The organism is Streptomyces seoulensis (assembly GCF_022846655.1).
In the GTDB taxonomy this organism is placed as follows: domain Bacteria; phylum Actinomycetota; class Actinomycetes; order Streptomycetales; family Streptomycetaceae; genus Streptomyces.
Genome location: NZ_AP025667.1, coordinates 906,510 through 962,400, shown reverse-complemented (window position 1 = coordinate 962,400; position 55,891 = coordinate 906,510). Strand labels below are relative to the sequence as shown.

51 protein-coding genes, 4 tRNA genes and 2 pseudogenes (2 of these 57 only partly in view) are annotated in these 55,891 nt (G+C 71.2%); 34 read left to right on the top strand and 23 right to left on the bottom strand.

Annotation, left to right across the window (positions count from 1 at the left end):
- The 7 genes from HEK131_RS04485 to HEK131_RS04455 form a co-directional block, all read left to right on the top strand.
- Positions 1-788, top strand: the 3' portion of a protein-coding gene (locus HEK131_RS04485; protein ID WP_244333744.1) for a phosphatase PAP2 family protein. It extends 166 nt beyond the left edge of the window; only the last 788 of its 954 coding nucleotides appear in the window; its start codon lies off the left edge, out of view; its stop codon occupies positions 786-788.
- The gene (locus HEK131_RS04480) at positions 685-1,878 is read left to right on the top strand and encodes a hypothetical protein (protein ID WP_432215608.1); all 1,194 of its coding nucleotides are present in this window, start codon (positions 685-687) and stop codon (positions 1,876-1,878) included. Before HEK131_RS04485 ends, HEK131_RS04480 begins: the two co-directional genes overlap by 104 nt.
- Positions 1,869-3,467: a hypothetical protein gene (locus tag HEK131_RS04475; protein ID WP_244333743.1), complete on the top strand. Its 1,599-nt coding sequence runs from the start codon at positions 1,869-1,871 to the stop codon at positions 3,465-3,467. Before HEK131_RS04480 ends, HEK131_RS04475 begins: the two co-directional genes overlap by 10 nt.
- A complete protein-coding gene (locus HEK131_RS04470) occupies positions 3,464-4,801 on the top strand; it encodes an AAA domain-containing protein (RefSeq protein ID WP_217463160.1) in 1,338 nt (445 codons plus the stop codon). Before HEK131_RS04475 ends, HEK131_RS04470 begins: the two co-directional genes overlap by 4 nt.
- A 285-nt stretch (positions 4,802-5,086) precedes the next feature.
- Positions 5,087-5,458 carry a hypothetical protein gene (locus tag HEK131_RS04465; protein ID WP_244333742.1) on the top strand — a complete coding sequence of 124 codons (372 nt, stop codon included), beginning with the start codon at positions 5,087-5,089 and terminating at the stop codon, positions 5,456-5,458.
- A 217-nt stretch (positions 5,459-5,675) separates the two neighbouring features.
- Positions 5,676-6,344: a bifunctional DNA primase/polymerase gene (locus HEK131_RS04460; RefSeq protein ID WP_347881845.1), complete on the top strand. Its 669-nt coding sequence runs from the start codon at positions 5,676-5,678 to the stop codon at positions 6,342-6,344.
- Positions 6,335-6,408: transfer RNA gene (locus HEK131_RS04455), tRNA-Lys, on the top strand. The genes HEK131_RS04460 and HEK131_RS04455 overlap by 10 nt, the downstream gene beginning before the upstream one ends.
- 53 nt (positions 6,409-6,461) lie before the next feature.
- On the opposite strand, the gene HEK131_RS04450 is transcribed toward HEK131_RS04455, so the two are convergent.
- The gene (locus tag HEK131_RS04450; RefSeq protein WP_217463227.1) at positions 6,462-7,676 is read right to left on the bottom strand and encodes a M6 family metalloprotease domain-containing protein; all 1,215 of its coding nucleotides are present in this window, start codon (positions 7,674-7,676) and stop codon (positions 6,462-6,464) included.
- Positions 7,677-8,045: 369 nt separating this feature from the next.
- Between HEK131_RS04450 and HEK131_RS04445 the strand changes: the two genes are divergently transcribed.
- Positions 8,046-9,971, top strand: coding sequence for a putative bifunctional diguanylate cyclase/phosphodiesterase (locus HEK131_RS04445; protein ID WP_217463162.1), 1,926 nt, complete (start codon positions 8,046-8,048; stop codon positions 9,969-9,971).
- Between the two features lie 28 nt (positions 9,972-9,999).
- On the opposite strand, the gene HEK131_RS04440 is transcribed toward HEK131_RS04445, so the two are convergent.
- Complete coding sequence (locus HEK131_RS04440) at positions 10,000-11,088, bottom strand: LLM class flavin-dependent oxidoreductase (protein ID WP_161151003.1); 1,089 nt, start codon at positions 11,086-11,088, stop codon at positions 10,000-10,002.
- A 93-nt stretch (positions 11,089-11,181) separates the two neighbouring features.
- Positions 11,182-11,913 (bottom strand): decarboxylase, encoded by a 732-nt coding sequence (locus HEK131_RS04435; RefSeq protein WP_244333740.1) that lies wholly within the window; start codon positions 11,911-11,913, stop codon positions 11,182-11,184.
- 219 nt (positions 11,914-12,132) lie between these two features.
- Between HEK131_RS04435 and HEK131_RS04430 the strand changes: the two genes are divergently transcribed.
- The 7 genes from HEK131_RS04430 to HEK131_RS04400 all read left to right on the top strand — a co-directional run bounded on the left by HEK131_RS04430 (position 12,133) and on the right by HEK131_RS04400 (position 17,329).
- Positions 12,133-13,089: a D-2-hydroxyacid dehydrogenase gene (locus HEK131_RS04430; protein ID WP_244333739.1), complete on the top strand. Its 957-nt coding sequence runs from the start codon at positions 12,133-12,135 to the stop codon at positions 13,087-13,089.
- 64 nt (positions 13,090-13,153) lie between these two features.
- Positions 13,154-14,080 (top strand): ectoine/hydroxyectoine ABC transporter substrate-binding protein EhuB, encoded by a 927-nt coding sequence (gene ehuB, locus HEK131_RS04425; protein ID WP_244333738.1) that lies wholly within the window; start codon positions 13,154-13,156, stop codon positions 14,078-14,080.
- On the top strand, positions 14,077-14,793 hold the full coding sequence (ehuC, locus tag HEK131_RS04420) for an ectoine/hydroxyectoine ABC transporter permease subunit EhuC (protein WP_244333737.1): 717 nt from the start codon (positions 14,077-14,079) through the stop codon (positions 14,791-14,793). The genes ehuB and ehuC overlap by 4 nt, the downstream gene beginning before the upstream one ends.
- Positions 14,790-15,440, top strand: a complete 651-nt coding sequence (gene ehuD / locus HEK131_RS04415) for an ectoine/hydroxyectoine ABC transporter permease subunit EhuD (protein ID WP_244333736.1) — start codon at positions 14,790-14,792, stop codon at positions 15,438-15,440. The genes ehuC and ehuD overlap by 4 nt, the downstream gene beginning before the upstream one ends.
- A complete protein-coding gene (gene ehuA / locus HEK131_RS04410; RefSeq protein WP_244333735.1) occupies positions 15,430-16,203 on the top strand; it encodes an ectoine/hydroxyectoine ABC transporter ATP-binding protein EhuA in 774 nt (257 codons plus the stop codon). Before ehuD ends, ehuA begins: the two co-directional genes overlap by 11 nt.
- A 206-nt stretch (positions 16,204-16,409) precedes the next feature.
- Positions 16,410-17,168, top strand: coding sequence for an IclR family transcriptional regulator (locus HEK131_RS04405; RefSeq protein WP_244333734.1), 759 nt, complete (start codon positions 16,410-16,412; stop codon positions 17,166-17,168).
- Between the two features lie 87 nt (positions 17,169-17,255).
- Positions 17,256-17,329: transfer RNA gene (locus HEK131_RS04400), tRNA-Lys, on the top strand.
- A gap of 47 nt (positions 17,330-17,376) precedes the next feature.
- Here the strand turns inward: HEK131_RS04400 and HEK131_RS04395 are convergent.
- From HEK131_RS04395 to HEK131_RS04380, 4 genes are all read right to left on the bottom strand, one after another.
- Entirely contained in the window at positions 17,377-17,814 is a 438-nt protein-coding gene (locus tag HEK131_RS04395; RefSeq protein WP_244333733.1) for a DUF3592 domain-containing protein, read from the bottom strand.
- Between the two features lie 88 nt (positions 17,815-17,902).
- The gene (locus HEK131_RS04390) at positions 17,903-18,517 is read right to left on the bottom strand and encodes a lytic polysaccharide monooxygenase auxiliary activity family 9 protein (RefSeq protein WP_244333732.1); all 615 of its coding nucleotides are present in this window, start codon (positions 18,515-18,517) and stop codon (positions 17,903-17,905) included.
- A gap of 122 nt (positions 18,518-18,639) precedes the next feature.
- Complete coding sequence (locus tag HEK131_RS04385; RefSeq protein WP_244333731.1) at positions 18,640-19,779, bottom strand: SPFH domain-containing protein; 1,140 nt, start codon at positions 19,777-19,779, stop codon at positions 18,640-18,642.
- Positions 19,780-19,866: 87 nt separating this feature from the next.
- On the bottom strand, positions 19,867-21,159 hold the full coding sequence (locus HEK131_RS04380) for a peptidoglycan-binding protein (protein ID WP_244333730.1): 1,293 nt from the start codon (positions 21,157-21,159) through the stop codon (positions 19,867-19,869).
- A 184-nt stretch (positions 21,160-21,343) separates the two neighbouring features.
- Here HEK131_RS04380 and HEK131_RS04375 point away from each other — a divergent pair.
- The 3 genes from HEK131_RS04375 (at position 21,344) to HEK131_RS04365 (ending at position 25,697) form a co-directional block, all read left to right on the top strand.
- Positions 21,344-21,417 (top strand) — tRNA-Lys (locus tag HEK131_RS04375).
- A 396-nt stretch (positions 21,418-21,813) separates the two neighbouring features.
- Positions 21,814-23,766, top strand: coding sequence for a glycosyltransferase family 2 protein (locus tag HEK131_RS04370; protein WP_244333729.1), 1,953 nt, complete (start codon positions 21,814-21,816; stop codon positions 23,764-23,766).
- On the top strand, positions 23,763-25,697 hold the full coding sequence (locus tag HEK131_RS04365; RefSeq protein WP_244333728.1) for a kelch motif-containing protein: 1,935 nt from the start codon (positions 23,763-23,765) through the stop codon (positions 25,695-25,697). Before HEK131_RS04370 ends, HEK131_RS04365 begins: the two co-directional genes overlap by 4 nt.
- Before the next feature lie 39 nt (positions 25,698-25,736).
- On the opposite strand, the gene HEK131_RS04360 is transcribed toward HEK131_RS04365, so the two are convergent.
- The 6 genes from HEK131_RS04360 to HEK131_RS04335 form a co-directional block, all read right to left on the bottom strand.
- Entirely contained in the window at positions 25,737-26,744 is a 1,008-nt protein-coding gene (locus HEK131_RS04360) for a glycoside hydrolase family 6 protein (protein ID WP_244333727.1), read from the bottom strand.
- A 106-nt stretch (positions 26,745-26,850) separates the two neighbouring features.
- Positions 26,851-27,510 carry a class F sortase gene (locus HEK131_RS04355; protein WP_244333726.1) on the bottom strand — a complete coding sequence of 220 codons (660 nt, stop codon included), beginning with the start codon at positions 27,508-27,510 and terminating at the stop codon, positions 26,851-26,853.
- Positions 27,511-27,522: 12 nt separating this feature from the next.
- Entirely contained in the window at positions 27,523-28,116 is a 594-nt protein-coding gene (locus tag HEK131_RS04350) for a hypothetical protein (protein ID WP_244333725.1), read from the bottom strand.
- Between the two features lie 116 nt (positions 28,117-28,232).
- Positions 28,233-29,012: an HAD-IIA family hydrolase gene (locus HEK131_RS04345; RefSeq protein ID WP_217463177.1), complete on the bottom strand. Its 780-nt coding sequence runs from the start codon at positions 29,010-29,012 to the stop codon at positions 28,233-28,235.
- Between the two features lie 107 nt (positions 29,013-29,119).
- Positions 29,120-30,298 (bottom strand): hypothetical protein, encoded by a 1,179-nt coding sequence (locus tag HEK131_RS04340; protein ID WP_244333724.1) that lies wholly within the window; start codon positions 30,296-30,298, stop codon positions 29,120-29,122.
- A gap of 122 nt (positions 30,299-30,420) precedes the next feature.
- Entirely contained in the window at positions 30,421-31,545 is a 1,125-nt protein-coding gene (locus tag HEK131_RS04335) for an ROK family transcriptional regulator (RefSeq protein WP_244333723.1), read from the bottom strand.
- A 56-nt stretch (positions 31,546-31,601) separates the two neighbouring features.
- On the opposite strand from HEK131_RS04335, the gene HEK131_RS04330 reads away from it, so the two are divergent.
- The 3 genes from HEK131_RS04330 to HEK131_RS04320 all read left to right on the top strand — a co-directional run bounded on the left by HEK131_RS04330 (position 31,602) and on the right by HEK131_RS04320 (position 34,122).
- A complete protein-coding gene (locus HEK131_RS04330) occupies positions 31,602-32,675 on the top strand; it encodes a Gfo/Idh/MocA family protein (RefSeq protein WP_217463180.1) in 1,074 nt (357 codons plus the stop codon).
- Positions 32,675-33,148 carry a heme-degrading domain-containing protein gene (locus tag HEK131_RS04325; protein WP_217463181.1) on the top strand — a complete coding sequence of 158 codons (474 nt, stop codon included), beginning with the start codon at positions 32,675-32,677 and terminating at the stop codon, positions 33,146-33,148. The genes HEK131_RS04330 and HEK131_RS04325 overlap by 1 nt, the downstream gene beginning before the upstream one ends.
- Positions 33,149-33,240: 92 nt before the next feature.
- Positions 33,241-34,122, top strand: a complete 882-nt coding sequence (locus HEK131_RS04320) for an LLM class F420-dependent oxidoreductase (RefSeq protein ID WP_244333722.1) — start codon at positions 33,241-33,243, stop codon at positions 34,120-34,122.
- A 20-nt stretch (positions 34,123-34,142) separates the two neighbouring features.
- Here the strand turns inward: HEK131_RS04320 and yidC are convergent, their stop codons facing one another.
- Together yidC and HEK131_RS04310 are read right to left on the bottom strand one after the other, a co-directional pair.
- Positions 34,143-34,841: a membrane protein insertase YidC gene (gene yidC / locus HEK131_RS04315; protein ID WP_244333721.1), complete on the bottom strand. Its 699-nt coding sequence runs from the start codon at positions 34,839-34,841 to the stop codon at positions 34,143-34,145.
- Between the two features lie 133 nt (positions 34,842-34,974).
- Positions 34,975-35,307 carry a DUF6412 domain-containing protein gene (locus HEK131_RS04310; protein WP_244333720.1) on the bottom strand — a complete coding sequence of 111 codons (333 nt, stop codon included), beginning with the start codon at positions 35,305-35,307 and terminating at the stop codon, positions 34,975-34,977.
- 181 nt (positions 35,308-35,488) lie between these two features.
- Here HEK131_RS04310 and HEK131_RS04305 point away from each other — a divergent pair, with 181 nt between their 5' ends.
- The 8 genes and pseudogenes from HEK131_RS04305 to HEK131_RS04270 all read left to right on the top strand — a co-directional run bounded on the left by HEK131_RS04305 (position 35,489) and on the right by HEK131_RS04270 (position 42,932).
- Entirely contained in the window at positions 35,489-36,505 is a 1,017-nt protein-coding gene (locus HEK131_RS04305) for a hypothetical protein (protein WP_244333719.1), read from the top strand.
- A gap of 181 nt (positions 36,506-36,686) precedes the next feature.
- Positions 36,687-36,929: a hypothetical protein gene (locus HEK131_RS04300; RefSeq protein ID WP_244333718.1), complete on the top strand. Its 243-nt coding sequence runs from the start codon at positions 36,687-36,689 to the stop codon at positions 36,927-36,929.
- A gap of 31 nt (positions 36,930-36,960) precedes the next feature.
- Positions 36,961-37,153: pseudogene (locus HEK131_RS04295) on the top strand (DNA-binding protein); the annotation flags it as partial.
- A gap of 199 nt (positions 37,154-37,352) precedes the next feature.
- Positions 37,353-38,129, top strand: a complete 777-nt coding sequence (locus HEK131_RS04290; RefSeq protein ID WP_244333717.1) for a class I SAM-dependent methyltransferase — start codon at positions 37,353-37,355, stop codon at positions 38,127-38,129.
- Complete coding sequence (locus HEK131_RS04285) at positions 38,126-40,840, top strand: SUMF1/EgtB/PvdO family nonheme iron enzyme (RefSeq protein WP_244333716.1); 2,715 nt, start codon at positions 38,126-38,128, stop codon at positions 40,838-40,840. Before HEK131_RS04290 ends, HEK131_RS04285 begins: the two co-directional genes overlap by 4 nt.
- On the top strand, positions 40,837-41,118 hold the full coding sequence (locus HEK131_RS04280; RefSeq protein ID WP_244333715.1) for a hypothetical protein: 282 nt from the start codon (positions 40,837-40,839) through the stop codon (positions 41,116-41,118). The genes HEK131_RS04285 and HEK131_RS04280 overlap by 4 nt, the downstream gene beginning before the upstream one ends.
- On the top strand, positions 41,115-42,410 hold the full coding sequence (locus tag HEK131_RS04275) for a hypothetical protein (RefSeq protein ID WP_244333714.1): 1,296 nt from the start codon (positions 41,115-41,117) through the stop codon (positions 42,408-42,410). The genes HEK131_RS04280 and HEK131_RS04275 overlap by 4 nt, the downstream gene beginning before the upstream one ends.
- A gap of 54 nt (positions 42,411-42,464) precedes the next feature.
- Positions 42,465-42,932, top strand: coding sequence for a very short patch repair endonuclease (locus HEK131_RS04270; RefSeq protein ID WP_244333713.1), 468 nt, complete (start codon positions 42,465-42,467; stop codon positions 42,930-42,932).
- Here HEK131_RS04270 and HEK131_RS04265 read toward each other — a convergent pair.
- The 4 genes from HEK131_RS04265 to HEK131_RS04250 all read right to left on the bottom strand — a co-directional run bounded on the left by HEK131_RS04265 (position 42,912) and on the right by HEK131_RS04250 (position 48,353).
- The gene (locus HEK131_RS04265) at positions 42,912-44,213 is read right to left on the bottom strand and encodes a DNA cytosine methyltransferase (RefSeq protein WP_244333712.1); all 1,302 of its coding nucleotides are present in this window, start codon (positions 44,211-44,213) and stop codon (positions 42,912-42,914) included. The genes HEK131_RS04270 and HEK131_RS04265 overlap by 21 nt on opposite strands.
- A 186-nt stretch (positions 44,214-44,399) precedes the next feature.
- A complete protein-coding gene (locus HEK131_RS04260; protein ID WP_244333711.1) occupies positions 44,400-46,217 on the bottom strand; it encodes a DEAD/DEAH box helicase in 1,818 nt (605 codons plus the stop codon).
- Positions 46,214-47,641, bottom strand: a complete 1,428-nt coding sequence (locus HEK131_RS04255; RefSeq protein WP_244333710.1) for a hypothetical protein — start codon at positions 47,639-47,641, stop codon at positions 46,214-46,216. The genes HEK131_RS04260 and HEK131_RS04255 overlap by 4 nt, the downstream gene beginning before the upstream one ends.
- Positions 47,642-47,660: 19 nt before the next feature.
- On the bottom strand, positions 47,661-48,353 hold the full coding sequence (locus HEK131_RS04250) for a hypothetical protein (RefSeq protein WP_244333709.1): 693 nt from the start codon (positions 48,351-48,353) through the stop codon (positions 47,661-47,663).
- Positions 48,354-48,603: 250 nt separating this feature from the next.
- Here HEK131_RS04250 and HEK131_RS04245 point away from each other — a divergent pair, with 250 nt between their 5' ends.
- On the top strand, positions 48,604-49,476 hold the full coding sequence (locus HEK131_RS04245; protein ID WP_244333708.1) for a hypothetical protein: 873 nt from the start codon (positions 48,604-48,606) through the stop codon (positions 49,474-49,476).
- A 94-nt stretch (positions 49,477-49,570) separates the two neighbouring features.
- Positions 49,571-49,845: pseudogene (locus HEK131_RS04240) on the top strand (hypothetical protein).
- 59 nt (positions 49,846-49,904) lie between these two features.
- Here HEK131_RS04240 and HEK131_RS04235 read toward each other — a convergent pair.
- Together HEK131_RS04235 and HEK131_RS04230 are read right to left on the bottom strand one after the other, a co-directional pair.
- Positions 49,905-51,389: an MFS transporter gene (locus tag HEK131_RS04235; RefSeq protein ID WP_244333707.1), complete on the bottom strand. Its 1,485-nt coding sequence runs from the start codon at positions 51,387-51,389 to the stop codon at positions 49,905-49,907.
- 107 nt (positions 51,390-51,496) lie between these two features.
- Entirely contained in the window at positions 51,497-52,846 is a 1,350-nt protein-coding gene (locus tag HEK131_RS04230) for a DUF445 domain-containing protein (RefSeq protein ID WP_374201468.1), read from the bottom strand.
- Between the two features lie 193 nt (positions 52,847-53,039).
- On the opposite strand from HEK131_RS04230, the gene HEK131_RS04225 reads away from it, so the two are divergent.
- Together HEK131_RS04225 and rdgB are read left to right on the top strand one after the other, a co-directional pair.
- On the top strand, positions 53,040-54,374 hold the full coding sequence (locus tag HEK131_RS04225) for an SGNH/GDSL hydrolase family protein (RefSeq protein WP_244333706.1): 1,335 nt from the start codon (positions 53,040-53,042) through the stop codon (positions 54,372-54,374).
- Between the two features lie 43 nt (positions 54,375-54,417).
- Positions 54,418-55,020 carry an RdgB/HAM1 family non-canonical purine NTP pyrophosphatase gene (rdgB, locus tag HEK131_RS04220; protein WP_244333705.1) on the top strand — a complete coding sequence of 201 codons (603 nt, stop codon included), beginning with the start codon at positions 54,418-54,420 and terminating at the stop codon, positions 55,018-55,020.
- A 7-nt stretch (positions 55,021-55,027) separates the two neighbouring features.
- On the opposite strand, the gene HEK131_RS04215 is transcribed toward rdgB, so the two are convergent.
- Positions 55,028-55,111: transfer RNA gene (locus tag HEK131_RS04215), tRNA-Leu, on the bottom strand.
- Positions 55,112-55,150: 39 nt separating this feature from the next.
- Complete coding sequence (gene bcp, locus HEK131_RS04210) at positions 55,151-55,618, bottom strand: thioredoxin-dependent thiol peroxidase (protein ID WP_217463197.1); 468 nt, start codon at positions 55,616-55,618, stop codon at positions 55,151-55,153.
- A 93-nt stretch (positions 55,619-55,711) separates the two neighbouring features.
- Here bcp and HEK131_RS04205 point away from each other — a divergent pair, with 93 nt between their 5' ends.
- On the top strand, positions 55,712-55,891 hold the 5' portion of the coding sequence (locus HEK131_RS04205) for a DUF3618 domain-containing protein (RefSeq protein WP_217463198.1). The gene runs 150 nt beyond the window's last position; only the first 180 of its 330 coding nucleotides appear in the window; the start codon lies at positions 55,712-55,714; its stop codon lies beyond the right edge, outside the window.

Genomic DNA, 55,891 nt, shown 5'->3' with positions numbered 1-55,891 from the left:
GCGTCGAGAAGGCGCTGTACCTGAACGCCGAGCACCCGCTGAACCGCCTGTTCACCGCGGAGCCCTGGATAGGTGTGCCGGCCGACTTCTGGTACGCCTCGCTGCACTACCTGGTCACGCCGGCGATCCTCGTCTGGCTGTTCCGGGCCCGCGCGGAGCACTACCGGGCGGCGCGCACCTGGCTGCTGACGTCGACGTTCATAGGACTGATCGGCTTCACCCTGCTGCCCACCTGCCCGCCCCGGCTGCTCTCCCCCGCCCACGGCTTCGTGGACACCATGGCGCACTACAGCGCGTACGGCTGGTGGGGCGGCGAGGCCAGCGCCCCGCGCGGCATGGGCGGCATGACCAACCAGTACGCGGCGATGCCGAGCCTGCACGTCGGCTGGGCCCTGTTCTGCGGGGTGATGCTGTGGCGCTGCGGCCGTACCCGCTGGGCGAAGGCGGCCGCGATCGGCTATCCGCTGCTGACCGCGATCGTGGTCATGGGCACCGCCAACCACTACTTCCTGGACGCGGTCGCGGGCGTGGCCGTGATGGGCGTCGGCCTGCTCCTGACCCCGTACGTCACGCGCGGCGCGACCGCTCTGCGGCTGCGGCTCGTCGCCTTGGCCGCCCCGTTCAGGACGGCCCAGAACAGCGGTCCCTCCCCGATTGTCAGTGACGGATGCCAGACTTCCGCGGGTGAGCGAATTCCACGGCAGCGCGAGTCGCGGCTCGACCCCGCGGCCGGAACCGACGCCTCCCCCAGCGAAGCGGGGGACGGCGCTGCGGCACCGGCTCGCTGAGCTGCGCGGTCCCGACGTACCGGCCAAGGCGCTGGACGCGCGCGCCCTCGCGGCGCTCGCGGCCAACCCGGGCTGCCGCAGACGCGCGATCCTGGACGGCGCCGGGGTGGACAAGGCCGCGCTCGCGGGCGCGCTGGGCGCCCCGTCGGACTACGGACAGTCCCAGTTCGCGCTGATCAGGGGCAACACCTTCGAGGCGCGGGTCAAGGCGGACGGCGGCGCCGAGCTGCTGCGGCTCACCCACACCCTGCTGGACCCGGCCGCCGAGCCGCCCGCCGGCGCGTCCGTGCCGGACCTGAGCGCGCCGGGCCCCGAGGGCCGCACCGCGCGTACGGCGCTGGCGTTGCGCGAGGCGGTCGCGGCGGGCGGCTGGACGCTGCTGGACCACCCGATGCTGGCCCTGGACGTGGCGGGCTCGCCCGCCTTCCTGGAGCCGGACGCGGTGGTGGTGCACCCCGACGGCGGCTGGACGGTCGTGGAGATCAAGTCGTTCCCGATGCTGGACGGCTCGGCCGACCCGGCGAAGGTGGGCGCGGCCGCCCGCCAGGCGGCGGTGTACGTGCTGGCGCTGGAGGCGGTCGCGGCCCGGCTGACCCCGCCGCCCGCCGTACGGCACGAGGTGCTGCTGGTGTGCCCGAAGGACTTCTCCAACCTGGCCACCGCGCGCGCGGTCGACGTACGGGCGCAGCGGGCGGTCACCGCGCGGCAGCTCACCCGGCTGACCCGTGTCGAGACCATCGCCCAGGAGCTGCCCGAGGGCACCTGCTTCGCGCCGGACCGCCCGGCCGGTGAGCTGACGGCCGCCGTCGACGCGGTCCCGGCCGCCTACGCGCCCGAGTGCCTGTCCTCGTGCGAGCTGGCCTTCCACTGCCGGGAGCGGTCCCGCGCGGCCGACACGGTGACCCGGCTCGGCCGCCCGCTCCGCGCCGAGCTGGGCGGCCTCGAGACGGTCCAGGAGGTGCTGTCGGCGGCACGGGGCGAGAGCGGCGACGCCGACGACCCGGCGGTGGCCGCGCTGCGCCGGGCCGCCGCCCTGCGCGCCGAGGCGCTCGCGCACGCGGCGGAGCGGGAGGCCGTGCCGTGTCCCTGATCGCCACCCTGGCCCGCCTGGAGGCGGTCGCCACCGGCCGGGCCCAGCCCGCCGCCACCGTCCGGCACCGCCATCTGTCCGACCGTCCGCTGGTGTTCGTGCCGCTGACCACCGCCGGTGAGACGGGTGCCCCGCTCGGCGCGCTGGTCGGCACCGACCGGGACGCCCCGCGCCTGCTGGTCGTGCCGCAGCCCCGCGACCGCGACCTGCGCTTCGCGTTCCTCGCCGAGCTGGCCGACATCGTGCTGCCGCACCTGGACTCCTGCGCCGAGGAGGTGGAGGCGGCCGAGCGCTCCGACACCGACCCGGAGACCGGCAAGCGGGTCAAGGTCGAGGTCGATCTGTGCGTGGACGCGCCCCAGTTGATCGTGCCGAGCCGCGCGGGCCTGGACCTCGTGCGGCTGCTGGGCCGCTCGATGCGGTTCCGGCGCACGGCCGAGCAGGACCCGGAGACGCCCCATCCGGCGCCGCCGCGCGTGCCGTTGCTGGGCCGCTGGCTGACGCACTACGGCGAGCGCTCCCGGGTGCCCGGATCGTCGCTGCTGCTGGCGCTGACCGACGTGCTGTACCGGCACTGGGCGACCGGCCAGTCCATGGTGGAGGACCAGCATCTGGGCGCCCTGCTGGCCTGGATCGACCCGCCCGAGGGCGAGTCCGGCGCCGAGGCGGCCGGGCGGGCCGAGCGGGAGCGGGACGCGGCGGGCCAGTTGCTGTGTCCGCCGGCCGGCCCGGCCACCGACCCGGCGTTCGACAACAAGCTGCTGGCCCCGGCGATCGAGCGGTACGACCGGGCGCGCACCGCCCTGGCCGCCGCCGAGGACGCCCTCGGCGCCGAGGACCTGCTGACCGCCGTCACGGCCGCCGAGCGGGAGATCCGCGAGCTGGTCCTCAGCCGCACCCGGCCCACCTGGGACGCGGTGTGGCGGGGGCTCGACCTGCTGCGGGGGCTCCCGGAGGGCGGGCACGTCGAGGAGCGGTGGACCAGGGACCGCTGGTCGTTCACCGCGCACCGGGACCGGATCGCGGCGGGGGAACCCCCGCAGCCGCGCCGGGACGACGCGGTGACGGCGGCGAACAAGCTGGCCACGCGGGAGCGCGAGCAGGCCCGGCTGGAGGCGCAGGAGGCGCTCGACGACCCGCTGGTGATGGCGGCCCGGCGGCTGGCCGGGGAGGCGTTCGCGGGCGAGGTGACCGAGTCGGTCATGGCGTACAGCGAGGGCAGGCGGCCGAGCCCGCGCCCGCTGGTGACCGTGCGCACCGAGGACCGCCCGCATCTGGCGGAGCGCGCCAGGGCGTACCGCTCGCTGAACGGCAAGCCGCAGTCGGCGGAGTTCGTGGGGTACGAGGGCGCCCCGGAGGACGGGGTGATCGTGCTGCGGATCATGGACAAGATGGGCCGGGGCAAGGAGCCGGAGGCCGGTTCCGTGCCCGGGAAGGGCGACGCGGTGTGCTTCACCCTCTTCGAGCACGAGCAGCGCGGCGGCGCCAGGCTGCCCGACCCCGAGCAGACCCCGTGGACGCACGGCGGCCCGCCGGGTGAGGCCGTGCGGGAGGCCCCGGACGCGATGACCGAGGAGGACGTGCTGTGACGACCGTGGACCACGACCCCGCGGCCGCCGCCACGCGCGCCACGGACGCGATCCTCGCCGACACCCTGCACGGCACCGAGCGCGGTGTGGTGGTGGACTCCCCGCCCGGCGCGGGCAAGTCCACGCTGGTGGTCCGGGCGGCGCTGGAACTGGCCGACGCGGGCCGCCCGCTGATGGTGGTGGCGCAGACCAACGCCCAGGTGGACGACCTGGTGCTGCGGCTCGCGGAGAAGAACCCCGAGCTGCCGGTGGGCCGCCTGCACAGCAGCGACACCGACGCCTACGACAAGGCGCTGGACGCGCTGCCGAACGTCCGCACCTCGGCCAAGGCGGGCGATCTCGGCGGGCTGCCCGTGGTGCTGTCCACCGCCGCGAAGTGGGCGCACGTCAAGGTGGACGAGCCGTGGCCGCACGCCATCGTGGACGAGGCGTACCAGATGCGCTCGGACTCGCTGCTGGCCGTGGCCGGGCTGTTCGAGCGGGCGCTGTTCGTGGGCGATCCGGGCCAGTTGGACCCGTTCTCCACGGTGGGCGGCGACCAGTGGGCGGGCCTGTCCTACGACCCGTCCGCCTCGGCGGTGTCGACGCTGCTCGCGCACAACCCTCGGCTGCCGCAGCACCGGCTGCCGGTGTCCTGGCGGCTGCCCGCGTCGGCGGCGCCGCTGGTGTCGGCGGCGTTCTACCCGTACACGCCCTTCCGCAGCGGCACCGGGCACGGACAGCGGCGGCTCACCTTCGCGGTGCGCTCGGACGGTTCGGCGCCGGACCGGGTGATCGACGAGGCGGCGGAGTCCGGCTGGGGGCTGCTGGAGCTGCCGGCCCGGCACACCCCGCGCACCGACCCGGAGGCGGTGCGGGCGGTGGCCGCGGTGGTGCGGCGGCTGCTGGACCGAGGGGGCGCTGCCTTCTCCGAGCGCGCCGAGGCACCGAGCCCGCTGACCGCCGACCGGGTCGCCGTGGGCACCGCCCACCGGGACCAGGCGGCGGCGGTCCGCGCGGCGCTGGCGGACCTGGGCGTGGTGGGCGTCACCGTGGACACGGCCAACCGGCTCCAGGGCCGGGAGTACGACGTGACGGTGGTCCTGCACCCGCTCTCCGGCCGCCCCGACGCCACCGCCTTCCACCTGGAGACGGGCCGCCTGTGCGTGCTGGCCTCGCGCCACCGGCACGCGTGCATCGTGGTGTGCCGCGCCGGGGTGAGCGACCTGCTGGACGAGTACCCGTCCACGGAACCGGTCCAGCTCGGCACCCTGGTGAAGTTCCCGGACGGCTGGGAGGCCAACCACGCGGTCCTGGCACACCTGGCCGAACACCGGGTGAGCCACCGGCCCTGACCCCGGCACCGGGCGGCGCCCCAGGAACGGTCCCCGCAGCGCCGCCCGAGCCGCCGGACGGAGTCCGGCACGCCGCCGGAGGCGGCCGAAGGACACAGTCCGGACGGCTGGGAGGCCAACCACGCGGTCCTGGCACACCTGGCCGAACACCGGGTGAGCCACCGGCCCTGACCGTGGGTGCATGCCTGGCCCTGGGGCCCTCTTGCGTCGGCGCGGGACAATGGACGGTGGTCCGGCCGCAGGCGGGGCCCAGTGCAAGCGAACGTACGAGGAGGAGATGAAGACATGGCGGAGCCCTCGCCGCGTCGGAACGAACCGCGGCTACGCCCCGCGCCCCTGCTCTTCGAGCCCGCGGAGGCGGCCGCCGATCCGGAGCACTTCTTCGACCTGGAGTCGATCGACGACCCGCGCGCGCTGCTGACGCGGGCCACCGAGCTGACCCAGGCGTTCCGGGCGGCGGCCGACCGGGCCATGGAGTTCCAGGCCGTGGCGGCGGCCCAGCTCGCCGACCCGCGCCGGTTCGACCGGCTGACGGCGGCGGACATCGCCGAGCGCGCGGAGTGGACCGAGGACTACGCCAAGAAGATGGTGGAGTTCGGCAGGGACCTCATGCGGGGCGCCGACCCCGAGGGTCGTAGGGCGGCCGATCCGCGCTAGGGCCTTTCTTCCGGATCAGGCCGGCTCGGGCCTACGGCGCCTTCTGGCCGACCCGAGTGGGGTCTGGTGCGTGCAGCTGCAAGGCGGAGGAGGGAGTCGACGCGGAGCGTCGGCGAGTGACGACAACGCCGCAGATGTGCGTGCCAGACCCCGCGACCGCGGCAAGATCCGGAAGACAGGCCCTGGGGCCGAGCGGAACGCCCGACGCACCTGGCATATGCCAGGCGGGCAAGATACCCCCTCCCGCCCCTTGGTGTCCCCAATTTCCGCAACCCAGGGAAACCATCCGCTCACCGGCGGTAGATCTGTGTGCATGACCAGTGCACCGGACGTCACCGCCGCCACCGCCGAGGGAGCCGCCTGGCTCGCCTCCGCCGGAACGTATCCGCGCAGCACGCTCGCCTTCTGGGAGGAGCGGCCCGGCGCTCCCGTCGTACTGCCTTGCGGCACGGTCTTCGACGTGGTGAGCGCGCCCGCGGTCTTCGGGCGCCGGATGCTGGACCGGCTGTGGGAGGAGGGGCCGGGCTGCGGCCCGGTCGCGGTGCACCGGGGCCGGACGCTGCTGTTCGCGGCACCCGGTACGGCCCAGCGGCTGCCCTCGCTGCTGGCCTGGGAGGAGTGGGGACCGCGTACCCACGCCGTCCCGCCGCTGCTGTGTCACGGCACCGGGGACGCGGTGACCGTCCCGGCGCTGGAGGGCGACGCCGCCGCGGCCCCCGCGGGCTCCCGGTGGCTGGTCGCCCCGGACACCCGGCACCCCTGGCTGCCCGGCCCCGAGGTGGTGCTCTGGGCGGCGGTGCGCGCGGCCCGCACGGCGGCCCGGATATCGATTTTTCCTCCCGCCGACCAGGGTGCTAAGGTCTACGACGTCAGCAGGCGCCGCTAGCTCAGTTGGTTAGAGCAGCTGACTCTTAATCAGCGGGTCCGGGGTTCGAGTCCCTGGCGGCGCACAGACAACGAAGGCCCTCGCGCGAGCGGGGGCCTTTCGCGTGCCCTCGTGCGCTCAAGCACCCTCCCCCGGCGTGATCCGGACCGTCCACGCCCCGGCCGCCGTGCGCTCCTCGACCTCCACCCGCACCCCGTCCCCCGGCACCGTGAAGCTCTCCCCGGGCGAGACGGGCGCGTCGGCCAGCGGCGGATAGACGGAGTTCTCCCAGCACGCCTCGCTGCGCGGATGCGCGTCCACCACCTCCACCGGCCCCTCCCCGGACTCGACGTCGGCGCGCACCCGGTAGACGAGGATGCCCTGCCTGCACGCCGTACGGTCGTTCCCGGCCGGGGCGCGCGCCTCGAAGGCGAGGGCGCTGTCCGGACCGGTGCGCACGACGGCGAGCTTGGTCCCGTTCCCGAGCCCGAAGGCCGGCACCCCGGTCGCGCCGCGCACCGGGACCCCGGGCCCGGCGGCGAGCGGCTCCAGCGTGAGCCGGGTCGGGCCCGTCCCCCGTACGCACGCCACCTGGCGGGGGTCCAGCCAGCCCAGCTTCCACTTGTGCCAGCCGAACAGGTCCGGAGCCTCTCCGAACTGGCTGCCCATCAGGTCCCAGTCGCCGACGTGGGTGTCCCAGTCGCCCTTGTTGTCGGTCGGGCGGTGGTAGAGGTCCGGGAGGTCGAAGACGTGCCCGGTCTCGTGGGCCAGCACCAGCCGGTCGGGCGGGTGCTGCTCGAAGACCGTGACGACCCGGCGTACGTCGGTGCCGTCCAGCCGGACGGGCGAGTCGAGGTTGACCACCTTGGTGGCGTCGGAGTCCACGCCGGGCGCGTCCGGGTCGGCCACCAGGTAGACCACGTCGTAGCGGGAGAAGTCCAGCGCCTTGTCGGCCACCGCGAACGCGTCCCGCAGGTAGGCGGAGCGGTCCGAGGCCGCCCAGTCCCGCCTTATGGCGTACGCGGTCGACGGGCGCGGCATCCGCAGCCAGCGGTCCAGCGGGTGCGGGCGCAGGGTGAAGCGGCCGTAGGAGGACTGCTCGAAGTAGCGGCTGGTGGCCGGGAAGTGGTCGGCGGTCAGCTCGGCGGGGGTGGTGCGCGGGGCGGCGTCCGGGAAGGACAGGAAGACCAGGGCCGCGTCGAGCCGGCCCTCGGGGCGGGGGTAGGCGGAGTTCCAGGTGTCCAGGCCCTCGGAGTGGTGGGCGTCGGTGCGGTGCAGCGCGCAGGGCTCGGGCGAGAAGGGTTCGGCCACCGAGGGGCCGGACAGGATCGAGGTCGCGGCGAGCGCCGACATCGTGGTGGCCACGGCGGCGGTGCTGCGCAGCTTGGGCACGTCAGGGACCTCCGGATGCGGTTCACGGGACACCGCCACCCAGACTGTGTGCTTATGTTGCGCTATGCCCTGTTTACCTGAACCGGAAGGGTGAGTACGCCCGTTTGCCCGCCCGGTGGTCACCCGGTGACCGACACCCCGAACCACTCACGGAACGTCACAAGTGGTCGTGGGCCTCAAGAACCCGTCCAGGTCCGGGCAGAAACGATCTGTCAGGAGGGCGGGCCGATCGGGGACACTGGAGACCGGCTGGAAGGGGCCGGGACCAGCCTCTATGATCGGCACACTTTCCGGCACGGACAGGGATCGAGTGCACTGCGGGAGCGAGCGGTGAGCGGAACGTCCGAAGGGCCGACGCCCGCGGCAGACCTCGACCGGTCAGCCGTCACAGACGGTGACCCCATGACCTACCACCGCGTCTTCACGACGGCCCCGCTCCCCATGGCCGTGGTGACCCCGGACGGGTTGGTCGCACACGCCAACACCGCCCTGGGGGCGCTGCTGGGAACCACCGCCGAGGCGCTGGCCGGACGCCCCGCGGCCGACCTCGTCGACCTGGCCCCCGACCCGCGCACCCGGCACGCCTACCGCGAGGTGCTCGGCGGCCGCCAGGACCGGCTGCGCTGCACCCGGCGCCTCAAGCAGCCGGACGGCGACCCGGTGTGGGTGCGGATCACCGTCACCCCGCTGACCGAGGGCACACCGGGCGCCCTGCTGTCCGTCTCCGACATCAGCGCCCGCCGTGAACTCCAGGCGCGCCTGCGGCACTTGCGGATGCACGACCCGGTGACCCGGCTGCCCAACCGCACCCTGTTCTTCGAGCGGCTGTCGGCCGCGCTGGAGGCGGACCCGGAGGACGGCACCGGGACCGGGCGGATCGGCCTGTGCTGTCTGGACCTCGACGGCTTCAAGGCGGTCAACGACACCCTGGGCCACCGCGTCGGCGACCGGCTGCTGGAGGCCGTGGCCAAGCGGCTGACCCATGTGGCCGAGGAGACCGAGGACGCGCGGGCCGGCGCCCCGCTGGTGGCCCGGCTCGGCGGGGACGAGTTCGCGCTGCTCGTGGAGGACTCCACCGGCACCGAGCAGCTCTCCGACCTGGCCGCCTCCGCGCTGCGGGCGCTGGAGGAGCCGTTCGACCTGGCGGGCCGGCGGCTGTCGCTGACCGCGTCCATCGGGGTGGTCGAGCGGAACACGGCCGGGACGACGGCGACCGGTCTGATGCAGGCCGCCGACACCACGCTGTACTGGGCGAAGGCGGACGGCAAGGCCCGCTGGACCCTGTTCGACCCCGAGCGCAACGCGCACCGCGTCACCCGTCAGGCCCTGTCCTCGACGCTGCGCCCGGCCATCGAGCGCGGGGAGTTCGCGCTGGAGTACCAGCCGCTGGTCGGCATGGAGGACGGGCGGCTGAGCGGGGTGGAGGCGCTGGTGCGCTGGCATCACCCGCAGTTCGGGATGCTGACGCCGAACCGGTTCATCCAACTGGCCGAGGAGGACGGCTCGATCGTGCAGCTCGGCCGCTGGGCGCTCGTCACCGCCTGCCGCCAGGCCCGGCAGTGGCAGCTCGCCCATCCGGACGAGCCGCCCATCTTCGTCAGCGTGAACGTGGCCGTGCGCCAGGTGTGGGACTCCGACCTGGTGGCGGACGTGGCCGGCACGCTCAGGGAGACCGGGCTCGCCCCGCACCTGCTCCAACTGGAGCTGACCGAGTCGGCCGTGATGGGCTCCGGCGGCCGCCCGATCCAGGCGCTCCAGGCCCTCAGCGACATGGGCGTGCGCATCGCCATCGACGACTTCGGCACCGGCTACTCCAACCTCGCCTACCTCAGCCGGCTCCCGGTCTCGGTGCTGAAGCTGGACGGCTCCTTCGTGCGCGGCTTCCAGTACGAGGGCGGTGACCCCGGCCCGGCGGGCGCGGGCGCCAACCCGGCCGACGAGGTGATCGTGGAGGCGATGATCCAGCTCGCCCACCGGCTCGGGCTGACCGTCACCGCGGAGTGCGTGGAGACCTCCGCGCAGGCCACCCGGCTGCGCCGGATCGGCTGCGACACCGGGCAGGGCTGGCTGTACTCCCGCCCGGTGCCGCCGGACCGCATCACGGAGCTGCTCGGGGGTGTCTCGTCGGTCAGGCCGGGTCAGGGAGCGGCGTCCGGTGCCGTGCATCGCAAGGCGGAGGAGGGCGTCGACGCGGAGCATCGGCAACCGACGACAACGCCGCGAGGTGCGGTGCCAGGCGCCGCGAGCCCGGCCTGACCGACAAGACACCCCCTGGGGTGCGGAGCTACGCGGCGGGCAGGCCGTAGGCGTCGGCGATCAGCTCGTAGGAGCGCAGCCGCAGCTCGCCGCGGTGGGCGTGGCTGGTGAGCATCAGCTCGTCGGCGCCGGTGCGCTTCTGGAGGTCGTCCAGACCCGCGCGGACCTCGTCGGCGGTGCCGTGCACGATGTTGCGGGTGAAGGAGGCCGCGAACTCCTCCTCCATCGGGCTGAATTCGTGCCGGGCGGCGTCCTCGGGGTCGGGGAAGAGTCCGGGGCGGCCCATGCGCAGCCGGAGCATGTTGAGCGCGGTCGCGCGGACCTGGCGGCCGGCCTCGGCCTCGTCGTCGGTGGCGAGCGCGGAGACGCCGATGAGGGCGTACGGCTCGGACAGCACCTCGGAGGGGCGGAAGGTCTCCCGGTACAGGTCGAGCGCCGGGATGGTGTTCTGCGCCGAGAAGTGGTGCGCGAAGGCGAAGGGCAGGCCCAGCATTCCGGCCAACTGGGCGCTGAAGCCGGAGGAGCCGAGCAGCCAGATCACCGGCCGGTGCGGCGACTGCACCCCGCCGGGCGTACTGCCCTGCACGGGGCCGGGGATGGCGTGGATACGGGCGTAGGGGTGCCCGTCGGGGAAGTCGTCGTCGAGGAAGCGGGTGAGTTCGGCGAGCTGCTGCGGGAAGTCGTCGGCGCCCTCGTTCAGGGTGTCGGAGCGGCGCAGCGCGGCCGCGGTCGCCCCGTCCGTGCCCGGCGCCCGGCCGAGGCCCAGGTCGATCCGGCCCGGTGCCATGGCCTCCAGGGTGCCGAACTGCTCGGCGATGACCAGCGGGGCGTGGTTGGGCAGCATGACGCCGCCCGAGCCGAGCCGGATGCGGTCGGTGTGGGCGGCGAGGTTGGCCAGGATCACGGCGGGCGAGGAGGAGGCGACGCCCGGCATGGAGTGGTGCTCGGCGACCCAGTAGCGGTGGAAGCCGCGCGCCTCGGAGAACCGGGCCAGCTCCACGCTGGTGCGCAGCGCGTCGGAAGCGGTGCTCCCGGCTCCCACGGTGACCAGGTCGAGTACGGAGAGGGGGACGGGGGCGGTGCCGTGCACGGCGCCCCGGATCTCGTCTGCCGACACGGTGGATGCCTCCTGTTTACGGCGTGCTCTGTCCTGTCGTGCCACAACAGGAGGCAGTCCCCGCTTATTCCCCCGGCCGTGCCGAGGGGCTGGTCAGAGCTGTACGACGGGGTCGCGGGTGAAGAGGATGCCGAGGGTGTCGGTGCGCAGCCGGCGATCGGCCAGCCGCAGCCCCTCCCACACCGAGACCTGGCACGCCGTGAGCACCGGCTTGGCGAGCGCGGCCTCCAGCGCGGCCAGGTGGGCGACGGTGCGCAGCGCGGTGTCGGGCAGCAGCACCGCCTCGGCGTCCGGGGTGTCGGCGGCGCGTGCCAGGGCCAGCAGCTCCGCCTCGCCGCCGTCGACGGCGCGCTCGGCGGTGGTGGCGTCGGGCTCGTCGGCGCCGGTCACCTCCAGCCCGCCGTCACCGAGGAACACCCGGAAGCGCTCGGCGGTCCCGGGCGGGTAGGCGTGGGCGACGGCGACCTTGCGGACACCGAGCGCCTGGGCGGCGTGCACGAAGCCCAGCGAGGTGGAGGAGGCGGGCAGCCCGGCCTGCCGGGCCAGTTCCGTCGCCTCGGCGTGCGCGCCCTTCCAGCCGTGCGCGAAGCCGCCCGCCGGGCTCGTCCAGACCACCGCCTCGGCGCCGGTCAGCCGCAGTCCCTCCATGGCGGCCGTGAGCCGTCCGGCGAAGTCCGCGCCGTGCAGCGGGTCCACCGTGTGGGCGTCCTCGCCGGTGCCGGTGTGGACCAGGTCCAGCCGGACCGCGCCGGCGAGCAGTTGCTCGACGCGCGGATAGTCGTCCTCGCCGCGATGGCCCGGACAGAGGAATCCGATTGCTGTCATGTCGGCCTTTCTCCGTGTTACTCAGGGGCCTTCCCTGCGTCTTCCCCCGGTTCCCGCGAGGGCGCCCCGCGTGGCCCGCACGGCGGTACGGGCACCCCCGCTGGAGGTTCGGGTACCCAGCGGGAGCCGGATCGCCCCCTGTAGGGCGCGGCCCGTTGACGGCGCCGGGTGCCCGTGCCAGCGTGGGCGGCCGCGCGGGAGACGGGAGGTGACAGGCCGATGACCGTCCCGACCCGTCCCACCCTGCTGGTGCTGGACGCCGATCCGCCGCCGAGGCTGGGCCGGCTCACCGGCCGGGCCCGCGTCGTGCACACCGGCGAAGACGGTCTGGCCGCGCTGCTGCCGGAGGCGGACGTGCTGCTGGTGTGGGACTTCCGGTCGCGGGCGGTACGCGAAGCCTGGCCCGGCGAGGGGCCGCGCCCGGCCTGGGTGCACACGGCGAGCGCGGGCGTGGACCATCTGATGTGCCCCGAACTGACCGCCTCCGACACGGTGGTGACCAACGCGCGCGGTGTCTTCGACCAGCCGGTGGCCGAGTACGTGGCCGCGCTGGTGCTGGCGGCGGCCAAGGACCTGCCGCGCACGGTGGAGTTCCAGCGGGAGCGCCTCTGGCGGCACCGGGAGACGCGCCGGGTGGCGGGCACCCGCGCCTGCGTGGTCGGCTCGGGACCCATCGGCCGGGCGATCGCCCGCACCCTGAAGGCGCTCGGGGTGACGCCCGCGCTGGTGGGACGGGTGCCGCTCACCGGCGTGCACGGCCCGGCCGACCTGGACCGGCTGATCGCCCGCGCGGACTGGGTGATCGCCGCCGCCCCGCTGACCGAGCGGACGCGCGGCATGTTCGACGCGCACCGCTTCGGGGTGATGCAGCCCTCGGCGGTGTTCGTCAACGTCGGCCGGGGCGAGCTGGTGGACGAGGCGGCGCTCGCCGAGGCGCTGCGCAGACGCTGGATCGCGGGCGCGGCCCTGGACGTCCTCGCCACCGAACCCCTGCCCGCGGACAGCACCTTGTGGGACCTGCCCGGACTGCTCCTCTCCCCGCACATGAGCGGCGACACGGTCGGCTGGCGGGACGAACTGGGCGCGCAGTTCGTGGACCTGTACGAGCGCTGGGCGGCCGGGAGACCGCTGGTCAACGTGGTGGACAAGAAGCGCGGGTACGTGCCGGGGCACTGAACTCCCCCCGCACGGCGGGAAATCGACGCGCATGACCCGTGCGGGCCTGGGTAGCGGCGCCGCCATGGCTTCTCGACTTGGCAAGGACACGGAAAGATTCCGGCCGGTGCGCCTGAGAGAGAGACGGGCGGTGCTCCTGGGCGCACTGGCACTGGGCGGGGTGGGAGCGCTGGGTGCGGCGGGCTGTACGCGGGTGGCGGCCGCGTCCGGCGAGAGGGGCGGCGATCTGCTGGACCGGCTGCGCGCCCAGGGTGTCGTGCGGCTGGGAATCGCCGGTGAGGTGCCCTTCGGGTTCATCGACCGGGACGGCCGGCTGACCGGGGAGGCGCCCGAACTGGCCAGAGTGATCTTCAAGCGGCTCGGGGTGGAGCGGACGCAGCCGGTGCCGACGGAGTTCGGTTCGCTCATACCCGGCCTGAACTCCCAGCAGTTCGACGTCGTGGCCGCCGGGATGTACGTCAACCCCGAACGCTGCCGCCAGGTGATCTTCGCCGACCCGGACTACCAGATGAAGGACTCCTTCATCGTCCGCAAGGGCAACCCCAAGGGCCTGAACTCGTACCGGGACGTGGTGGAGAGGAAGGCGAGGTTCGCCACCGGCGCCGGGTACGCCGAGATCCGGTACGCGGTCGAGGCGGGCTACCGGGAGAGCGACGTCCTGATCGTGCCGGACCAGGTCGCCGGGCTGAACGCGGTGGAGGCCGGCCGGGTCGACGTGTTCGCCGGTACGGCGCTCACCGTCCGCGAGGTGGTCGGAAAGTCCCGGAAGGCGGAGGCCACCGAGCCGTTCGCGCCGCTGGTGAAGGGCGAACGGCACGTGGACGGGGGCGCGTTCGCCTTCCGGCCCGTCGAGACCCGGCTGCGGGACGCCTTCAACACCGAGCTGCGCGAGCTGAAGCGGACCGGTGAACTGCTGCGCATCCTCCGTCCGTTCGGGTTCACGGCGGCCGAGATGACGGACCTCACCGCGAAGGAGCTGTGCGGCGGATGACCCCGGGACTGTGGGAACTCGTCCTCAGGGGCGTCTGGACGACCGTCCAACTACTCGTACTGAGCGCGCTGCTGGCGGCGGCGGTGTCCTTCGCCGTCGGGATCGCGCGCACCGCCCGGCGCAGGATCGTGCGCTTCCTCGCGGGGCTGTACACCGAGGTGTTCCGCGGCACCTCGGCGCTGGTGATGATCTTCTGGGTTTTCTTCGTGCTGCCCATCGCCTTCGGCTGGCAGTTGGTGCCGCTGTGGGCGGGCACCCTGGCGTTGGGGCTGACGTACGGCGCGTACGGGTCGGAGATCGTGCGCGGCGCGCTGAACGCGGTCGACCCGGCGCAGCGCGAGGGCGGTGTCGCGCTCGGCTTCACCTCCTGGCAGCGGCTGAGGCTGATCCTGCTGCCGCAGGCGGTGCCGGAGATGGTCCCGCCGTTCTCCAACCTGCTGATCGAGCTGCTCAAGGGCACCGCTCTGGTGTCGGTGATGGGCATGGGCGATCTGGCGTTCAGCGCCAACCTGGTGCGGCTCGCCCTCCAGCAGAGCGCGGAGATCTACACGTACGTCCTGCTGATCTACTTCGTGATCGCGTTCGGGCTGACCCGGCTGATGCGCTCGCTGGAGAAGCGGCTGAAGGCCGGGCCGGGCCAGGGGCCCGTCCCTGATCCGGTGGTGCGGGAGAGCGGACCGGCCCCGGCGGACAAGGTGGGTGGTGCCGCGTGAAGTGGGACTGGAACGCCGTGGGCGACTTCATGCCGTACTTCTGGCAGGGGCTGCTGGTCACGCTCCAGGTGGTGGCGCTCGGCTCGGTGCTGTCGTTCTCGCTGGGGCTGGTGTGGGCGCTGCTGATGCGGGCGCCGTCGCGCTGGGTGCGCTGGCCGGTTGGCGCGGTCACCGAGTTCGTACGGGACACCCCGCTGCTGGTGCAGTTGTTCTTCCTCTTCTACGTGCTGCCCGAGCGGGGTGTGACCTTCTCGGCGCTGACCACGGGTGTCTTCGCCATCGGGCTGCACTACTCGACGTACACCATGCAGGTCTACCGGGCCGGCATCGAGGCCGTGCCGGTGGGCCAGTGGGAGGCGGCGACGGCGCTGAGCCTGCCCCGGCACCGGATCTGGACGGCCGTCGTCCTGCCGCAGGCGCTGCGCCGGGTGATCCCGGCGCTGGGCAACTACGTGATCGCCATGCTGAAGGACACCCCGATGCTGATGGTGATCACCGTGCTGGAGATGCTCGGCCGGGCCCGGCTCTTCTCGCAGGCGAACTTCCAGTTCACCGAGCCGCTCACCGTGATCGGCGCGGCCTTCATCGTCCTGTCCTATCTGGCCTCCCTTCTTCTGCGAGCCCTGGAGCGACGCCTTGCCCGCTGACATCACCCTTCCCGAGCAGACCCCGTCCGGTGAGCTGATCCGCCTGTCCCGGGTGACCAAGCGCTTCGGCGCCAATACCGTGCTGGACCGGCTCGACTTCTCCGTGGAGGCGGGCAGACATGTGACCCTGATCGGCCCCTCGGGGTCGGGCAAGACCACGATCCTGCGCCTGCTGATGACGCTCACCGAGCCGGACGAGGGCACCATCACCGTGGACGGTCAGGCCCTGTTCCCGGCGCCGGAGAAGCAGGTCCGGGAGGTGCGCAAGAAGATCGGGATGGTGTTCCAGCACTTCAACCTGTTCCCGAACATGTCGGTGCTGCGCAACATCACCGAGGCTCCGGTCCGGGTGCTGGGGCTGTCCAGGGACGAGGCGGAGGCAAGGGCGCGCGACCTGCTGGAGCTGGTCGGGCTCTCCGACAAGTGCGACGCGCGGCCCACCCGGCTCTCCGGCGGCCAGCAGCAGCGGGTCGCCATCGCGCGGGCGCTGGCGATGCGGCCGCGGGTGCTCCTGCTGGACGAGGTGACCAGTGCGCTCGATCCGGAGCTGGTCGCGGGCGTGCTGGACGTCCTGCGGGACATCGCACGCGGCACGGACATCACCATGCTCTGCGTGACCCACGAGATGGGCTTCGCGCGGGACATCTCCGACCAGGTGCTGATGTTCGACCAGGGGCGGGTGGTGGAGTCCGGTCCGCCGGAGAAGATCTTCGGCGATCCGGAACAGGAGCGGACGCGGGAATTCCTCAGCGCGGTGCTCTGAGCGCGGGGGTGAAGGCGGGAAGCCGAGGTCCAGAGGCTGGGTGATGCCCAAGGCATATGCCAGAGGGTCGCCTTCGCAGCTCGGAGGGGCGCCGGTGGTGCCCCGATCCCGTCAACACCCCCTCCCCGCTGGCCGCTTGCCCGCTATCGTGGAAGTGATCCGCCGACCGGATCTCGCGGCCAAGGAAGCGAGCGCAGGGGGAAACCGTGGCGCTGAAGCACGAGCCGACCGCCCCGTACCACTCCGCCCAGGACGCGCTGCGCGTGCTGGAGACCGTCGCCCGCCATCCCGCCGGGATCGCCGGGGCCGGGCTGGCCCGCGAGGCCGGCCTGGACAACGGACGGCTGACCGCCCTGCTGCGCATGCTGCGCCGCGAGGGGTACGTCGAGCAGACCGCCGACGGCGCCTACGTCACCGGCGAAACCCTGCGCCGCCTCACCTCGGCGCACGACCACGAGCGCGCGCTGCGCGAGAAGCTCCAGCACACCCTGGACCGGCTGCGCGACTCGGTCGGCGCGGCGGTCTACATCAGCCGGTACGAGGACGGCGAGGTCCAGGTCACCCAGTACGCGGCCGGACCGGGCGCGCCCGCGGTCAACGAGTGGGTGGACTTCCGCTCCTCCGCCCACGCCACCGCCGTCGGCAAGAGCCTGCTGACCCAGTTGGACCACGACGCCCGGCGCGACCATCTGTCCCGGCATCGGATGGCGCGCCTGACCTCGCGCACGATCACCAGCGACAAGCTGCTGCTCTCCCGGCTGGAGTCCCAGCCGCCCACGGTCCCCGTCCTGGACCTCCAGGAGTACGCGGTCGGCACGGTCTGCGCGGCCGTCCCGATCACGGCCGGGTCCTCCGTCGGCTGCCTGGCCGTCTCCCTGCCGGTGGAGCGCGCGCACCGGCTGCGCCAGGCGGCGGACGCCCTCAACCGGCACGCGGCCCCGGTCCTGCTCTCGCTGACCCTGTAGCGCCCCCGGCGGTGGTCCGGAGCACCCCCGGGGACCAGGTAGTATTTTCTCTGTCGCCGGCCGCGGAGAGCGGAAGGCGAGAGTCATGCGCCGCTAGCTCAGTTGGTTAGAGCAGCTGACTCTTAATCAGCGGGTCCGGGGTTCGAGTCCCTGGCGGCGCACAACCACCGAGGGCGGGTCGAGAAATCGACCCGCCCTCGCGGTTTTCCTAGAACGCCGAGTGCGCGGAGACGGCGAAGAGCACGCAGCCCGCGATCATCACCCCGAGGAAGACGACCACCACCCCGGTGCCGATGATCAGCCGCCCCCGGGCCGGCTCCAGCGCGGTGGCCCACTGCGGCCGCTCCGCCAGATAGCGGACCGTCACGTGGTCGCCCGCCACCACGGTCGAGTCACCCCCGGCCTCGTCGAACCGGAACCTCCCGCCCTCGCGGGTGGTGAACTCGTACACGTGGTGGAGCGTGCTGCGCACGGCCGCGTCATTGCCGCCGCTCGTCTTCGCGTAGGTGTTCAGGCAGCGCCCCTCGGCCGTCAGGCCGTGCGCCCACAGCTCGCTGGTGCGCAGCGCGCGGCGGATCACCTGGACCACGCCGAAGACACACCCGGCCGTGATCACCGCGGGCACGAGGTAGAGCAGTGCGTCCATCAGGCCCCCCTGGGTCGGCACGCCGCTCCGGTGGACCGGCGTGCCGTGAACGTACCCATGCGGCGGGGCAGTTGGCCTCAAGCGAAGCTCAGAACGTGACGTCCGAGCAGGAGTAGAACGCGTTCGTCGTGTCGGCCACGTTCCACACCGCGAGGATGATGTGGTGACCGGTCAGCCCCCTGGGGAGGGTGCCGCTGTGGCTGAGCGTGGACGGGGGACGCTGGCCGTTGTACGGCACCGAGAGGAACGGCGTCAGGTTGAGGTCGGAGCGGGCGAGGGCGTGGTTCTGGTTCCAGCCCTGCTTGGTGACGTAGTACGTGAAGTCGCTGGTCGCGTGCATGGCGGTGAACTGCCAGCGGAAGGTGTACGACTGCCCGCCGGTCACCCTGGTGGTGGGCCAGGCGCCGCCCGAGGGGGTGTTCGCCGCGTTGAGCTGGCCGAAGCGGCTGTTGCCACCGCTGCAGAGCTGGCCGTCGCCGGGGCCGGACCCGGGGAAGCCCTTGGGGCCCTCGACGCTCTGCGGCTCCCACTGGATGTCGCCGCAGTTCGTCACGGAGCCGTTCTGGCAGAGCTTCTGCCTGCTGATCGGCAGGTCGGTGTAGCCGTGGCCGCTGGCACCGCCGGCGGAGAGAACGAAGGCGCCGGCCGTGGCCATGCCGAGCACGGCCGCGGACATCGCTGACAACCTGGTCCTGGTACGCATGCTGCCGCTCCCGGGGAACGTCGTGGGGGAAGGTTCACTGAGCCGAGCTGTGCGGTAGGTCCAGACCAAGTACCAGATTATTGCCGGGAGTTGAACGTGTCCATACCGTTCGGCGGCACTCGTCAGACCGGTTCCGAGCGGGCGGAGCAGAAGGCCACCGTGAGGTCCCGGACCAGCACCTTGCGCTCGTGGTCGTCCAGCTCGACCAGCCCGCGCGTGGTCAGCCGGGTCACCGTGTCCTCGACCGAGTCCACCACCGAGCTGAGCATCGTGGCCCGCTGCTGGACGTCCAGCGCCGCGATCCGGCGCCGGTGCATGGCGGCGGCGACCTCGGGCGCGTACTCCACCCGTACCGGCTGCACGGAGAACACCTCCACCCCGACCGGCGTGACATCGGCCGCCACCAGCCGGGTCAGCGCGTCCCCCGCGGCGTCCGCCCCGCTGCGCACCCCGCCCGGCAGCTCCACCGGGACCCGCGCCAGCGCCGCCTCCACGCACTCGCGCAGATAGGTCTCGTGCTCCTCGATCCCGAGCAGCGCCCGGGCGGTGTCCCGCACCCGCCACACCACCAGCACGACCACCCGCAGCGCCACCCCGTTGGCGTCGGCCGCGGGCACCGCACCGCTGCGCCAGTGCCGCAGCCGCACATCGGCCCGGCGCCGCCGCAGCAGCGGGTTGATCCACAGCAGCCCGGTACGCCGTACCGTCCCCCGGTAGCGGCCGAACAGGCCCAGCACCCAGGCCCGCCCGGTGCGCCCGCGCGCCAGTCCGCCGAAGCCGAACAGCCCTACCGTCCCGGCGCCCGCGTACGCCGCCCACTGCGCGGCGCCGAGCCCCGCGCCGGGGTGGACGGGCAGCCCCAGCGCCTGTTCCGTGAGCGGTGGCAGCACCCCCGCCCACCACGAGGTGGCCAGGCACCCGGCGACCCCGCCGAGCCCGGCCAGCACCCCGGCCGCGCCGGGCAGCACCCGCGCCGGACGCTCCTGGAGCTCCGGGTCGGGGCGCAGCTCGGGCCGCCTGCGGACCGGCGCCGGACGCTCCAGCCGGGGCTGCTCGCCGGTGCCCTGCCGGCGGCTCACCACGGCGGGCCGCCGCGCCTGTGGGCCGGGGGCGGGCTCGTCGCGGAAGAGCAGATGGACGGGGATCTCGGTGGTCGCCTCGTTGTGGATCAGCCGGGGCACCCGGACGGCCGCCCCCGCACCGCCCGGCAGGCTCTCCGGTCGGTCCTCGGACTCGTGCGTGTGTGGTGTGGTCGTGCTCATGGGTGCCTCCAGCCTCCGCGCCAGATGCGTCATGACAGGGGATGCGGGATTCCGCGCGAGTACGGAATCCCCGGGTGACCGGCGCCTTCAGGCGAACAGACGGCGCCAGGTCTCGGGGCCCGGATAGCCGTCCGCCGTTCCACCGCGCCAGCCCTGGGCGCGCTGGAAGGCTTCCACCGCCCGCCGGTCCGCCTCGCCCCAGCGCGGTCCGGGTCCGGTGGCGTAGAAACTGCCGAATCCTTTCTTCACCAGTTGCCGTCCCAGCCGGGTGACGTGTGCGTTGTCGGCGCCCGCCCGGAAGTACTGCTTGCCGGGGAAGGCGGGCACGCCGCCGGGGCTCGCCGCGCCGGAGGCGATGTCCTTGCCGCCGCCGGTGACCAGCAGTTCCCAGGTGCGCGGTCCCGGCAGCCCGTCGGCGGCCGAGCCGGTCCAGCCCTGGGCCTTCTGGAACGCCTGGGTCGCGCGCCGGTCGGCCTCGCCCCAGACCGGTCCGGGTCCCGTGGCGTAGTAGGAACCGCCACCCCTGGCCACCAGCATCTCGCCGAGCATGGTCACGTACTTGTTGTTCGCGCCGGGGCCGAAGTAGGAGGTGCCGGGGAAGGGCACCGGCGCGGTCTCCGGCTCGGCGCCCGCCGACCCCGCGGTCACGCCCTTGTAGCGGTAGGGGACGTACTTGCCGCTGTTGTTCCAGTAGGCGTAGGGCGTGCTCTGGCGGCGGGTGTGGGGCGGCGTCTGCTCGTACGCCGTGTAGGCGGTGTGGGTGTGGTCCGTCCAGCCGCCGAAGATCACGACGTGCGAGCCGCCCTGGGGGTCGGCGGGGTTGTGGAAGAGCAGGATGTCGCCGGGCTGGAGTTCCTCCTTGGTGATCTTGACGGCGAACTGGCCGAGGCTGCCCGTCCACTCGTTGGAGAGCAGCCCCCAGGCCATGGAGACATAGCCCGAGCAGTCCTGGCGGTACCCGTCCGACCAGAACGCGGTGGTGCTGTACGGCACCTTCGCGTCGACCCAGAGCTTGGCCCGGTTGATGATCGCGGTCCGGGTGGTGGCCGGGGTCTTGGCCTGCGGCCGCGCGGGCGAGCCGCCCGGACCGTGCAGGGGGACGGCGGTGCCCTGGGGGCTCGCGGGCCCCCCGTCCGTCGCCGGGGCGCCGGGACGGTAGGAGGCGGCGTGCCGGGGCGGCGCCGAGGTGAGGGCGGCCGCCGGGGAGACCGCGCCGAGGACGGCGGACGCGGCGGCGGCCATGACCACGGCGCCTCGGGCGGTGGACCGGCCGGCGGGACGGGCGGTCGACGGCCGCAGGGCGAGCCGCCGCCACCGGACGCAGCCGAGGCAGTCGCAGTCGCTCACCGGATCGATTTCCTCGAACGCCGGAGCCGTCATGCGATCTGCCTCACATTCGGGGTGGATATGTCCGCGTGTGTGCACGTTGATCAGTTTCACAACTGTCCGCGTGACGCGCATGTTGACGGTCCGAATGGTGCACACGCCCCGCCGGACCACTCGCCGGGCAACCAGCGGTGGTCGGGAGCGTCCCGCGGGTCCTGTAGAGTTTTCCCGTCAGCAGGCGCCGCTAGCTCAGTTGGTTAGAGCAGCTGACTCTTAATCAGCGGGTCCGGGGTTCGAGTCCCTGGCGGCGCACAGACAACAAGCAGGCCCCCCGTGTGAACGGGGGGCCTGCTTGCGTTTCCTTTCACCGCAATGAACGGTTTTGACCGGTAAACAACACGTTTCGCGTCTTGCGATCATGCTCGTCGGCGTAGAACCCTGTTGTCCACGATGCCGTGGAAACACGGCAGTTGGGGGGAAGTACCGGTCGCGCACCGGCGGGGCGGAACAGTCCCCGCCCGGTTCGGACGCCTAGGGGGGCGTCCCGCGCCGCGACCGGAGCATCGCCGTTGCCTGCCCTGCTCACGGTGAGTCAGGGCATGGTCACAGCGGCATGCCATCGAGCCGCCCCCGACGGCCCTGGGGAGGTCCGTCGGGGGCGGAAGGACTGACGAAACACGCGCTGAGCCGCGTGTGGGGGGATGACTCATGACGGATGATCCGTCACGGACCACAAGACCCGGAACCGTCTCGCACCGGACCGGCCGGGACGCGCAGAACCGTCCGGGATACGACTACGAGCACTACAGCAGACTCGCCGGCCCGCTCACCCAGCCGCCCGCCGACCGGCCCTACACCGTGCGCTACCGCTCGCTGCTCTCGCAGGAGCCGCACCGGATACGCGCCGCGCTCATGCTGGGCGCTGCCCCGCTGCTCTCGCTCGTCCTGCTGCTCTGGCTGCTCCAGCCGGACCACTGGACCGAGCGCGACCACCCCGCCCACGACTTCCTGCCCGTGCTGGACACCGTCATGCTGGTCTCGATCGGCCTGATCGAGTTCTTCCGCTGCATGAACGTGCTGTCCAACGCGCACGCCACCCTCGTCGCCCGCGACCCGGTGCCGGTGGTGCCCGAGACCGGCACCCGCGTGGCCTTCCTGACCTCCTTCGTGCCGGGCAAGGAGCCGCTGGAGATGGTCACCCGGACCCTTCGGGCGGCCGTTCGGCTGCGGCACCGGGGCCTGCTGCACGTCTGGCTGCTGGACGAGGGCGACGACCCGGCCGTCAAGGAGGTCTGCGCCCGGCTCGGCGTCCGCCACTTCTCCCGCAAGGGCGTGGCGAAGTGGAACCAGCCCTCGGGCCCCCACCGCGCCAGGACCAAGCACGGCAACTACAACGCCTGGCTGGACGCGCACGGCGACGGCTACGACTTCTTCGCCTCCGTCGACACCGACCACGTCCCGCTCCCCAACTACCTGGAGCGGATGCTCGGCTGGTTCCGCGACCCGGACGTCGGCTTCGTCATCGGCCCGCAGGTGTACGGCAACTACGACACGTTCGTCACCAAGGCCGCCGAGTCGCAGCAGTTCCTCTTCCACGCCCTGATCCAGCGCGCCGGGAACCGCTACGGCGGCCCGATGTTCGTCGGCACCTCCAACGCGGTGCGGATCGGCGCGCTGAAGCAGATCGGCGGGCTCTACGACTCGATCACCGAGGACATGGCCACCGGTTTCGAGATGCACCGCACCACGAACCCGGCCACCGGCCGCAAGTGGAAGTCGGTGTACACCCCGGACGTGCTCGCGGTGGGCGAGGGCCCGAACGCCTGGACCGACTTCTTCACCCAGCAACTGCGCTGGTCGCGGGGCACCTACGAGACGATCCTCAAGCAGTACTGGAAGGGCGTCTTCACCCTGCCGCCGGGCAAGCTCTTCAACTACACCATGATGATCATCTTCTACCCGATGTCGGCCCTCAACTGGATTCTGGCCGCCCTGAGTTGCGCGCTCTTCCTGGGCCTGGGCGCCTCGGGCGTGAACATCGACCCGACCGTCTGGCTGATGCTGTACGGCAACGCCTCCGCGCTGCAGATCGGGCTGTACGTCTGGAACCGGCGGCACAACGTCTCCCCGCACGAGCCGGAGGGCTCCGGCGGGGTCGCGGGCATGATGATGTCGGCGCTGTCCGCGCCGGTGTACGCCCGCTCGCTGCTGGACGCGGTGCTGCGCCGCGAGAGCGGGTTCGTGGTGACCCCCAAGGGCGACTCCGCCAGCCCGGACACCCTGTTCGGGACGTTCCGCGTCCACTGGTTCTTCATCGCGGTCTTCGCGGGCTCGCTGACCGCGGGCCTCACGCTGGGCCACGGCCACCCCGCGATGATCACCTGGGCCGCCTTAGCCCTGCTGATCACCGCCTCACCGATCCTCGTCTGGCGGTACACCCTGGGGCGGGAGCCTGCCGGGGTGCGGGAGGCCGGGCCGCGGGAGGCCGGGCCGCGCGAGTCCGCCGCCGTCGGGGCGGCCGGGCCGGAGCCGCTGCCCGCACCGCGCGTCCCCGCCCAGCGCACCGCCTCGCCACCCTTGGGCGACGACGGGAACGGGGACGACGACGGCGAGCAGACGCTGCGGATCGCCCTGGGCGGGCTGGGGGGCCGTAAGGAATGAGGGACTTCACCGGCCGCCGCCGCGCCCGCCGACTGGGGATGAGCGCGGTGGTGGTCCTCGCGCTGGCCGGGATGAACGGGCCGTGGCTCTACCGCTTCAGCACCGAGCGGTACCACCAGTACAAGATCGACAAGCCGGAGTACAAGGCCGCCAACGGCCGCTGGGAGACCGTGGAGTTCCCCGAGGAGTACCGCCAGGACACCATCCACGCGGCCCTGCTGCGCACCGGGAAGGTGCTGCTGGTGGCGGGGTCGGGCAACAAGCAGGAGAACTTCGACGCCAAGAAGTTCGACACCCGGCTCTGGGACCCGGTCAAGGGCACGATCAAGAAGATCCCCACGCCCAAGGACCTCTTCTGCACCGGCCACACCCAACTCGCCGACGGGAGGCTGCTGATCGCGGGCGGGACCAAGCGGTACGAGAAGCTCAAGGGCGATGTGACCAAGGCGGGCGGCCTGATGATCGTCCACAACGAGAACCCCGACCGCCCCGTCACCCTGCCCGCCGGCACCCGGTTCACCGGGAAGAGCAATGGCCGCACCTTCGTCTCCAGGGACCCGGTGCTCGTCCCGCGCGCGAAGAAGGTCTTCGACCGCGCGGGCAGGTTCGTGCGCAACGACCCCGGTCTCGGCCGGATCTACGTCGAGGCCCAGCGCAGCGGCGCGAAGTACGAGACCGGCACCCAGGACAACTACCGGGTGCGCGGCCTGACCGGCGCCGAGGCGCGCAACACGTACGGCATCGCGCAGAAGCTGGCGCTCGACAAGAAGGACTTCCAGGGCATCCGCGACGCCTTCGAGTTCGATCCGGTGGCCGAGCGGTACATCGAGGTCGACCCGATGAAGGAGGCCCGCTGGTACCCGACGCTCACCACCCTGTCCGACGGCAAGGTGCTCAGCGTCTCCGGGCTGGACGACATCGGCCAGTTGGTGCCGGGCAAGAACGAGGTCTTCGACCCGGCGACGAAGAAGTGGACGTACACGCGGAAGGTCAGGCAGTTCCCGACCTACCCGGCGCTGTTCCTGACGCAGAGCGGCAAGGTCTTCTACTCGGGCTCCAACGCCGGCTACGGACCGGACGACGTGGGCCGTAAGCCCGGCATCTGGGACGTGGACACCAACGAGTTCACCGAGCTGCCGGGGCTGAGCGACCCGGACCGTCTGGAGACCTCGGGCACGGTGCTGCTGCCTCCGGCGCAGGACGAGCGGTACCTGGTGGTCGGCGGGGGCGGGGTCGGGGAGTCCCGGCTGTCCAGCAGGAAGACCCGGCTGATCGACCTCAAGGCGCGCGCTCCGCACTTCGTGGACGGGCCCTCGCTGGCCAAGGGCACCCGGTATCCGCAGGCGTCCGTGCTGCCCGACGACACGGTGCTGGTGTCGGGCGGCTCGCGGGACTACCGGGGGCGGGGTGACTCCGACATCCTCGAGGCGCGGATCTACCACCCGGACAGCGACAGCTTCACCCGCGTCGCCGACCCGCTGGTGGGGCGGAACTACCACTCCGGGTCGATCCTGCTGCCGGACGGGCGCGTGATGTTCTTCGGCTCCGACCCGCTGTACGGGGACCGGGCGAACACCGAGCCGGGCAGCTTCGAGCAGCGGATCGAGATCTACACGCCGCCCTACCTGTACCGGGAATCCCGCCCCTCGCTCGGCAAGGGGCCGGAGAGCATCGCGCGGGGCGGGTCGGGGACGTTCACCTCGCAAGCCGCGTCGAGCATCCGGAAGGCGCGGTTGATCCGGCCGAGCGCGGCGACCCATGTGACGGACGTGGACCAGCGGTCGATCGCGCTGGACTTCACGGCCTCCGGGGACCGGATCACCGTGCGGGTGCCTTCCAACCGGAATCTGGTGCAGTCGGGTTGGTACATGCTGTTCGTGGACGACGAGCAGGGGACGCCGTCGAAGGCCCGGTGGGTGCGCGTGCCTTAGCGTTCAGGGCTGAGGGGCGCAGGGCTCAGGGCTCGGCGTTCAGCGGCCATCGGTCAGGTCCAGGGCGTACTCCGGCCACCAGGCCCCCGCCTTCGGGCCGCCCTTGCACTCGCCGTCCGACTCCCCTGGTCGTTTGATCCACAGGTAGGCGTCGGCCAGGGGGTCGGCCGTGTTCGTGGTCGGGGTCTCGCCCAGGGCCCGGCCCGGTGGGTTGCACCAGCGTTCGGCCGGGGCGCCCTGGGTGTAGGGGCCGTTGCCGTTGCGGCTGGTGTCCACGACGAAGTGCTTGCCGCCGACCTTGGCGGCGAGGCGCTTGCCGTAGGCGATGGAGTCGGGCGTGGAGTAGAAGTTGGAGACGTTGACGGCGAAGCCGTCGGCGTCCTCCACGCCCGCCGACCTCAGCGGCTCGAAGATCTGGTCGGGGTGGCCCCAGCCCGCGTTGCCCGCGTCCAGGTAGACCTTGGTGTTCTTCAGGGACGTGAGCGTGGTGACCGCGCCCGCGAGGAGGTCGTAGCGCTCCTCGCGGAACTCCTCCGGGGTGCAGCCGTCCACGAGGTGGAGCAGGGCGTCCGGTTCGAGGATCACGGTGGCGGGGCGGTCCCCGATGCCGCGCGCGACCCCGGCGAGCCAGGTCCGGTAGGCGGCTCCGTCGGCCGCGCCTCCTCGCGAGTACTGGCCGCAGTCGCGGTGCGGGATGTTGTAGAGCACCAGCAGGGCTCCGCGGCCGGACTTCGCGGCGGCCTCGGTGAACCCGCGCGCCTCCCCCTCCGGGTCCTTTGGGCCGAGCCACTCCCCCACCGGCTGCTCGGCGATCTCCCGTATCCGCTCCGCCTCGGCCTTCCTGCCGGCCTTCTCGTAGGCGGCCACCTGGCGGGCGGCGTTGCCGTCGGGGTTGACCCAGTAGGGGGACGCGGGCCGCGGGGTGACCGGTGCTCCCCCGGCGCCCTCGTCCCCTGCGGAGCACCCGGCCGCCAGCAGTGCCGCCCCCAGCAGCACCGCGGACACCCCGGCCCGTCCCGCTGGACCGGCCCCCCACTTCCCGTACATGCGGTTCCCCCCTGGGCACGTCTGTTCCGGAGGGCCAATCGTGGCATACCGGCCGTGCCGGACATGGGGAGATGTGGAAGTCAACGCCCTTTGTCCGCAGGGGTGTTCAGGCACCCGTGCCGGTGAGGTACGCGGAGACGACCACGTTGGCGGTGTAGGTGCGGCTCGTCCGGTCGTAGGTGCCGCCGCAGGTGATCAGGCGGAGCTCGGCGCGGCCGGGGTGCCGGGTGCCATAGGCGCGTTCGGCGTCGAAGTGGTCGGCGGGGAGCACCTCGACGTCGTCGATGGTGAACCGGGCGACCTTGCCGTCCGCGCGGACCACCCGGACGGTCTCGCCGGGTGTCAGGGTGCTGAGCCGGTAGAAGACGGCGGGCCGGGTCTCGGTGTCGACATGGCCGACCAGCAGCGCGGTCCCGGCCGCACCGGGTGCGGTTCCGGCGCCGTACCAGCCGACCACCCCCGGCTGATCGAAGGGCGGCGGGTCGATGCCGCCCCGGCTGTCGAGTCCGCGCGACATCACCGGTGCCTGGATGGCCAGTTGGGGGATGTCGACGCGCTGCGGGGCGGATTCGGGCAGCGGGGTCGCCGGGGCGGGCAGGGTGATGCCGCCGAGTCCGGCCACGTCGCCGTGCGCGGTGCCGGCCGGGTTGTCCGGCAGCCCGGTCACGTCCCGTCCCCAGAGCCAGAGTCCGAGCAGCAGCACGGCCCAGGCCACGGCCGTGATCAGCCGGCCGGTGGCGGCGGTGTGCCCTCGCTCCTCGGACATGAAGGCGCCCGCTCAGCCGTTGCCACGGCTCCGGCGGGCCCGGAGCGCGCCGACCGTGACCGCCGCGCATCCGGCGAGGGCCAGCCCGGTCAGGGCCTGGGCGGCGCCGGGGCCGGAGCCGGTGGGGGCCACGGTGGCGAACAGGGTGCTGGTGTCGGCACCGCCACCGGCGGCCGTGCCGCCGCCGCCCGCGTGCACCGGGGCGACCGGGGAGGGCCCAGTGCCGGGCTCGTCGTCGGAGTCGGGGCGCGCGCCCAGCGACGACTCGTCGACGCTGATCCGGCCGGTGAACGAGTAGTCGGCGCAGGTGACGCGCACGTCGTAGGCACCCGCCTTGAGGGAGGTGCGGACGCGGGTCTCCCCGGAGAGGTCGCCCTGGCCGCCGGTCAGCCGGGCGTCCGAGACGAACGCGCTCGACACCGCCGTGCCCTGCGAGGCCGTGCAGCCGCGTACCCGCAGCGACACGTCGGTGCCAGGAAGGGGGACGGCCGGGGCCACGGTGAGCCCACCGGTGCCGTGCGAGCCGCCGTCCGCAGCGTGGGCCGCCGGGGTGAGCGCGGCGGCGGCGAGGATCGAAGTACAGAGAGTGAGGCGAAGTGAGCCCATCGTGAACCTCCAGATATTGGGAGGTTCCCCCGTCCGGTGTGCTTCCGCATCCGCGCGGGGCGTCCGGCTGCTCCGAACGGGTGGGAACGGGTTTGGGGATTCCGGCAAACCCCAGCTCAGACCAGGTCTACCAGGTCCGCGATGGAGTCGACGACCTTGGACGGACGGTACGGGTACCGGTCGATCTCGTCCGCCTGGGTGACCCCGGTGAGCACCAGGAAGGTGCGCATCCCGGCCTCCAGGCCCGCGAGCACGTCGGTGTCCATGCGGTCGCCGATCATCGCGGAGGTCTCCGAATGGGCTCCGAGCACGTTGAGCCCGGCGCGCATCATCAGCGGGTTGGGCTTGCCGACGAAGTACGGCTTCTTCTTGGTGGCCGCGGTGATCAGGGCGGCGACCGATCCGGTGGCGGGCAGCGCGCCCTCGGTGGAGGGGCCGACGTTGTCCGGGTTGGTGGCGATGAACCGGGCGCCGTCGTTGATCAGCCGGACCGCCTTGGTCATGGCCTCGAAGGAGTACGTCCGGGTCTCGCCCAGGATCACGAAGTCCGGGTCGTGGTCGGTGAGGATGTAGCCGACGTCGTGCAGCGCGGTGGTCAGTCCGGCCTCGCCGATGACGTACGCGCTCCCGCCGGGCCGCTGCTCGTCCACGAACTGGGCGGTGGCCATCGCGGAGGTCCAGATGTTCTCCACCGGCACGTCCAGGCCCAGCCTGCTCAGCCGGGCGTGCAGATCGCGGGCCGTGTAGATGGAGTTGTTGGTCAGCACCAGGAACGGCCGCTCGGCCTCGCGCAGCTTCTTCAGGAACGCGTCGGCGCCGGGGATGGGCACACCCTCGTGGATGAGAACGCCGTCCATGTCGGTGAGCCATGACTCGATGGGCCTGCGGTCTGCCATGCGTACGTCCTCCTGCGAGTGCTGCCGACGGCTGACGGGTCCAGCGTAGTGAGGCGGGCGTGGCCGTGGGGCCTGGGGGGCCGGAGGGGCTGGGGTGCCGGGTGAGGTCAGCGGCGTCTGCGGACCAGGAGCAGCGCGGTGCCGCCGAGGACGAGGAGTACGGCGGCCGCCGTGAAGAGGCCGCGTGACAGGCCCTGGCCGGTGTGGGCGAGTTCGGCGGCCTGCCGGCCGTACTCCCCGTCCTCGCCGTACTCGCCGTACTCGCTGTCCTCGCCGTCCTCGCCGTCCTCGCCGTCCTCGTCGTCGGTGGGCTCGGCGGGGTCTACGGGCGCGAGGGGGGCCGCGGGTACGGCCTCCGTGGCGGAGGGGTCCTCGGCGGCCGGGGTGACGCCCGCCTCGGTGGTGTCGGGCGCGCGGCTGGGGTCCACCGGGGCCGAGGTGCCGTCGGGGTCCGCGAGGTCGGCCGGGCCTGTGGTCGGGCCCGGCTCGTCGGTACGGGACGGCAGGCCGGGGTCCGCGGAGTCGGCCGGGTCGCTCGGGCCGGGGGTCCGGCCTGGTTCCCCGGTACCGGTCGGCGCGTCGGGGCGGCCCGGCCGGTCCGGCTCGCCCGGGGGTACGGGGCCCTGCGTGCGGGCGGGGTCGTGCTGCCCGTCCGGTCTCCGCTCGGGCGCCTCGCCGTCGATGTCGAAGACGTAGTCGCCGGACTCGCCCACCCACTCCCCGTCCTGGCCGCGCCGCTGGACCAGGGCGGCCTTGGCGGTGACGTGGTCGGCGAAGGCGTCGGAGGTGATCATCAGCCGGAGCCTGACGGTGACCGTCCCGCCGGGCGCCACGGTGTACCCGTCGAAGCCGTCGGCGCCGACCACGCCGACCAGTTCCTGCTGATCGGTGCTCTCCAGCCGGACCGGGCGGCGCCTGCGGCCGTCGTAGAAATCGAGTTTGGCCTGCGACGGCCGCAGAAGACGCTCGTCGTCGACGAGGACCACGACCGGGTGGACACCCGCGCACGCCTGCGAGCCGGTGTTGACGAGGTCGATGTACCAGGTGCCGGGCGCCCCGCCGGCCTCGTAGCCGTCGGGACCGCCGTGGATGCGGGTCTCCAGCGGGAAGGAACCGTCGTCGCCCGCCATGCAGGGGGCGACCGCGGCGGCGGGCGACACGGGCGTGAGCGCGGCGACCGCGACCAGGCAGAGCGAGGCGGACACGGAGGCGGACGCCGAGGAGCGGGACGTGGACGACCGGGACGAGGACGGCAGGGACGACAACAGGGCCGAGGACAATCGCATGAACACATGAACATGCCGGATACCCGCCCCCGACCCCCGCGCCACTCCGGCCCCGCCCCCATCTCCGCCCGATCAGTGGACCGCCGCTGCGCCAACCGGCAGGTCGGCTCCCACGGGCGTCCTCAGCCCTCCGCCCGCCCGAACACCGGCGCCAGCAGCAACTGTCCCGCCCCCACGGCCACGACCCGCTCCCCGCCCGGCGCCGGCCGGACCGGAACCGTGTCACCGGGCAGCCCCTCGCGCCGGGCCCGCGCGGCGAGGATCCCGGAGACCCCCTGGACGTAGGCCCTGGGCGCCGAGGCGATGGTCCGCCCGCCGAGCAGCACCCGGTCGATGTCCAGCAGCCCCGCCAGATTCCCCGCGCCCACCCCCAGCACCCGCGCCGCCTCCGCGGTGTCCCCGCGGCCGGCGGCCGCCAGGCACAGCACCTCCAGGCACCCCCGGTCGCCGCACTCGCACGGCGGCCCGTCCAACTGGATCACCTGGTGCCCGAACTCCCCGGCCCCCGTACGCGCCCCCCGGTGCACACTGCCGCCGATCACCAGGCCGGCGCCGAGCCCCGTACCGAGGTGCAGGTAGGCGAACGAACCCCGCTCGCCCCCCGCCGCCAGCCCGAGCGCCGCGGCGTTGGTGTCCTTGTCGACGACCACCGGCACCCCCAGCCGCCCGGCGAGCGCGTCCCGCAGCCCGAAGCCCTCCCACTCCGGGAAGCCGGTCACCCGGTGCAGCACCCCGCCCGTGTGGTCCAGCGGGCCCGGCAGCGCGACCCCGACCCCGAGCAGCGTCCCGGCGTCCGCGAGCCCGGCGCCTCCCAGCACCTCCGTGACCAGTGCGGTCACCTCGGCCACGACCAGGGCGAGCACCGTCTCGGCGCCGCCGCCGAGCCCGGTCTCACCCCGCCGCTCCCCCACCACGGTGCCGTCGAGATCGAGCAGCACCACCCGCAGTTCGTCGCGGTCCAGATGCACGCCCACCGCGTGCCCCGCCTCGGGGACCAGCCGCAGCACGGTGCGCGGCTTGCCGCCGGTGGAGGCCCGGCGTCCGGCGTCCGCGGCGAAGCCGTCCTCCCGCAGCCGCCCGGTGATCTTGCTGACGGCCTGCGGGGTGAGCCCCGTGCGCTCGGCGAGTTCCAGCCTGCTGATGCCCTCCGCCCCGGCGCCGCGCAGCAGATCGAGCACGAGTGCGGTGTTGTGCGACCGCACCGCGAGCAGATTCGCCCCCGCCGGGTTGCTCCTCGTCCTGTTCACGTGTCCATTCTCCCCGGCGCTTGCACTTTGGCAACAGCGTTGCGAAAGTAGGAGGCATGACTGGTACACCCCTCCGCGTCGGCCTGATCGGCTACGGCCTCGCCGGCTCCGTCTTCCACGCCCCGCTGATCGCCGCCACGGACGGCCTCGTCCTGGACACGGTCGTCACCTCGAACCCCGAGCGCCAGGAGCAGGCCCGCGCCGAGTTCCCGGACGTCCGCGTCGCCGCCACCCCCGACGAGCTGCTCGAGCGCGCCGGTGAGCTGGACCTGATCGTCATCGCGTCCCCGAACAAGACGCACGTGCCGCTCGCCACCGCCGCGATCAAGGCGGGGCTGCCGGTCGTCGTGGACAAGCCGATCTCCGGCACCGCCGCCGAGGCCCGCGAACTGGCCGCCCTCGCCGACGAGCACGGGGTGCTGCTCTCCGTCTTCCAGAACCGCCGCTGGGACAACGACTTCCTCACCCTGCGCAAGCTGGTGGCCGACGGCGATCTGGGCGACGTCTGGCGCTTCGAGTCCCGCTTCGAGCGCTGGCGCCCGCAGCTCAAGGGCGGCTGGCGCGAGTCCGGCGACCCGGCGGAGATCGGCGGCCTGCTGTACGACCTCGGCAGCCACGTCGTCGACCAGGCGCTGGTGCTGTTCGGCCCGGTCACCGAGGTGTACGCCGAGGCGGTCGTCCGCCGCGACGGCGCCGAGACCGACGACGACACCTTCCTCGCGCTGACCCACGCGAGCGGCGTCCGCTCGCACCTGTACGTCTCCGCGGCCACCGCCCAGCTCGGCCCCCGCTTCCGGGTGCTCGGCTCGCGCGCCGGCTTCGTGAAGCACGGCCTGGACCCGCAGGAGGCGGCGCTGCGCGACGGCGCCCGCCCCCACACCGAGGCCGCCTGGGGCGTCGAGGAGGAGTCCCTGTGGGGCCGCCTGGGCGCCGGTGAGTCCCCGGTCACCGGCGGCGGCACCGCCGTCGAGACGCTGCCCGGCGACTACCCCGCCTACTACGCGGCCGTGGCCGCCGCCGTCCGCGGCACCGGCCCCAACCCGGTGACCGCGCTGGAGGCCGCCGAGACCCTCGACGTACTGGAGGCGGCCCGCCGCTCCGCCCGCGACAAGGTGACGGTGACCCTCTGATGACGCAGCCGCAGACCCCGAGCGTGGCGGACCTGGAGGCGCAGGAACAGCGCCTCACGTTCCGCACCTTCACCCACGACGACGCCTGGGCCCTCGGCTCCCTCCTGGTCGAGCTCGGCCGGGAGCGGCAGGCGCCGATCGCCGTCGACATCCACCGCGCGGGCCAGCAGCTCTTCCACGCGGCGCTGCCGGGCTCGACCCCGGACAACGACGCCTGGATCGGCCGCAAGCGCCGGGTGGTGGAGCGCTACGGCTCCGCGTCCTACCTGGTCGGCTCACGCTTCCGCGCCAAGGGCACCACCTTCGAGGAGTCGTCCCGGCTCGACCCCGATCTCTACGCGGCGCACGGCGGTTCCTTCCCGATCATCGTGGAGAACGTCGGCGTCGTCGGCTCGGTGACCGTCTCCGGTCTGCCCCAGATCGAGGACCACCGTCTGGTCGTCGAGGCGCTGGAGCGGTTCCTCGGCGAGTGATCCGCGCGCGGAATCCCCGCGCGGCTCCCTCCGGTTGGGCCTGACGTGCACGACGATCGACGGCACGACATCCAGCCGGAGGGAAGGACCCGATGAGCGACTCGACGAGCAGCAGCATCTCCAAGGCGGAGATCGGCCGGTACGGCGTATGGAGCCTTGGCCTGCGCAGTGAGGACCCGAGCCGGCGCGGCGAGATCGAGGAGGCGGCGGCCGAACTCCAGGAACTCGGCTACGGCACCGCCTGGCTCGGCGGCAGCAGCGCGGCCGTCAACGCCCTGCCCCTGCTGAAGGCGACGGACCGGCTGATCGTCGCCACCAGCATCCAGAGCATCTGGCAGTACGACGCCGAGGAGAGCGCGGCCGGGTACGTCGAGGTGGACGCCGCGCACCCCGGCCGCTTCCTGCTCGGCCTGGGCGTGAGCCACGCCAAGCTGGCCGAGCAGTACCGGCGGCCGTACTCGGCGCTGGTCGACTACCTGGACGCGCTGGACGCGGCCGGTGTCCCGGCCGGGCGGCGCGTCCTGGCCGCGCTCGGACCGAAGACCGTACGACTGGCCGGCGAGCGCTCCCTGGGGGCGATCCCGTATCTCGTCACCCCCGAGCACACCGCGCGGGCCCGCGAGATCCTGGGCCAAGCCCCGCTGCTGGCACCGGAGTTCGGTGTCGTACTGGAATCCGATCCGGCGCGCGCCCGTGAACTGGCCCGCGCCCACCTGGACATGTACCTCCAGCTCCCCAACTACACGACCAACTTCCAGCGCCTCGGCTTCTCCGAGGACGACCTGCGCGACGGCGGCAGCGATCACCTGATCGACTCGCTGTACGCCTGGGGCGACGACGACCGCATCCGGGACGAGGTGAACTCCTTCCTCGCCGCGGGCGCCGATCACGTCGCCCTCCAGGTCGTGCAGGCCGGGTCCCCGGAGGACCTGCCCCGCGCGGCCTGGCGGAGGCTGGCGGACATCCTCGCCTGACCGTCCCGTCCTGCGGCCGCTCACGACAGCACCGCCCGCTCCACCGCGCTCCAGGTCGTGCTGGTGACGACGTAGAGCGCGGCGGCCAGCGGGACCACGGCGACGGTGACCAGGGTGAAGAAGGACAGGAACGGGGCCACCTTGCCGACGGCGCCGAGGCCCGGCACGGAGTCACCCGCCGGGGCCGGGCTCTCGGCCACCGTCCGCCTGGCCCGCCGGTAGTTGAAGGTGGCGACGGCCGCGACGACGGCGAAGAGGACCAGGTAGACCAGGTCGGCCGTGCCGAAGATCCCGCCGCCGACCGCGTCGGCCCAGTGGCCGCCGAGCGGGGCGGTGAGCAGGTCGTGGCCGAGGAGGGCGTTGGGCTCGTCGCCGATCGTGGCGTTGGAGAACAGGTGGTAGAGCAGGAAGAACGCGGGGAGTTGGAGCAGGCCGGGCAGGAGGCCGGAGAGCGGGGAGACCTTCGCCTCGGTGTGCAGCTCCAGCACCGCCCGCTTGAGCCGCTCGGGGTCACGGGCGTGCCGCTCGCGCAGTGCGGCGATCCTCGGCTGGAGCGCGGCGCGGGCCCGCTGTCCCCGGGCGGCGGCGCGGGCGAGGGGGTGGGCGGCGAGTCTTACCAGCGCGGTGAACAGGACGATCGCGGCGGCGGTCGCGGAGGCGTGGAAGAACGGCTGGAGCAGGTCGGCGAGTTGCTCGACCAGGCGGGCGAAGACGGACATGGGAGGCCCTCCGTACGGGGTGGCGTCGTGCCGGGTGCTGGATGCGGCCGGAGAACGGCCGATGGCAGGACGACCCGCGGTGGGGCGGTGAAGGATGGTGTGCCGTGGTGAGCCGGAGGCTCCCAGGCAGGCCCTACGCGCAGGTCGTCAGCAGGACCCGGCCCGGCGCCCGGGGGCGGCGGCGCCCCCTCGCGTCGGGGTCGCGCTGCGCCAGGAACGCCGTACGACGGGCCCTGTCGCGTATCGCGGTGCGCACGCGCGTCGGCGGGACGGCCGGGACGCGGAGGGCGGTGAGGAGGGAGCGGAGGGCGAGGGCGGTGCCGGCGGCGGTGGTCGCGGCGAGCGCGAGGGCGGTGGTGAGGCCGCCCGACCCGAGCAACGCGGCCTGGAGCAGCAGCGACTGGCCGAGGACGAGGAGGACGAGCAGGGGCAGCAGGCCGCGCGTCGCGACGGAACGACTGCTCATCACCGACGGCACCCCCTTCTCTCCACTCACCCCGGCCCCATGACTACGGGCTGTACAAGCCCGTTCACCCCGTACAACGCCGGATGTCACGGGCCGGTTCCCGATCTTCGCCAGGAGTTGGAGGAATCTCCCCCTCAGGCGCCCTCCTCCGCTGTCACCCCTCGGCAGTACGGTGTCATCCATGCGCCCCGACACGCCTGCCGAGAACGTCGACCACACCGCCGAAGCGGCACGCCTGGAGCGGACCGCCGGCCTGTACCCCGAGGACGCGGAGGCACTGCTGCTGCGCGCCGCGGCCCACCTCGAACTGTCCGGCGACCGCCCCGCGGCGACCGCGCTCTACGACCGTCTGCTGTCCTCCGCCGGCCCGCTGGAGCATCCGCAGCTCGTCCGCGCCCTGAAGGCGGCGAACCTCTGGGAGTACGGCCACGAGGCCGAGGCGCGAGCGATCATCGACGGCATCCGCATGGCCGCTCCGCGGGATGCGGCGCCCTGGGTGATCGTCGCGGAGTCGCTGGAGTCGCACGACGAACTGGAGGCGGCACACGAGACGTTCCACGCGGGCGCGGTCCTGCTCCTGACGGACGCGCCGGAACCTCCCTACGCCACCCACCCCCTGCTCTTCGGCCGCCACCGCGTCCGCCGCATGCTGGGCCTGCCCCACGACACCTGGGACGGCCTCGCCGACACCCTCCATACCTCCCCGGTCTCGCTTGACGAACTCCACGACCCCAAGCGGGTCTGGTCCCTCGGCTCGGAGAACCCGGCGGAACTGGAGGCCGAACTCTCCCGCCTGCGCGCCGAACTCTCCACGGCCCGCGAGGCGTTGTCCCGCCCCTACCCGGTGGCGGTCCTGCACTGGCCGTCGACGGAACTGACGGAACTCCTCACGGCGTACCCGGCCCTGTCCGAGGAGTACCCCTCCCACCCCCACCACCTGGCGACCATAGAGACGTCCCTCCGCGAACTCTCCACCTCCGGCACCCCGAACCTGGGCATCGTCACCGGCACGGTCCCGTCGTACGAGGCGTTCGCGGCATCGGAGGGGGCGTCCCCGGCCGATCCTTCCCTCCTCCCGCAGTACGCGACGACGCTGGCGGCGCGAGGGCTGGCGGTGGCTTGGCCGCCGGGGCGGGGGGCGGGGTGTTGGTGCGGGTCGAGGGAGTCCTACGGGGCGTGTCACGGCTCCGACGCCTGAACCCGAACGGCCGCAGCCCAAGCCTCCACACCTCGCTGAGGCCGCCGGCCCGGTGCACCGGGCCGGCTCGTGGTCCGGTCACCCTGCTCGGCGGCCCAGGTGCGCGGTCCTGAACGTGGAGGCCGACAAGATCCCCCCGCTTCGCCCCCAAGCGGGTGCCTACCTCAGCATTCTCGCTCTCATGGCGGACACGACACGCATTACGGTCACGCTACCGACCGATCAGGTCGCCGAACTGCGCAAGCTAACCGACAACGGCTACGTCGCCGGAGCCGTGGCCCGGCAGTTGTGGCACCAGATGCTCGGCGCCGACCTGGAACGCCACCCGAAGGAACACGGGGCCTTCATCGAGGAGGAGCTGACCCAAGCCCGCTCCACGATCCTGGGATCGGCAGGCGGCGGAGGGGCAGCGAGCGCGGCGTGAACGACGCATCGAAACCGTGGGCGCGGACTCCCTCGACCCCGTGGCCGAGGACGCGGCAAGGGCCTCTGCCGAGCTGCTCAAGGCAGCGGGGCCGCACGGTCATAAGCACGCGACCGTCGCGGAGATGGCGCTACGCCAACCAGGACCCGTGGCCATGGTGACCTCCGATGTCGACGACACGGCCCGCTTGTGCGGGGGACCGTGTACGCCTCATCGGTATCTGATCGGGGGCGCGACGAGCCGCGCCGCACGGGACCGCTTCACGGGCTTATGGTCTGGCCAGCACAGCTCGCTTCAAGCCCCGATGGGCTTGAGCTGGCTACAGACAACAGGTGTCGCGTTACACACTGTTGGTGTCCCAGCGCCCAAGGTAGCCTGCCAGGTGACCGGTGATGGCATGACCAGGTGATACACGGGGGGACCGTGAGGCAGCGCGATCTGCGAAAACATTACGACGGTCTCGCAGCCGAATATGACGAACACTGGTTCTACGGACCGGAGTACATCCCGTGGATGTCTGGCCGGATCGCGGAGGCACTTCGACTCAGCGCCGCCAACCGGATCGCCGACATCGGCTCCGGAACGTGCCTTTTCACCAGAGAAGTAGCCAGGCAACTACGGCCACTCCAGCCCATCCTGTGTATCGACCCCTCTGAGGCCATGCTGCGAGGGCTGGGCACCCCGCCCCCTCCCGCGTTGATGCCGGTCGTCGCCTCCGCGGAAGACATTGCCGAGAGACGCGCTTCGCTGCCGTACGAGCAGTTCGACGCGATGTGGCTGAAGGAGTCGGTGCATCATGTGACCGACCCGGCTCGCACATTGCGAGGCCTTGCCGAAAGGCTGGCTTCGGGCGGCCGACTACTGGTGATCATGCTTCCGGCCACCATCCAGTACCCCTTGTTCACAGCTGCCCTTGCCCGCTTCGAGGAACTCCAGCCGGATCCGGCCGTCGTCCAAGGGCATCTGAGCGACGCAGGACTGGAGACCCGGCTCGAACACGTCGAGCACGAACTGCGCATCGACAGGGACAAGTACCTCGGCATGGTCCGTGCCCGCTATATGTCTGTGCTCTCCACTTTCAGTGAAGGTGAGATCGAGGAAGGCATCGACGAGATGCGAGCCGCTCACCCGGAGCCCGTACTGGTCTTCCCAGACCGGTTCGCGTTCATCCTCGGCCGACGACCAAAGGAGAGCGCATGAGCACCGTCGTCGACAAACGGCTGCGGCGTCTTCGGAGAGAACTCGACGACCATTCGCGGATCGCTGACCGGCTCGGGCTCGATCTGGAACGCCCGTTACGGTCTCTCAACGACGGCTATCCCGAGAACGCGGTCGCGCTGGTCGGAAAGCTGACCGAGAAGCTCCTCAAGGAACTGTGGCGTCACCACGACGTCGAGGGTGATCCCTCTACCAAGGCGCTCAACGACCTTGTGAAGCGTTGCCGTCCGTACATCCGCAGCAGCGCGGTTCTCGATGCACTCGATGACATTCGGCGTTTGCGCAATCGCTCCACACACGACGGGTACGACATCAGCGATGAGGACGGGCTGCTCGCGGTCCGCCGGCTCGTGGACGTCCTGGTCTGGTTCACCAATACCGGCAGTACCGCCCTGCTCGGCGGCGAACCCGATGTAGCCCCGGAAGTAGCACGCCGTTGCGAGTTCCTGGCCGGGCTTCATGTCACTCTCGGCTACAGGCAGGCCAAGCGGTTCGTTCTCAGCCCGGACACCGTGTACCTGCTGTTCTGCCGTGAGGCGGGGATGCGGCTCGAGTACGTGGAGCTGATGCTCTCCCGGGATGCCGACGACCTGGACACCGTCCTTGCCTCTCACGGCGGCGAGCTGCTCCGCACCCGGTTACCCAAACTCACCCGGTTCGTCGTCGTGGACGACGACGGCGGCGCGCGCCCCGGAGCCCTGCATCAACTGCTGGGCATCGACTTTCGGATCGTGCGGTACGACGGATTCGTCGACACCATCGTCAACCTCGAGACCCATCTCGCCGGGCTCGCCGACAGCACCGCTCCCGAAATCGCAGACAGGACCACGCCCGAGCCCCGGGTCGCCGTCGCCGCTACGGCCCTCAGCACCGACGCACGCACCGGCGAAGCAAACGTGACGGAGTCCGGTGACGCAGCCGAACTACTCACCCGGCTCGCACGCGGAAGCGCCAACGTCCTCGTCACCGGCCGACCGGGCAGTGGGAAGAGCACCCTTCTACGCGCCCTGGCCGGAAATCCGGAGGTCCGCCGCTTCCGCTTCTACTTCGACCTCGGCCTCAAGCCGAAGGACGAGCCCTTCTCTGAGTACGCAGCCCGCCTCCTGGCTCCGGCCATGGCGTCCGACCGCTCCCGTGCATACGACCTCTTCCTGTACCTAATCCGGTCAGGGACTGCGCTGTGCGTGCTCGACGCCGTCGACGAAGGTGTGGAGGAACCGAGCCCCGCCGGGTTCCTGCGCCTGTTCACTGACCTCGCCGCCGTACTGTCTGCGGAGTCGGCGGTCGTCATGAGCTCCCGGGTCTCCTTCCTCGCGGACTCGCCCCAGGTGCGCCAACTGCTTGACAGCGGAGCCGGACGCTCCGAGCAGCTGGTCGAGCAGATGTACGCGAACGGCGTCGACCCTTCCCGGGTCCCGCACTTTCACGTCGTACGCCTGACCGAGCCTGCGGCGACGCCGCTGGTACGGCGCCTCACCGCGCAGCTCAGTCTTCCCACGGGACAGCCGCTCGCGGACATCCTTGGCGCCCATCTCACGCGGACTCTGGTCGAGCACGAGCGACCCGAACTTGAGCAGCGCCTGCCCGCCGCATTCGGGCAGGCATTCCTCACCGACCGGACCGTCTTCTCCGTGCTCGACCTCCATGGCGCTCTGGGTGCCGACGCCTTCACGAACAGACGCCTCAACCCGGCAGCCTGCGTCCTTGCTCCGCTGCTTCGCCCCGCGGGAACCGACCGGGTCGCCTTCGTGCACACGGCATATCAGGAACTGCTGGCTGCCCGGTATCTCACCGACCCGGCGAACCTGGGCGCGGCGGCGGATTTGCCCGGCGGTGCCTTCCTGACGGAGCAGGTGCGCGCCTTCCTCGCCAGCCTGTCCGGCGGAAGAAAAGTGCGCGACGACTGTGTGTTGCCTGCCGGGGCCTACCTAGTCGGCCCGGCCGAACGACTGCTGATTCGCCGCGTGGAGCGCCCCGTTCGCTTCGACCGCCACGCCGTTACCGTCGCCCGCTACCGACGCTTCCTCAACGCGCTCGCCCCGGACGGCACCTCCCGGTGGGACCACCCGGAGCAGCCGGCCCATGTAACCCACCGGCCCTGGAGGGACCGACTACGCCATCACGACTACTACGAGAATCCGCGCTACGACCATCACCCTGCGATCTGCGTCAACTGGTGGAGCGCGTACGCCTTCGCTGCATTCGACGGGAAGCGGCTACCCACCTCCCTCGAATGGGAGGCTGCCGCGCGCGGGGCCGACGGACGGCTCTTCCCGTGGGGCGACACTCCGGACAACAGCCGAGTCAACTGCGCCGACACCTGGGTCGGCCACCCTGTCGTGACTTACCAGGCTTGGTACCGGGACTTCGCGGATGACGCCGTCCGGCATGCCGGTGCCACCCCGTCCGGCGAACGTCCCGGCAACCGCTCCCCATTCGGCGTGCTGGACATGGTAGGTAACTGCTGGGAGTGGACCGCCACCAGCCTGGACGACCCCGCCGAGGCCGTAATTTGCGGGGGAAGCTACGACAACCCATTACGCGCAGTGCAGACCAGCACCAAAGGCGTCTACCGCAAGCGCGGTGGAAGCAACGCGGTGGGATTCCGCTGCGTGCAGGACGTCGACCCGACAGACACGCCCGCCATGGCACGGGCAGCCGACCCGACCGGAACGGAGGAAACGACGGCATGAGCGGCGGCTTCAGCAGCGGCGGCGGACCACGGCACGGGACCATCGTCGACCGGCGGCCGAGCGGTGGAGGGCCGAGCGGCGCCCTCGGCTCCTACATCGTCCGGGACGACGAGGACGAGCGGTACTACGGCTTCGACTACCGGCAGATCGTGACCGAAGGGTTCCGCACCATCCGTACCGGCGAGCGGGTGCGCTTTCACATCAGCGCCAAGAGGCCCGACCGGGCGGAGTTCGTAATCCGCCTCGACCAGCCCGACCCTGCTGAGTACTACCGGTGACCGGCAATGGCGTACCACTGCTCGACGACGTCACAGGAGCCCGCCAAGAGCTCACCGTCGTCCTGCCCGCTCGACTGCGCCGTGCCCCCGACTGGCCGGAGGGCCCGTTCCCGTTCGAGCTCGGCAGCCGCCGCACGGACACGCCGACGCGCTCCACGTACTTCGCCCCCGCCTCCGCCCGGGCGCTCTACGGCGCCCCCGGGCGACCGCGCCGCTGGCATCTTCCCCTCGATATCAAGCACGACGGGTTGCACCTGCTCGGCTTGGAAGTACTCCGTGCAGCCACTACCCGAGATCCCGAACACGCCCTTGCCGTCATGCACTTCAGTGTTGAGGGGCCGCTCCTGCCGGTACTGCGGACCCTGGGCGGACGACGGCCGGCCACCGTGGACGAGTTGCCCACTGGACTCACCGGGCCGTTCGACCCGGCTGAGCTCCTCGAAGGCATCGCCGACGTCCGGGACTCCGCCGCGCCCTTCGCCGTCGCCCGCCCGTACACCATCGCCTTCCTGACCCCGACGGCACAGCACACACCGACGCTCCGCAACAGCACGACAGGGAAGCTGCCCGCCACGGCAGACCACTGGCTGTGGCAACTGGCCTCCCGCTCCACTCCGGCCGACTTCCCGCTAGCCCCGGAAACCGCTGTCGAGCAGTTCAAGGACGCCGTACGCATCTCCGCGGACTGGAGCGCCCTGGTACTGAGACAGGGCGCCGCGTTTCTCGGCCACCGACCGGACACCGGCGAAGGCGACTTCTACGAGTTCGGTGCCCTCCACTCGCGCACCGTCTACCTCGACGCCCTGTTGCTTGGCTCACTCCAGCGCGACCACATTGATGAACTAACCGACGAGCTCTCGGACGTCTTCACCTCCCCTCGTCGCCTAGCCCGTCGGGTCGCCAGCCTGGAACGCAGCATCGCGCTCTTCCGCAGTGGCTACTGGCGCCAGCACCTCACCGCCCACGGTCCCGCCAACGAGCTCCTTCTCGCCTTCCAGAACCAGCACCGCCTCCCGGACCGCTTCAACGAAATCCTCGCCGAAGCGGCCGACTACAGCAGGCTCGTGCAAACCCAGGAGAGCCAGCAGATCAGCGGCGCCCTGGGCGTCCTGACAGTCCTCGGCCTACCTCTCGGTACTGCGCTGGGCATCCTCCAGGCCCTCGACGACCACACGGTCAGCCATCTGCTCCTGGCACTCGCCCTGTCGGTGGCAGCCACGGCAGCCGTTATGACCACCCGGTACGGCCGGCTGGTGCTGTCGTCCCTGCGCGGCGGGGAGAGTAGCGACTGAGCCCTGAATGCCCTGGCCGACCTGATCCAGGCATGCCGGACTACCCTCTTCGATGTGTCCGAACACGCAAATCCCGAGTGGACAGCGCCAGAGGGGTCATGGGCCTCATCGGCGGCGCGCCGACGCAATATGCAAGCGATCCGCAGCCGTGACACAAAGCCTGAAACGCTGATCCGGCGACTGGTCCACGCGCAGGGCCTGCGCTACCGCGTGTCAGCACGCCCGCTCCCGGATCTGCGCCGGACGGCAGACATGGTATTCCGCCCGGTGAAGGTGGCCGTATTTATCGACGGCTGCTACTGGCATGGCTGCCCGGAGCATTACGTCCCACCGAGAACTAATTCAGGTTACTGGTCCGAGAAGGTCCTGAAGAACGTGCAGCGAGATCGCGACACGGATCAGCGCCTGAAAGACGCGGGATGGCTCGTGCTCCGGTTCTGGGAGCACGAGCCATCAGAAGTATGCGCTCAGCACATCACAGCCATAGTGACTGGACGGCGATCAGGCTTGCGAAAGTCCTGAAACCGGCAGTGCCGTCTGCTCCGAGACCTTCCGGTCAAGTTCACCGTCACCGGTGTCCATTACGTACCCCGTCAGCAACTCGTCACGGTGTTCCGGACGCAGTGCCGCGGCAATTGCCCGGCCTACCGCTTCAGCAACCGGCGGCGGGAAAGCGTTACCAACCTGCCGGTAACGAGCAGTCTTCCTGCCCTGGAACTTCCAGCCATCCGGGAATCCCTGGATCACGGCTGCCTGCTGAACCGTCAGCATCGGCCCGGCAGGCCTGAAGAGGTCGCGTTCCGGATCACATTCATGCGGATCGTTCGCAACTCCCATCGCGTCCACGCCGAGCGCGGCCCAGGCACGCTTCGCCCTCGTGGGGCCGAGGTCGGCGCCACCATGCTTGCGAGAACCGCCTACTAGAGTAGGTGCGACACCTCGCCCCACCCCCTTGGCCTCAAGGGCGGCCTGACGCCAGTCGCGGTAGACGACTTCACCCGTCCGCTGACCGCTCTTAGCGCGCTTCCCTTCCCAATTCCTGTCCCAGAACTCTCCGCAGCGCTCCCTCATGCTCTCTTCAAGCTTATCAAATACCGTCACCTCTTCGCCTTCGAGCCGGAGAGGCCACTCAAATTCAGCGCCGCCAGATTCCAGAGCATCCTCATGAATTGCGACGAGAATGGCACGAGGGCGAAGCTGCGGGACACCGAAATGCTTAGCATCGATCCTCCGCCACGCACTTCGCATGACAAGGTCCTGCTTCTCCGCTGACCAGTATTCTTTGACTTCTGGAACAATGTACCCAAGGGAGCGCAGCGTGTTCAGAATATCCCTGCGATAGTCAATGAAAACTTCCGGGGGCTCAAGGATGCCACGAACGTTCTCAATCATGACCGCACGAGGGCGCAACTTGTCGATTATATTCAGTGCATCAGGGAACAAATCTCGCTCGTCGTCCGGCCCCAGCCTTTTTCCGGCAAGCGAAAAGGGGGGGCATGGGACGCCACCGGCAAGCAGGTCAAGCCTCTCATTACCTACCGGAAGACTCTTGTGAACTTGCGAACCAAGGAATTTCCTCACATCCATCGGAGTAATTCCCTGGGCGCGCTCCCGGTTCCACCCCGGCCAGCCGTCGACGTTCGCCTTCAGCGTTTCGACGGCATGCGCGTCCCACTCCACGAGGGCCAAGTGATCAAAGCCTGCGTGATGGAGCCCGACAGCTTGCCCGCCCGCCCCCGCACAGATCTCGACAGAGGTCAGAGGCGAGGTGAACTGCGGACGCTCGCGGCCGCTGGGGCGCATGGCGCTCCTCCCGGAAGTGACTCAAAACCGACCCAAGTGTCCCAGAGTCACTACGCCTGCAAGACGGGACTCCGGTTCCCTTAGCACCAAGAGTCTCGCACCCTACTGACATCCAGAGTCCCGCACTCCGCAGCCTTCCTGGTGCGGCCGCCACAGTCTGGCACCAGGAAGGCTGATCACCTCAAGTCAGCGGGTGGCCATGTGGTGAAGCAAAGCCTCCATGTCACTCGGCGCCAGGCCTGCGGCCACCGCGGGCTCTTCCTCTAGATCAGCAAGCTGCTGGACTGTAGGATCGTCCAAAATCTTTCCCATGAACTCGAGCTTCTGATCGAGGCGCACCTCTACCACCTCATCAACGGTGTTCCGGGCAGCCAGAACAGTTACATGCGTGACCGTGTCCGGCGCCAGGCCGAGGCGATGGATCCGGTCCAGACTCTGGAGGAAACGGCCGGCCATGAAGTCCCGGTCCACATAGACGGCGTCGTGGCAGTCGTGATGCAGGCTGATCCCCTCTCCCAGCGTCGCCGGGTTGGAGATCAGCACCATGCACGCCGGATCTTCCCGGAAGCGCCGTAGTTGCTCATCCCGGTCCGGTGTCCCGCCGTACACCACCGCCGGACTGCATTTCTCAAGCATGTGGGCTAGCGTCGTCAGACTCCGGACGAACGTCGTCCAGACCAGCGTCTTTCGGCCCTGCCGGGCGTTCTCCGCCACAATCGCTACGGCCTCTTTGTACTTCGGGGACAACTCGTAGTCGGGCAGATCACGCGTGAGCTGGAACAGCGAGCTGCCCTGCGGGATCTCCAGCGGAGGCAGCTGGTAGGCCAGCGGTTCGTACTTCGTCGCCCCTTCCAGGAGCAGCGCCGGACTCGTCGCCGCCATAAGAAGCCGCAGGGCCGTCTTGCCCAGCGAACTGAGATCCTCCCGAGCCGTGCCAGTCCGTATGTTCCCCACCAGTGAGCTGTAGATCTCACTGTGCAGGGGCGGCATGTCGACGTATCTCATGCGCAGCTGCATCGGGGGCAGACCGAGTTCCTGCTTGGTCGTCCTCGTGAACAAAGGCCTCAGCACAGAACTTGCATAGGCAAGATCTCCGCCGGCCACTGCCTGGACCACGGTGCGCTGTCCATGTCCGGGCCACACGAAGCCAAGCAGGTTCTCAAGATCCTTGGAGCCGTTCGGAGCCGGGGTCCCGGTGAGGATCAGCCGCCGCCGTGCGAGCGGGCCGAGCGCCATGCAAGCGGCCCCGTACGTACCGCGCGCCCCGAGCTTCATCCGGTGCGCCTCATCGAGGATGACCATCGACGGGCCCGACTGCAACCAGCCGGCCAGCGTCCCCAGCGAGCGGTCAAGACGCTCGTAGTTGACGATCAGCACCTCAGCCCACTGGTCCAGAGTCCCGTCGAGCACGTGGGTGCGAAGCGGGTAGCTGAAACAGACAGCGGTCTCATACCGCCACGACTCATACGCCGACTTGGGGCAGACAACCAGGAGACGGCTGACGTTTCCCCTGGCCTTCTGGGCGGCGTACACCGCGAGCGCGACGCGTGTCTTGCCCGCTCCGGGCACGCTGAAGTTCGCCCCGTGCCGGAGGGAAAGCAGTTTGGCGATGTCACGCCGCTGGAACGCGTTGAGTTCCGCTTCCCAGGTGTCTCCGAGCAGGCCGGTTACGTCATCAGGTTCGACTTCTCCGGGTGCGGCCGCGTCGGAGAGACGCTGCTGGACGGTGTTAGCGTCCTGGATGACGCCGGCCACCAGATCGCGGAGCTCCGGAGCCCACTCGACGCCGGCGTGGTCGGGCCAGTGGCTGAGGACGCCGAGGTCCGCGAGAAGTTCGTCCAGTGCCACCGACGCGGACAGGGGGCCCAGCTGGCCGCCGGTACGGAACCGGGCGGCCAGCTGAACGAGATCCTGTCGGTACTGGTCTGTCGTCCTCAGCACCACACGCGTCCGCGACTCGTCGAACCCGAGGCGCAGAGACGTTTCGCTGATGGTCTCGGTCACTGCGTGCCTTCCACGGCAGCGGCCGCGAGCAGCCAGGAAACGCCGTCCCCGGGATTCGGGATACCCCGGCCCGACTGCTGAGCCAGCTTCCGCAGACTCTCCCGCAGCTTGAGCACGGCCTCGTCGAAGGCTTCCTCATCAAAGCTCTGTGAGGTACGGGCCTGGACGATCTCGATCACGCACTGGTCGATGCTGGCGCAGGCATCCGCCAGCCGGGCCGGGGCGAGCTGCTTACGCTTACGCACACGCCCGTCGCGGCCCGCCTGATCGATGGCGTCGTTGAAGGCGGACTTCGCGTCCTCAAAGAGCTCCTGCGCCTTCGCCCTTTCGGTATCCGTCAGATCGGGTGCCTTCGTCCTGGCAGCGGCACGCAGAATCTGGTCGTTCAGCGCCCGGGCCGAAGAGACTCCCGCCGACGCCGCCGGCACATCGAGCCCAAGCCCCGGTACCGAGACCGCCTGGGACAACGCAGGCACACCACCGTCCACAAGATGCGCCGGCAGCGTCTGCCCCAAGTAGTCGCTCTTCAGGAAGTCTTCGTCGATGTGCCGGATATCCGTCTTGGAGAAGTCGAGCAGGATGGCGGCCAGTCGCCACTCCTTCAGGATCTCGGCCTGGTCCCGGTCAAGATTCTGGAGCTTGATGTACAGGCGATGCAGCTCCTTGAGGCTCTCCTGGGCCGCCTCCCAGTCGACGAGCCGGAGCGTGGCGCCCCCGCCGCTCCTGCTCCGGTCGTTCAGGTCCTTGATCGTGCGCAGAATCCACCGGGCCTGGTCGTACGTGGCCGGCTTGATCCGGAACTCCTTGGCGATCTGCTCGCGCGTCTTCCCGAGCGCGGCCTGCTCCTCCATCGCCAGCAACCGGTTGATGAACGTGTAGTCGCGGCGCTGGTCCTGACGGAGCTGCAAGGACAGCTCAACGGCGTAGATGTCCGCCCAGGTGAACGACTCGGGCAGCACACCCACGCGCATCGACTGGGCGCCGAGCTCGCCCAGCGCGACCGCACGGGTGTTGCCATTGACCAGGACGCCGTGGTGCGTCACAAGGCCGGGTTCGTTCTGGCCGAACGCGTTCAGGTCGTCCTTCAGCTTGTCGAACTCGACGTCACGGACATCCGGGTTCGTCGGCCGGGCCTGGAGCAGGTACCGGAGGTAGTCCTGGCTCTCAGCGCTCCACGGATCCTTCTCCAGCAGCTCATCGCGGGCCGCGTCGTGGCTACGCTGCGCCCGGATCCGGTGCGTGCCCGGGTTGAAGTAGAGGCCGCTCAGCGGAAGGTCGATGACCTCCACGTGGGCCTGCTGGCCATTCCAGTCGACGGTGACCGTCTCGCGCGTGCCGCCGCCCGTCCTGACCTCCTCCAGACGCTTCTTGATCAGTTCACTGAACTCGGCCGCGCGCGGAGGCGCCGGGAACTCACGAAGCATGTTTCTCCCCGTCCCTTTCCTACTTGTCCATGTCGTCGATCGCCTCGGCTACTGCCTCGCGGCTCGCCGCGGGCAGCGTCCGGTAGATCCCCCACAGCTTGTCGAGCGGGCTCAGGGACCGCCGATCGGCCGCGGCCCAGCCGGCGAGGGCGCGCCGCTCCATATGAGAGAGGTTCTCGACGAGTTCCAGCAACGCGCCGAGGTCCACTTCGCGGTCCGTGCCCCCACCCGACACGCACTTCTTGCACTCAGTGACGAACTGGTAGTCGGTCTTACCGTCATCGAGCAGCACCTTGCGCCGAGCCACGTTCAGCATCGCGAGCTCGATACCGTCCTCGTAGGGCTCGCCTGCGCCAACACCGCACGTCCTGCACAGGTGGTTGTCGGCCTGAAGAACCTTCGCGCGCTGCGTCGTCGTGAGGCTGTTCTTGTGCTTCGGCACCGTCGCCTGGCCGGGAATCCAGACGTCCGCCCCCCGGGCCACGAAGCGCTGCTCCTCCTGCTTCAGGCTGACGTCCTCACGACTGGTGTTGATCTTCCAGCCGTGGGCCCGGAGTTCGCGGACACGCCTGTCGATCTGGGCGACATCCGAGAAGGCGGTCCGGAGTTCCCCCTTGGTGAAGAGGTTCCCCTCTTTCACTACATCGACCAGCCAAAGCGCCGCCCGCGCCTTGCTTCCCATGTTCTTGTCCTGCCACGACGGCAGCGTCATCTAGCGCCTCCGGTCAAGTCGTACAGCACCCGCTCACGCCGCGCAGATGCTCCGCAACGGGCACCTTCTGCAGCTCCCCCCGCTCGTCGGGCGGTGCTCCAAGTGTTGCACCAGAGACCGAATGGAAGTCCAGCGAAAGAACACTTGCTCACAAAAGAGCAAGGCCAACTGGCTCTCATCCATGCACAATTGCTGGGACCCGGCATCAAGACGGGGTCGCTAGAACCACTAGAACTAGAGCGGGAGAGGCATGACGGTCGGTACTGGCGTCGTAGTTGGCAACAACAAGTGGGCAGCGAAGCGGCTTAGAAGTGACGTTCCGCCGGGCTGGCGCGCCTTCGCTCTCGCCTTGCAGGGCCTCTGCCAGCATCTCCTGCCGGACACCCTCGCAGGATTGCCGCATAAGCGGCTCACTCAGGAGATAGCGGCTAAAAGACTGCTCACTAACTCAAGTTCACTCTCGCGCTTTCTGAGCGCCCAGACAGTTCCCATGCGGGATTTCACTGAGCGCCTGCACAAGGAGGCCTGCATGGACGCAGGTGGGGAGAAACGTGTCGGCATCAGCCTGCCCGAGCTGAGAAAGCTCCGCCGCCAGGCGGAAGCCGAAAGGCGCTGCTCCGACTGCGCCACCCTTCGGACCCGCACGGCCCCTTCCCGACAAGCGGAAGATGACCGCACTCTCCTGCGTCAGGAGGTGAACAGACTGCGGGCGGCAGTGGCCAACCTGAAGGAGTCCCGGGCCGGCTTGCGCGCTCGTCTCGCTGTCCGGGCTTCTTCAACTCCGCTGCCGGTCCCCCGCCGCAGGGGGGACCGGCAGCAGCTCGCTAACGACAAGGCGGCCGTACGCCAGCTGGCCAGTCGCGCGCAGGACGTTCATGCCGCCGACAGCCCGGCCGCAGCGCTCATCATGCTGCGCCAGACCGCGGAGGCACTGAGCCCCCTGGAAATGGCTGGACTCCTGCTGCTGCTCAGGAAGCAGGAGCAGGACGACCTTGCAGATGATCTGATCCGCATCTACGGCCGGGACCAAGACATACACGAGGTAATGCACGCTGCGCTGTCACTGCACGAGCAAGGCGCACTGGGTGACGCCGGCGAACTCATGCGTGCGGCTGTGACCTGAGGCGCCGGCAGAGTCAGGCGCCTGCGGTCACTGCGGCAGGGCGTCACCTCCGCCCATTCGACGTCTCGCGGTCGCCCCACCACCGCCCGCGCAAGTGCTGACAAATGCAGTCCTCGCCGCGATCGTCGCCATCGGGCCCGTCACCGTCTCCGCCAGCATGTTCCCGCCCGCCGTCTCCGCCGGGCCCTGGCCGCCGTCGTCCTCGCCGCGTTCGTCCTGCCAGTGCAGTCCGCCCTCGTGGAGGCATCGAGGGCGGCGGAACCCAAGCGGACCGTACGGCCGGCCATGTTCACGAGCGTCTTCAATCTACTGTCGTCCGCCGTGACGATCCTGCTGATCGTGCGGACCGGGTCGACCACCGGGGCCTGACGCGCGGCGGCCGTCCGCCACCCGGCCGCCTGCCACCCGCCACCCGGACCCCCGGTCGGTCAGGACACCGCCTTCGCCCTGTTCGACGTCGCCGTCAGCGGGGTCGCGATGTCCTCCAGCGACCGCCGCTCCGCCCCCACCGCCAGCACCGCCGCCACCAGCCCCGCCACGCACATCAGCGCCGCGCCGATCTGGAAGGCGAGGACCGTGTCGCCGACCCGGCCCGTGCCCGTCAGGTCGGCGAACAGCAGGGGGCCGCTGATGCCGCCCGCCGCCGTGCCGAGGGCGTAGAAGAAGGCGATGGACATGGCCCGGGTCTCCATCGGGAAGATCTCCGAGACCGTCAAGTAGGCACTCGACGCGCCCGCCGAGGCGAAGAAGAGGACCGCGCACCAGCACGCCGTCAGGGTGGTCGCGCTCAGCGCGCCCTGGTCGAACAGCCAGGCCGTGCCGAACAGGAGGAGGCCTGAGAGCAGGTAGGTCGAGGAGATCATCACCCGTCGGCCCACCGTGTCGAACAGCTTCCCCAGCAGCAGCGGGCCGAAGAAGTTGCCGACCGCGATCACGGCGAAGTAGTACCCCGTACGGTCCGCCGGGATGTCGTAGAAGCGGGTCAGGATCGCGCCGAAGCCGAAGGTGATCGCGTTGTAGAGGAACGCCTGCCCGATGAAGAGGGAGAAGCCGAGCACCGCGCGCCTGCGGTAGCGGCCGAAGACGGTGCGGGCGATCTCCCGGAACGTCACGCTGCCCCGCCGCCGGATCTCCAGCCGGCCCTCCGGCGTCGGCAGCGGCTCTCCCCGTTCCTCCTCGATCTTCCGCTCGATCCCGGAGACGATCTCCTCCGCCTCCCGGTCCCGCCCGTGGATCAGCAGCCAGCGCGGGCTCTCCGGGACATGGCGCCGGACCAGCAGGATGACGAGGGCGAGGACCGCGCCGAGCGCGAAGGTCAGCCGCCAGCCGATGTTCTCCGGCAGGAAGGCCGTGTCGAGGGCCAGGATGGACAGCAGGGAGCCGCCCACCGCGCCCAGCCAGAAGCTGCCGTTGATCATCAGGTCGACCCGGCCGCGATAGTCCGCCGGGATCAGCTCGTCGATCGCCGAGTTGATCGCCGCGTACTCGCCGCCGATGCCGAAGCCGGTCAGGAACCGGAACAGGAAGAACCACCACGCCTCGGTGGACAGCGAGGTCAGCGCCGTCGCCGCGAGATACACCGCCAGCGTGATCATGAACAGCTTGCGGCGCCCGAAATGGTCCGTCAGGCGGCCCCAGAACAGGGCGCCGACGCACGCACCGGCGACGTACAGCGCGGCCGCGGTGCCCGTGACCTGCCCGGAGCTGATCGACAGGCCGCTGCCGGGCTCGGACAGCCGGCCCGCGATGTTGCCGACGACCGTGACCTCCAGGCCGTCCAGGATCCAGACCGTGCCCAGGCCGATCACGATCGTCCAGTGCCAGCGGGACCACGGCAGGCGGTCCAGCCGGGCCGGGATGTCAGTGGTGGTCGTACCGCCGGCCTGCGACGGCGTCCCGGTTCCTGTGCTCATCGGCACCCCTCTTCGTCGAAGGACGAGTTACGGGTGCCCGCGCCGCGCGGGAACAGACCGGGCCGCCGGGCAGCCTCACCCCGCCGGAGGACCGCCGGGCGGGGCGTTCAGCCGCCCAGCGCCCGGGAGACGGTGTAGATCACCAGTCCGGCCAGTGAACCGACCACCGTGCCGTTGATCCGGATGAACTGCAGGTCACGGCCGATGTGCGCCTCGATCTTCCGCGTGGTGTGCTCCGCGTCCCAGCCCGCCACGGTCTCGGTGATCAGGGAGGTGATCTCCTGGCGGTAGGTCGTCACCACGTGGACGGCCGCGCCCTCCACCCAGCGGTCGACCTTGCCCTGCATCTTGGGCTCGGTCGCCATCCGCTGCCCGAGCGAGATCAGCCCGGCCCGCACCCGCAGCCGCAGCTCGCTGCGCTCGTCCTCCGCAGCCGCGACGATCATGGACCGTACGGCGGTCCAGGCCGACGCGATCAGGTCCTGGACCTCGTCCCGGGCCAGCACCTCGCTCTTCAGCCGCTCCACCCGCGCCCTGGTCTCGGTGTCGGACTGCAGGTCGGAGGCGAAGTCGGTGAGGAAGCGGTCCAGGGCCGCCCGCGCCGGGTGCGAGGGCATCTCCTGCATCTCGGTGACGAAGCGCAGCAGTTCCTTGTAGACGCGGTCGCCGACCTTGCGGTCCACGAAGCGGGGGGTCCAGCCGGGCGCGCCGCCCTCGATGGCCACCATCACGTCGTCCCGGTGCCGCTCCAGCCACTCGTGGGCACGGCCCACCACCAGGTCGACCACGCGCCGGTGGCCGCCGTCGGCCACGATCCGGTCCAGCAGCTTGCCCACGGCCGGCCCGATCTCCCGTGCGTCGGCACGCCGGGTGATCGCCTCCCCCACCACCGCCTGCACGTCCGAGTCCCGCAGCACGGTCAGGGCGCCGCGCAGCGCGGTGGCGAGCTCGGCGGTGACCCGGTCGGCGTTCTCGGGCCGGGCCAGCCAGTCACCGAGCCTGCTGCCGATGCCGACGGCGGCGAGCCGCTGGCGTACGACGTCCTCGGAGAGGAAGTTCTCCCCGACGAACTCGCCCAGGGAGACGCCGAGCTGGTCCTTCTTGGTGGGGATGATCGCGGTGTGCGGGATGGGCAGGCCCAGCGGGTGCCGGAACAGGGCGGTGACCGCGAACCAGTCCGCGAGCGCGCCGACCATGCCTGCCTCGGCGGCCGCCGCCACGTAGCCCGTCCAGGGTCCCGCCCCGGCGTGCCCGGCCCAGGTGGCCAGGACGTACACCACGGCGACGAACAGCAGCAGCCCGGCGGCCGTGAGCTTCATGCGCCTTACTCCGCGCTGCCGCTCCTCGTCGGCCGCCGTGAAGGCGGTCATGGTCCGGTAGGACCCGGCACGTCCGGCGGCCGTCGCCGGCCGGGGGGTACGCCCCGGCTTCGCCTCTTCCGCTTGCGCGCGTTCCATCTCGCTCCGCCCGATCGGTGATCCCGCACACACATTGTCCCTTCCCGTCGACCCCACGGAACGGACCGGAAGTTCCCGGCGTCAGACTGGGAGGAGGTTTAGGGCAGGTGCCCGTCAACTCCGTTCGCACCATGCCTCATCATGGTGAACCGACCCAATACGGCTCCCGTCGTCCGAGGAGAACAACGACAGCGTGACCAAGCGCCACGGTTATGCCCTGCTCAGTGCGTTCGTCGCACTCGTCGTCGCCCTTTCCGTCACGATCCTCCTCAGGACGGCGTCCGGCGACAGCACCTCGGGTGCCACGGCCACGGGCCGGCGCCCCCACCACGGTTCCTCCGCCGCCCCCGCCTCCGCGGGCACCTGGGTCGGCTCCTGGGCCACCTCGCCCGTGGGCGCCGAGCCCGGCACCGAGACCACGGGCCTCGCGGGGCGTTCGGTGCGCAACGTCGTGCACGCGAACACCGGTGGCACGAGCGCCCGGATCACCCTGTCGAACCTGTACGGCCAGGCGCCCCTGACCATCACTCACACCACGCTGGCCCTCTCGGCCGGCCGGGGCACCGCCACCGCCCGTGCGGAAACGATGCGGCGCCTGACGTTCAACGGCGCCTACACGGTCACCATCCCGGCCGGGGGCCAGGCGGTCAGCGACGCCGTGCGGATCGTCGTACCGCACGACCAGGACGTGCTGGTCACCACCTACTCCCCCACGCCGTCCGGCCCGGTCACCATCCACCCGCACGCGCGGCAGATCTCGTTCGTCGCGGCCGGTGACCGCGCCGAGGAGTCGACGGGCGTCCCGTACGCGCAGCGGAGCACGTACTGGCGTTACCTGACCGCGCTCGACGTGCTCAGCAACGAGGCGGACGGCACGGTCGTCGCGTTCGGCGACTCCATAACCGACGGCCTCACCTCCACCATGGGCGAGAACCGCCGCTGGCCCGACATGCTCGCCTCCCGGCTGCGGTCCGCCGCCGGACGCGGCGCCGACGTGCCGCGCTACTCCGTGGTCAACGAGGGCATCAGCGGCAACCAGGTGCTCGCGGACGGCCTGGGCAGGCCCGCCGAGAACCCGAGCGGGCTGTCCCGCTTCGGCCGCGACGCGCTCTCCCGGCCGAACGTCAAGGTCGTCGTCATCGACCTCGGCATAAACGACGTCACGCACTCGCGGACGCCCGCCGACGGGGAGAAGATCATCGACGGCCTGCGCACCCTGGTCCGGCAGGCGCACGCACGCGGTCTGAAGGTCGTCGGCACCACCCTGACGCCCTTCGGCGGCTACTGGCGCTGGACGCAGCCCCTGGAGGCGATGCGCCAGCGGGTGAACGCGGAGATCCGCGCCGGCCGGGTGTACGACGCGGTGGTCGACTTCGACCTCGCCCTGCGGGACCCCGCGGACCCGCAGCGGATGCGCCCGGTGTACGACTCCGGCGACCATCTGCACCCCAGCGACCTCGGGTTCCGCAAGATGGCCGAGACCCTGGACCTGGGCCTGCTCAAGGGCGCGGGACAGGCGGAGCTGTAACCCCTCGCGGGGCGCGGAACGGGGGCCGGGGATACTGGCCCCCATGACCCGCTTGATCCTCGCCACCCGTAACGCCGGAAAGATCACCGAGCTGAGGGCCATCCTGGCCGACGCCGGGCTGCCGCACGAGCTGATCGGCGCCGACGCCTTCCCCGAGATCCCGGACGTCAAGGAGACCGGCGTCACCTTCGCGGAGAACGCCCTGCTCAAGGCGCACGCGCTGGCCCAGGCGACCGGGCTGCCCGCCGTCGCCGACGACTCCGGGCTCTGCGTCGACGTGCTGAACGGCGCCCCCGGCATCTTCTCCGCCCGCTGGGCCGGCCGTCACGGCGACGACCGCGCCAACCTCGACCTGCTGCTCGCCCAGCTCTCCGACATCGCGGACGAGCACCGGGGCGCCCACTTCGCCTGCGCCGCCGCCCTGGCGCTGCCGGACGGCACGGAGCGGGTGGTGGAGGGGAAGTTGCGCGGCACCCTGCGGCAGGCTCCGGCGGGTGCGGGCGGCTTCGGGTACGACCCGGTCCTCCAGCCGGAGGGCGAGAGCCGTACCTGCGCCGAGCTGTCCGCGGACGAGAAGAACGCGATCAGCCATCGCGGGAAGGCGTTCCGTGCCCTGGTCCCGGTGGTGCGGGAGCTGTTGGGCTGAACATCGGTGCGGCCGGAGGGACTCGAACCCTCACGGGAGTTACCCCACTGGGACCTAAACCCAGCGTGACTGCCAATTCCACCACGGCCGCCTGCTGCTGCCCGGCCATGCTAGCGGCCGGGCGGCGGCTTCAGATGCCCAGATCCTTGATGATCTTCGCCACGTGACCGGTGGCCTTCACGTTGTACAGGGCGCGCTCGACCTTGCCGTCCTCGTCCACGACGACCGTGGAGCGGATGACGCCGACGACGGTCTTGCCGTACAGCTTCTTCTCGCCGAAGGCGCCGTACGCCTCCAGGACCTTCTTGTCCGGGTCGGCGAGGAGGGTGACCTTCAGGTCCTCCTTCTCCCGGAACTTGGCCAGCTTCTCCGGCTTGTCCGGCGAGATGCCGATGACGTCGTACCCGGCACCGGCCAGCAGGGCGAGGTTGTCGGTGAAGTCGCACGCCTGCTTGGTGCAGCCGGGGGTAAGCGCCGCGGGGTAGAAGTACACGATGGTCTTGCGGCCCTTGTGGTCGGCCAGGGACACCTCGTTCCCGTCGGCGTCGGGCAGGGTGAAGGCGGGGGCCAGGTCCCCGGGCTCAAGTCGCTCGCTCATCCGGCCAGCCTAACCGGGCGCCCCTGCCGTGCGGTGTGGCGCGAAGCTGACAGACTGTTCGGAACAGCATCATGAGATTTCGGAGGCCGTACGGTGGCGGAGACGTCGGACACCAGAACACCGGCGCAGATCGAGGCGGACATCAAGCGCCGTCGTGAAGTGCTGGCCGAGACGCTCGACGAGATCGGGGTGCGGGTGCACCCGAAGACGATCGTCGGGGATGCCAAGGCGAAGGCCGTCGCCAATGTCGATCGGGTCTTCGGGCGGGCGTAC

Bases quoted from the DNA above. Each gene is read 5' to 3' on its own strand.
- HEK131_RS04230 (WP_374201468.1), bottom strand. From the start codon at position 52,846: ATGGAACGCGCGCAAGCGGAAGAGGCGAAGCCGGGGCGTACCCCCCGG.
- HEK131_RS04370 (WP_244333729.1), top strand. From the start codon at position 21,814: ATGACGGATGATCCGTCACGGACCACAAGACCCGGAACCGTCTCGCAC.
- HEK131_RS04250 (WP_244333709.1), bottom strand. From the start codon at position 48,353: ATGACGCTGCCGTCGTGGCAGGACAAGAACATGGGAAGCAAGGCGCGG.
- HEK131_RS04305 (WP_244333719.1), top strand. From the start codon at position 35,489: ATGCGCCCCGACACGCCTGCCGAGAACGTCGACCACACCGCCGAAGCG.
- HEK131_RS04435 (WP_244333740.1), bottom strand. From the start codon at position 11,913: ATGACAGCAATCGGATTCCTCTGTCCGGGCCATCGCGGCGAGGACGAC.
- HEK131_RS04430 (WP_244333739.1), top strand. From the start codon at position 12,133: ATGACCGTCCCGACCCGTCCCACCCTGCTGGTGCTGGACGCCGATCCG.
- HEK131_RS04285 (WP_244333716.1), top strand. From the start codon at position 38,126: ATGAGCACCGTCGTCGACAAACGGCTGCGGCGTCTTCGGAGAGAACTC.
- HEK131_RS04390 (WP_244333732.1), bottom strand. From the start codon at position 18,517: ATGCGTACCAGGACCAGGTTGTCAGCGATGTCCGCGGCCGTGCTCGGC.
- HEK131_RS04465 (WP_244333742.1), top strand. From the start codon at position 5,087: ATGGCGGAGCCCTCGCCGCGTCGGAACGAACCGCGGCTACGCCCCGCG.
- HEK131_RS04460 (WP_347881845.1), top strand. From the start codon at position 5,676: ATGCCAGGCGGGCAAGATACCCCCTCCCGCCCCTTGGTGTCCCCAATT.
- HEK131_RS04280 (WP_244333715.1), top strand. From the start codon at position 40,837: ATGAGCGGCGGCTTCAGCAGCGGCGGCGGACCACGGCACGGGACCATC.
- rdgB (WP_244333705.1), top strand. From the start codon at position 54,418: ATGACCCGCTTGATCCTCGCCACCCGTAACGCCGGAAAGATCACCGAG.
- HEK131_RS04235 (WP_244333707.1), bottom strand. From the start codon at position 51,389: ATGAGCACAGGAACCGGGACGCCGTCGCAGGCCGGCGGTACGACCACC.
- HEK131_RS04325 (WP_217463181.1), top strand. From the start codon at position 32,675: ATGACGCAGCCGCAGACCCCGAGCGTGGCGGACCTGGAGGCGCAGGAA.
- HEK131_RS04360 (WP_244333727.1), bottom strand. From the start codon at position 26,744: ATGTACGGGAAGTGGGGGGCCGGTCCAGCGGGACGGGCCGGGGTGTCC.
- HEK131_RS04350 (WP_244333725.1), bottom strand. From the start codon at position 28,116: ATGGGCTCACTTCGCCTCACTCTCTGTACTTCGATCCTCGCCGCCGCC.
- HEK131_RS04320 (WP_244333722.1), top strand. From the start codon at position 33,241: ATGAGCGACTCGACGAGCAGCAGCATCTCCAAGGCGGAGATCGGCCGG.
- HEK131_RS04345 (WP_217463177.1), bottom strand. From the start codon at position 29,012: ATGGCAGACCGCAGGCCCATCGAGTCATGGCTCACCGACATGGACGGC.
- HEK131_RS04365 (WP_244333728.1), top strand. From the start codon at position 23,763: ATGAGGGACTTCACCGGCCGCCGCCGCGCCCGCCGACTGGGGATGAGC.
- HEK131_RS04245 (WP_244333708.1), top strand. From the start codon at position 48,604: ATGACGGTCGGTACTGGCGTCGTAGTTGGCAACAACAAGTGGGCAGCG.
- HEK131_RS04330 (WP_217463180.1), top strand. From the start codon at position 31,602: ATGACTGGTACACCCCTCCGCGTCGGCCTGATCGGCTACGGCCTCGCC.
- HEK131_RS04255 (WP_244333710.1), bottom strand. From the start codon at position 47,641: ATGCTTCGTGAGTTCCCGGCGCCTCCGCGCGCGGCCGAGTTCAGTGAA.
- ehuC (WP_244333737.1), top strand. From the start codon at position 14,077: ATGACCCCGGGACTGTGGGAACTCGTCCTCAGGGGCGTCTGGACGACC.
- yidC (WP_244333721.1), bottom strand. From the start codon at position 34,841: ATGTCCGTCTTCGCCCGCCTGGTCGAGCAACTCGCCGACCTGCTCCAG.
- HEK131_RS04355 (WP_244333726.1), bottom strand. From the start codon at position 27,510: ATGTCCGAGGAGCGAGGGCACACCGCCGCCACCGGCCGGCTGATCACG.
- HEK131_RS04395 (WP_244333733.1), bottom strand. From the start codon at position 17,814: ATGGACGCACTGCTCTACCTCGTGCCCGCGGTGATCACGGCCGGGTGT.
- HEK131_RS04310 (WP_244333720.1), bottom strand. From the start codon at position 35,307: ATGAGCAGTCGTTCCGTCGCGACGCGCGGCCTGCTGCCCCTGCTCGTC.
- HEK131_RS04340 (WP_244333724.1), bottom strand. From the start codon at position 30,298: ATGCGATTGTCCTCGGCCCTGTTGTCGTCCCTGCCGTCCTCGTCCCGG.
- HEK131_RS04380 (WP_244333730.1), bottom strand. From the start codon at position 21,159: ATGACGGCTCCGGCGTTCGAGGAAATCGATCCGGTGAGCGACTGCGAC.
- HEK131_RS04300 (WP_244333718.1), top strand. From the start codon at position 36,687: ATGGCGGACACGACACGCATTACGGTCACGCTACCGACCGATCAGGTC.
- HEK131_RS04450 (WP_217463227.1), bottom strand. From the start codon at position 7,676: ATGTCGGCGCTCGCCGCGACCTCGATCCTGTCCGGCCCCTCGGTGGCC.
- HEK131_RS04265 (WP_244333712.1), bottom strand. From the start codon at position 44,213: ATGCGCCCCAGCGGCCGCGAGCGTCCGCAGTTCACCTCGCCTCTGACC.
- ehuB (WP_244333738.1), top strand. From the start codon at position 13,154: ATGGCTTCTCGACTTGGCAAGGACACGGAAAGATTCCGGCCGGTGCGC.
- HEK131_RS04385 (WP_244333731.1), bottom strand. From the start codon at position 19,779: ATGAGCACGACCACACCACACACGCACGAGTCCGAGGACCGACCGGAG.
- bcp (WP_217463197.1), bottom strand. From the start codon at position 55,618: ATGAGCGAGCGACTTGAGCCCGGGGACCTGGCCCCCGCCTTCACCCTG.